Here is a 57,671-nt window from a genome sequence, read left to right on the forward strand (position 1 = left end):
GAGACCCTGAAGTACAAGGGCCGCGGTGCCGACGCCAACAACTACCTTATTCAGAGCTTCCTGCGCTTCGACGACGGCGACAATGCCACGCCCATGCGCTTCGTGCTAAACAAAACTGCCGAGCAGATGAGCCAGGGCGTGGAAGCCGACGAGCGGCAGCGCCGGGAGTTCTGGCAGCAGTACGCCGGTCAGCACCAGCTCACGCCCGCTTTCCGGGCCTACGTGCGCCAGGAACTGAAGTACAGCGCCGCCAACCAGCGCCTGATGTGCGCCGGCTTCTACCGCTACATGCAGCAGGAGGAAAAGAAAACGCCGGTGCCGCTGCCCGCCTCGTTTCTGGGCGGCCTGACCGCCCTGGCCGCGCCCAACGACTCGGCCCTGAACAATGCGGCGTACGTGGCGTTTGCCGAGCAGTATCCTTTCTACCAACTGCAGAACGACGCCTCGGGCAAGGCGCCGACCAACCCGGATGAGCTGATGAGCGGCGTGTTCGACCTAGCGGCCCGCACCTACGGCAACACCCGCACCCGCGACGTGGTGCTGAGCAAAGTCATGCTGTCCTCGCTGGTCAACGCCAAGCTCAGCACCGCCACCGCGCAGATGCCCACCTTCCGGCGGCTGAACCGCGACTCGGTGGCCGCCCGCGCCGTGCGCAACGCCTACGCCAAGCGCCTGGCCCTGGCCCCGGGCAACGCCGCCCCGGCCTTCACCCTGCAGGACGAAACCGGCAAGCAGGTGGCCCTGAGCAGCTTCCGTGGCAAGGTAGTGTACCTCGATTTCTGGGCTAGCTGGTGCGGGCCCTGCCTGGCCGAAGTGCCCGCCGCCAAGGAGCTGAAGCAGAAATTCGCCGGCCGCGACGTGGTCTTCCTCTACGTGTCGCTCGACGAGAAGGAAGAGGACTGGCAGAAAATCCTGGCCAAGCAGCAACTGCTGGGCCACGGCAGCGTGCACCTGCGCGCCCAGGGCTTCGAGTCGGCCGCCGCTAAGGCCTACCAGGTGCAGGCCATTCCCTCCTACTTCATCATCGGCCGCGACGGGCGCGTGGTGGCCGACCGCGCCGCCCGCCCCAGCTCCGGGGCAGAAATAGTGAAGGACCTGGAAGCCGCCCTGGCGGCGCCGGCCGCCGGGGCCGTAGCCGCCCGCTAATACCCGCGGCGCCCGGGATTTAAGCCCAACAATCAACCCAGAAAAAGCCGACCAACGCTGACAACCGTTGGTCGGCTTTTCTGGCTCTTGGCTTTACGCCTATCAGCCGTTTGCCTATGCCTGTTCCTACTCTCTACCGCCCGCTGGCCGCGCTGCTGATTGCGGCTTTGCCCTGCCTGGCGTCGCAGTGCGGCGAGCTGGACGAGCCCTGCGCGCCTGATCCGCAGGGCAGCCTGCGCCTGCAGGCCCTGTCGCGCACCTGGCTGCCCCTGTCCCTGCCCGACTCGGTGCGCTTCGTCAGCTCTAATGGCGTCCGGACCACGCTACGCCGGGCAGCATCACCGCTTGTCGATTCCCTCGCCCTGGATGCCCGGCTGCAGGGCTTTGCTTACGAGCGCCTGGAGTACCCCGACCGCACCCAATGCGGCCGGTTTTTCTGGGTGGAGCGACAGCGGCAGATCTACCGGGGCCGCAACCTAAACCTGACGCTCACCTACGACCTGGTGCGGGACCTGCAAGGCGCTTACCCGCACTTCCAGCTGCCGTATTCTGATACTGAGCTGCTCAAAGCCACCGCCGACACCCTGCCCGATGCGGTATTGGTCAACTTTAACGGCACCGCCCTGGCCACCTTCCCGGTGGTGCGCCGCCCCTACCGCGCCATGTTTCCCACCCCCTTTTCGGGCGGGGTGCGCTACGTAGACACGGTGCGCGTGGCGGGGCAGCTGCTGCGCGGCGTGTACCGCTACGATGCGGCGTCCAGCGGGCAACTGGCCCTGCGTCACCTGTATTTTCAGCCGGGCCAGGGCGTGGTGGGCTTCACCTACACCAACAACGAGCAATGGGTGCGCTACTAACCTCCACGTGCCTGCGGACCGGGCTGCTGCTGCTCGTGGCGGCCGGCCCCGGCTGTCGGCACTGCCGCGAAGAAACCGTAACGCCCAACCTGGCCCCGCCCTATGACGGCTGGTTCCGGGGCCGGGCGGGCAGTGCCAACCCGACCGTGGCCGCCACCACCGCCGCGGGTTTGACGGATAGCTACCCGAACACCACCACGGTGGGCGGTACTTATCCCGATCCGCTGTCCTATAACTGCACGCAGTACCACTCCGAAAGCCGCAACCTGAATTACGCGGCTGCCCTGTACGGCTACAGCTTCCGCATCAGTGTGGTGCAGTACCACGAGGGGCCGCTCCTGCTCGTGTCGGACTACTCCCGCGGCAACCCGGCTACCACCTGGTTACGCTACCACCTTAGCACCGGCAAGGCGGAGCCCATCCGCTACAGCAACATGCCCGCGGGCGTGGTGCCGGATTCGCTGAAGCCGGACGTGCGTCAGCTGCCTTCCCTGACGGTAAACGGCTACACGTACGCCCCGGTCTGGCGCCTGACCAACCCTTACCTCGCCAGCCGGGGCGCCCCCAGCTCGGCCGCCGTGCTTTACCTCTCGCCGGAGTACGGCCTGGTACGTTTCGAGCAGCGCGACGGCACGGTATGGAACCTGGAGGGCCGCTAGCCCCTGGCAAGCCGGTGCAATACGCCCGGCGCCCCTAATGCTTGCGCCAATCTGCATCAACGGCAAGTAACCAGCCGGCAACCAGCAACATAAGACGCGGCTTGAGCCCCGCCCCTGAACGGAATCAAAAGTTGAACGAGGCTGTCAACCATCGGGCGGCTCTTGCGGCTCTTACCTTTGCGCCTACCTATCACGCAGCTTTAGCCTATGCCCCTTTTTACTCCGCACCGCGCCCTGGCCATGCTGCTGACGGCGGCCCTGCCGGCTCTGGCCTTTACCTGCGGCACCCCGCCGTGCGACCTGTGCGAGCCATGCCCCACGCAGCGCCTGGGCAGCCTGGGCTTGCAGGCCCGCTCCCGCACTTGGCTACCCGCCACCTCGCCCGATTCGGTGCGCTTCGTCAGCTCCAACGGCTTCCGGGCTGCGCTGCAACGGGTCCCTCTGCCGCCCGATTCGGTGCCGGTGCTGCCCGGGCGCTACCCCGAGTATTCAGCGCTGACCTACGCGGCACCTTCCACCTGCGGCGAGTATTACCAGGCCGAGCGGCTACGCCTGCGCTACCAGGGCCGCAACATCAACCTGACGCTTACCCACGACTTGACCCGCGACCTGTCGGGGCAATACCCGCAGGGAAATCTACCCCTGGGCAGCCCCCTCACCCGCGCCAGCGCCGACACCCTGCCCGACGTGGTGCTGCTGGATTTCAACGGCACCAACCGGGCCGTTTTTCCGGTGGTGCGCCGGCCGTACCGCAGCGTGTTTCAGCCCCCAAGCTTCGGCGGCCAGGTGCGCTACCAGGACTCGGTGCGCCTGGCTGGCCGCACCTTTTTCGGCGTGTACCAGTTCGAGCAGCTCAACTCCCTGCCCAACGCCCTGACGCTGCGCTACCTGTACTTTCAGCCGGGCCAGGGCGTGGTGGGCTTCACTTACACCAACAACGAGCAATGGGCCCGCTTCTAAGCCTTCCGACCTGTCGCCTGACCGGGCTGCTGCTCGGGGGGCTGGCCGCGGCTGCGGCGCTGAGTGGCTGCGGCAGCCGCTGCATCGAGGAGTATAAGGAGCTGCGGCTGGAAGCGCCCTACAACGCCTACTTCCAGGGCCGCCCGGCCCAGGCTTCGTACTACAGCACGCCCGCCATACCCGCCCGCAGCAGCACCGGCCTGACCGACAGCTACCCGGGCGTGGGCGTGAACATCGGGGGCGGCTACGACGACCAGCCCGAGGGGTACAACTGCCTGAGCTTCCGCAGCCAGAGCCGCGGCCTCGACTACGGCGCCAGCCTGTACGGTTACAGCCTGAAGTTCAACGTGGTGCAGTACCCCGACGGGCCGCGCCTGTTCGTCAAGGACTTTTCGCGCGACAACCCCGGCGGCACGCGCTTCCACTACCGATTTCGCACCGGCGAGGTATCGGAAATCGAGTTTCGGGACCCCAGCAGCGGGTACGTGAAGAGCGGCCTGCGGCCCGAGGTGCGCGAGCTGACCGCGCTGACCGTGGGCGGGCGCACCTACGCCCCGGTCTGGCGCCTGACCAACCCTTACCTGGCCGGGCAGGGCCGGGCCACCGCCGCCACCGTGCTCTATTTTTCGCCCGAGTTTGGCCTGGTGCGCTTCGAGCAGCGCGACGGCACCGTGTGGGATTTGACGCCCTGAGTTGCCTCCGGCCAAAGGCCTGCCCCGCTGGTTTGTACCGGCGGGGCTTTTTTGTACTGCCAAATGTATATTTTCAGGACCCGGGGCCGCCCTTGCGTGCAGCCCCGACGCGGGCGGCTGCGCCCTTGCCTTAGCCTTTCTTCTCTCAACCAACACCCTTTTCTATCGTGCAACGACGACACTTCGTGGGCCTGGCCGGCCTGGCCACCGGCGCCCTGTTTCTGCCGCGCTTTCCCGCCATCGGCGGCACGCCCGTAGACGCGGCCGAGCTGCTGCGCCCCTTCGATGCGGCCCTGAACAAGCGCCTGGCCGACGCGGCCCTGAACGCGGCCAAAGCCGCCGGCGCCTCCTACGCCGACATCCGCATCGGGCGCTACCTGAACCAGTACCTGTTTACGCGCGAGCGGCAGGTGCAGAACATCGTCAGCACCGAAAGCCAGGGCATCGGCGTGCGCGTCATCGTCAACGGCGCCTGGGGTTTCTGGGCCACCAACCAGCTGACCGAGGCGGAGGTAGCCAAAGCCGCCACCACGGCGGCGCAGATTGCCAAGGCCAACGCCAAAATCCAGAAGGAGCCGGTGCAGCTGGCCCCCCAGAAGGGCTACGGCGAGGTGTCGTGGAAAACGCCCATCCAGAAAAACGCCCTGGAAGTGCCGGTGAAGGAAAAGGTGGAGCTGCTATTGGCCGCCAATGCCAAGGCCCTGGACAGCGGCGCCTCGTTTATCAACTCGGCCCTGTTCCAAGTGAACGAGCAGAAGTACTTCGCCAGCACCGACGGCTCCTACATCGACCAGGACGTGCACCGCATCTGGCCCACCTTCGGCGTGACGGTGGTGGATAAGGCCTCGGGCAAGTTCCGCTCCCGGGAGGCGCTCAGCTCGCCCATGGGCCTGGGCTACGAGTACCTAATTCCGAAAGCCGCCGACAAAGTCAAAGGCCCGGCCGGCACCGACGTTATCGGCTACAAGCAGAGCTACGACATTATCGAGGACGCGGCGCTGGCGGCCCGGCAGGCCAAGGCCAAGCTCACGGCCCCCTCGGTGGTACCCGGCAAGTACGACTTGGTGCTCGACCCGGCCCACCTCGGCCTGACCATCCACGAGTCGGTGGGGCACCCGCTGGAGCTGGACCGCGTGCTGGGCTACGAGGCCAACTTCGCCGGCACCTCCTTCGCCACGCTCGACTGGAAAAAGCAGGGCAAGCCCTACGGCTCCAAACTCGTCAACATCGTGGCCGACAAGCTGCAGCCGGGCTCGGTGGGCGCCGTGGGCTACGACGACGAGGGCGTGAAGACCAAGGAGTGGGACCTGATTAAGGACGGCATCCTGGTCGATTACGAGAAGATTCGCGACCAGGCGCACATCGTGGGCCAGAACGAGTCGGACGGCTGCTGCTACTCCCAGTCGTGGCAGGACGTGCAGTTTCAGCGCATGCCCAACGTGAGTCTGCGGCCCGGCAAGCAGAAGCTGTCGGTCGACGACATGATCAAAAACGTGGACAAGGGCATCTACATTGCCGGGGCCGGCTCCTACTCCATCGACCAGCAGCGCTACAACTTCCAGTTCGGCGGGCAGACCTTCTACGCCATTGAGAAGGGCAAAATCACTGGCATGATCGAGGACGTGGCCTACCAATCGAACACCCAGGAGTTCTGGAACAGCTGCTCCGCCATCTGCGACGAGTCGGACTACCGCCTGTTCGGCACCTTCTTCGACGGCAAGGGGCAGCCCTCGCAAAGCTCCGCCGTGGCCCACGGCAGCAGCACCACGCGCTTCAACGGGGTGAACGTGATTAACACGGCCCGCAAGGTTTAATGTGCTAATGTGGTTGAATGTGCTCATGTGCTAATGGTCGTTCTAGCGTCAGCACATTAACCCGGTTAGCACATCAACACATTAATCACATTAGCACATTAGCGAAGCGCAACACATTCCCCACATTCCCGCACATTACCGACATGATTCTCTCTAAAGACGAAGCCCAGACCATTCTGAAGAAGGTACTGAGCTTCAGCACGGCCGACGAAGCCGAGGCCAACCTCAACGGCAGCACCCGCGGCAACGTGCGCTACGCCCGCAACACCGTGACGACGGCCGGCGGCACCGACAATATTTCCCTGGCCGTGCAGGTGTGGTTTGGCCGCCGCTCGGGTGTGGCCACCTGCAACCAGTTCGACGACGCCACTCTGCGCCGCTGCGTGCAGCGGGCCGAGGAAATTGCCAAGCTTGCCCCCGAAGACCCGGAGTACATGCCGCGCCTCGCGGCCCAGCAGTACCTCACGGCCCCTTCGTACGCGGCCAGTACGGCCGGCATCACGCCCGATTTCCGGGCCCAGCAGGCCGGCGACAGTATTGCCCTCTGCGAGGCGCGCAAGCTCACGGCGGCGGGCTTTTTGGAGGACGGGGCGCGCTTTGAGGCCATCCGCAACTCCAAGGGCCTGGAGGCCTACCAGCAGTTTACCGGCCTCGATTTCTCGGTGACGGTGCGCACGCCCGACGGCACCGGCTCGGGCTACGCCGTGGCCGACTTCACCGACTCCGCGAAGTTCAACGCCAAGAGCCTCACGCAGGTGGCAGCCGAAAAAGCGGCCCGCTCGGTGGGCGCCAAGGCCATTGAGCCGGGCAAGTACACCGTGATTCTGGAGCCGGCCGCCCTGGTATCCGACGAGGGGCTGATCAACCGGCTGGTCTACGCCTTCGACGCGCGCGAAGCCGACGAGGGCCGCTCCTTCCTCAGCAAGAAGGGCGGCGGCACCCGCAAGGGCGAAAAGCTGTTCGACCCGCGCGTGACCATCACCGTGGACCCCACCAACCCGCTGGCGCCCAGCGGCACCTTCGACAACGAGGGCCTGCCGGTGAAGAAGCTGCCCATCATCGAGAAGGGCGTGGTGAAAAACCTGTACTACTCGCGCTACTGGGCCCAGAAAAGCAAAACCCAGCCCACCGGCTTCACCGGCAACTTCATCATGGAAGGCGGCACGGCCAGCCTCGACGAGCTGATCAAGAGCACCCAGAAGGGCATCCTGGTCACGCGCCTGTGGTACATCCGCGACGTGGACCCGCAGACACTGCTGGTAACGGGCCTGACGCGCGACGGGACGTTCTACATCGAGAATGGCAAGATCAAGCACCCGATTAAGAACATGCGCTTCAACGAAAGCCCCGTCATCATGCTCAACAACATTGAGGCGGTGGGCCGGGCGCAGCGCCTGGGCGGCAACCTGGTGCCCCCGCTGAAGATTCGGGACTTCACCTTCACGTCGTTGTCCGACGCCATCTAGGTTAGGGCATGAGGGTAGGCGGGTAAGGGGGTAGGAGTTGCCTGTGGGACTACTCTTATCTTCTCACCCGCCTACCTTTTAAACTCCTAGACGCCTACCCTCTTACCCCCACACCCTATCCCTCGTATGATTGCGCTGGTTATTTTCCAGTGTAGCCGACCCAAGGAAGCAGGGACACCATCTATCCCTAAAGGCGGGGCGACAGCGTCGACCTTGTGCGTTAGAGCCTGTGCCCTGCTTCCCGTTGTTGCCCGAAGACTGAACAGTATAGAGGGAGACAGCTCACAAGCCGTGGCATCCCGCATCTGGACGAGGAGAGTTGTGGCAGCAGCAGGTGCGGCGTGCATGGTTCCACCTTTTTTCCCATCTCATCATGCCCAATTCTACCCTCTTGAAGTATGTGGTCGGCATCGACATCGCCAAAGACAGCTTTGTCGCCTGTTTCGGGTCGCTCGACTCCGTCCAGCGTGTACGCTCCGGCAAGCCGGCCACCTTCGCCAATGATCTGCCAGGCTTTGCGGCACTGCTGCGCTGGGTCGTCGCCCAGCGCAGCAGCGACGCTCCGTTGTGGTTTGTCGTCGAAGCCACCGGCGTCTATTACGAAGAGCTGGCGTACTTTCTGGCCGACCAGCAGCAGCGCCTGAGTGTGCTGTTGCCCAACAAAGTCAAGCATTTTGCCCAAAGCACGGAGCAAAAAAGCAAGACTGACCAGCTCGATGCGCGCCTCTTGTGTCGCCTGGGCCTGGAACGGGCGCTGCCCGCCTGGGTGCCGCCGACGCCCGCGTTGCGCCGGTTGCGCGTACTGGAGCGCGAGCGGCAGGTGCTCACCCAGCAGGGGGCGCGGCTTAAGACTCGGTTGCATGCCTACGAGTACAGCTACCAGCCTGAAGAGCGTACGTTGGCGCGGCTAGCGACGCAGCAACAGCTCGTCCAGCACCAGCTACGCGACATTGACGCGGACATTGCCGCGCTGTTGGCGGCCGAACCAGAGCTGCAGCGGAAGCTGGCGCTGCTCACCGGCATTCCCGGCATCGGCCTGACGACGGCCGTGGTGCTGGTGGCCGAGACGGCCGGTTTTTCCCTGACGGAGAACGAGCGGCAACTGGCCTCCTACGCGGGGCTGGACGTGGTGCAACGCCAGAGTGGCACCAGCGCCCGGGCCACCACGATTTCGCGCCGGGGAAATGTGCGCTTACGCACGGCATTGTACTTGCCAGCCATCAGCAGCCTGCGCTGCAACCCGCAGCTGCGCGTCTTTTATGCGCGGTTGCGGGCGCGCCAGCCGAATGGTAAACCCGGCGTGATTGCCGTTATGCGCAAGCTGCTGTTGCTGTGCTACGCTTTATGGAAGCGGAATCAGCCATACTCTGCCACCTATACCAATGCCCAACTCGTGAACTGAACGGGTAGACAGGCGTTCTCCTCCGGAAAGAGACTGATCTGCGAGAAGCGGGCCAGTCAGCTGGCGCATGTTCGTAATTCATCGATTGTTTATTCATCGATGCCACTATTATATACAACGCTATTTACCAGCACCGTGACAATTAAGCTACACCCCAGTGGAAGAGCCGTGCTGAAACATGACTGAGATGTTCACCTTACTCATTTCCAAGGCCATCAAGTTGTACATTGATTGCTGTACACGTATTCTAAACCATTAATAGCCACTTACTGACCCGATTCACTTAGCTGGCACTGGTACCACGGTGTTCAAGAAAAGGAAGCTTATCAAAACCTGCGCTCGTAAGCACACGGAGCTGAATATTCAGCTCTACCGGTCATGCGGACCATATGACCCAGCGAGTTAACAAGAGCGAACCGGTCGCCTTGCATATAATTGCGGAGGCGGCCGGTACACGTTATTGTGCCTACAACAGGCCTCGCCTGGGTTGGGGTGTTACAATATGCTTATCACACCCCAACCCAGCGTAGGTACTTAGGCCGCGGCGGCTTGGCGTAGCTCGTAGCGCAGCGCGGCCACGAGGTAGTCCACGTCGGGCTGGGGCCGGGCGGCGATGCGCAGGTACTGGCTGCTGCCGTGCACTTTGTTGCCGCAGGTGCGCACAAAGCAGCGGTGGTTCAGCAGCAGGCGGTTGCGCAGCTCTTCGCCGTCGTACGCCTCATCCAGGCGTACGTACACGAAGTTGGCGAAGGAGGGAAACACGGTCAGCTCGGGCACCGCCTGCAGGGCGCGGTGCAGGTAGTCGCGGTCCTGCAGCACGCGCCGGCGGCTGGCTTCGTAGGCGGCTTTCTCCTCGACTACGAGCTTGAGCAGCAGCTCGGTGATGCCGTTCACGTTCCAGTACGGCAGGTGGCGGCGCAGCCGGGCGATGTTGGCCGGGCAGCTGATGGCGTAGCCCATGCGCAGCCCGTGCAGGCCCAGGTTTTTGCCCAGGCTCTTGAGCACCCAGGCGTTGGGGTAGTCGGCCACCACGTCCTGCACCGTGGGCGGCTCGGGCAGGGAGAAGTCGATGAACGACTCGTCGATGACGAGCGTGTCGAGGTGGCGCAGCTGCTGCATGATCCAGATAACGTCTTCGCGGCCCAGCAACGAGCCGGTGGGGTTGTTAGGGTTGCAGAGCACCGCGTTGCGCACGCCCGCGTCTTTGACGGCCTGCACGAACGCGGCGGCCGAGAGGTGTTGCTGCTGCGCGTCGGAATAGGCTACGTACTCCACCCGGCGGCCCAGGCCCTGGGGCTCGTCGGTCCAGCGGCCGAAGGAGGGTACCGGCACCAGCACGTCGTCCTGCACGAACACGGTGTTGAGCCAGGAAATCAGCTCGGTGGAGCCGTTGCCCACGATGACGCAGGCCGGGTCGGGCAAGCCGACAAACGCGCACACCAGCGCGGCCAGGTCGGAGTTGCTGCTCGGGTAGTACTTCAGCGCGTAGGGCAGCTTGCGGTAGAGCGCGTCCATTACCCGGGTGGGCGGAAAGTACGAGTTGACAGGGATGCAGTAGTCGTGCAGCTCGCCGGCGTGCTCGAAGTTTTGGGTCAGGCTGGCGTAGGAAGGACTGTGCGAGGTCTGCTGGAACAGCGACAGGTCGAGGCCGGGAGTAGGGTGGGCAGAAGCAGCGGAAATGTCCATGCGGGTCCGGGTGTAGGTGCAACATCCCCGGCGGGTGGCGCCCGCCGCAGGTTGTCCTCAGAACGGGGACCTGCCCGGCATAATTTCGCCGAACCGGGCCGCCAGCCCTTTCACTCGACCAAACCGGGAACGGAGCAGACCACACCAGCTATTTCCTAGACCGCTCGCAAGACCGCAACGGGGCTGGCCGCTGCGCGTCAGCGTTGGGCGACCCGTACCTTGCCGGATGAACGGCGTTAGTGGTACGATAACTACTACACGAATCACACCCGGCATCGTAACCAGAACCCGGGCGAAGCTTCTACACCGGAAGCCCCGATCCGTAGAATGCCGTATGCAACCCAATCACTCGTTTCTTTGCTGAATGGCTGCTTCCGATGACGCTTCCCTCAACGCCCGCCTGACGCAGCTGCGCCAGACCGACCCCGAAGCTTTTTTCCAACAGCTGTTCCACGCGCTCTACAACCCCGTCGGCACGGCGGTCTACCGGGTGGTGGCCGACCGGGACGTGGTCGACGACGTGCTACAGGAAACCTTTCTGAGCTTCTGGCAGGGGCTGGACTCGTTGCCGGCCATCGATTCGTACCGCGCCTACCTGAGCCGCATGGCCGTGAACGTGGCCCTGCGCCACCTGCAGCGCACCAAGCGCCTGGTGGCTTGGGACGATGCGCCCCCGGCCGAGCCCGTGGCCCCCGACGCCCTGGCCGGCCTGCACGCCATGGAAGCGACCGACGCCGTGGCGGCCGCCGTCGCGCGGCTGCCCACCCAGTGCCGCATTATCTTTGAGCTTAGTCGCTACGAGGAAATGAGCTACCAGCAGATTGCGGACGCCCTGGAGCTGTCCCCCAAAACGGTGGAGAACCAGATGGGCAAAGCGCTGCGCATCCTGCGCCGCGAACTGGCGGGCCTGCTTAAAAACCTGTACTGGCTGCTGCTGTGCGTTGGGGCCAGCCTGGCTCACGTCCGGGCTGCAGCGGGCGAGCCCCCGCACGCTGGCCCACCCGCGTGTCACCCGCACAATATTTTGCCGCCGCGTAGGGGTAACGCCGCCGAAAAAGCATCTACAGTATACGGGGTACCTCCCTTTAGCCCCCCTTCGCATGACCAATAGCTACGCCGACCCGGCCGATGCGCCCTGGGCGCTGCTGGCCCGCCACCTGGCTTCCGAGACGACGGCGGCCGAACGGGCGGAGCTGCGCGCGTGGGTGCAGACTGATCCCCTCCACCTGCAGATCCTCACCACCGTGACCCGCGCCTGGGAACGCGCCGGCGAAGTCGCGGCTGCGCCGGTGCTGTTTTCGCCCGCCGAGGTACAAGACGCGTGGCGGCGCCTGCAACCCAAACTGGCGGCCGCCCGACCTGCGGCCGTGTCTACCCCGGCGCCTTCCACTCAGAACAAGTCGCTGCCGCCCGCCGCTTCGCCCGCACCTACCGCGCGTCCAATCTGGCCCCTGCAACGCCGGGTGGCTGCCCGGCGCCGGCAACTGGCCCTTGGCTTGGTCCTGGTGCTGGGCGTAGGCGTTGCCCTGGCCCAGTGGCTGCTGCCTACGTCCCGGCCGCAGGTACAGACCTTTGCCAGCACCACCAGCGCCCGCCAGGTGCGCCTGCCCGACGGCAGCATGGTGTGGCTCAACGCGCATTCGCGGCTGCACTACGCCGGCTCCACGGGGAACGGTCCACGCGCCGTGCAGCTGACAGGAGAAGCTTACGTAGAGGTGGACCCCAATTCGTCCCGGCCCTTCGTGGTGACCACCACCACGGCACGCGTGCGCGCGACCGGTACGGCCTTCAACGTGCGGGCGTACGCGGCGGAGGACTCCGTGGAGGTAAGCGTGGCCCGCGGCCAGGTGTGGCTGGCGCGGCTGGGTGCCGCCGATAGCGTGCTGCTCCCGGCCGGCACCCGGGCCGCCTTGCGGGCCACGGATGCGCCCGGCCGCACCGCCACCCAACTGCGCCGCACCCCGCTCGCCGACCACAACTTCCGCGCCTGGCAGACCGACACCCTGCGGTTTGCCGACGTGCCGCTGGCCCAGGTGGCACGTACCTTACGGGCCACGTTTGGCACCCGCGTGCAGCTGGGCAGCGCCGCGCTGGCGCAGTGCCGCTTCACCGGCACGTTCGCGCATCCGAAGCCGGAGCAGGTGCTGACCGTCGTTGCCGCCGCCACGGCCAGCCAGCTTGTGCCCGACGGACCGGGCAGTTACCGGCTGCAAGGGCCGGGCTGCCCGCCCCCTGCCGCGCAGCAAGCTGATTCGGCAACGGTCAACCGCCCGCTCGGCCAGTGAGAGCGGGGACGTTGCGCTGGATTCGTTGTCGCCACGCATGGCCCTGGGTGTGGGCGGTGCTGCTGGCGTGTTGGGTTCCCGTTGGACTGACACGGGGCCAAGCGGTTGACCCGGCCCTATCCCAACCGGTACGGCTGCCTCCGGGCACCCGCCCGTTGGGTCAGGTGCTGGGGGAGTTGTCGCGCCAGGGCCGGCTGTCCTTCAGCTACAGCAGCTCGCTGGTGCCGGTTAGCCGGCTGTGTACGCTGCGGCCGGGACCGGCCCGGCCGCTGGGCGTGGTGTTGCAGCAGGTGCTGGGGGGCCAGCGAATGGCCTTCGGGCTCGTGGGTGGGCAGTTAGTCGTGTGGCCTGACCACCTACCGCCACCGGCGGGCGTTACGGCGGTGAACGGCCAGCTTCGGCGTCCGGTCCGCGCGGCGGCGCCGGGCCTGGCAAGGCCAACTGCGCCTGCGCAATCCACAGCGTCACTCCCCGACCGCCCCAAAGTTTCTACTGCTCCCGGCCAGCCCACTGCTGCGCCGGGCAGGGTCGCGAGTGGACGTGCCGTATTGGATCAATCGGCAGGGCCCAGGACAGCGGCTGCGCCCGGTCCGGCGCTGGTCGCGCGCCCAGCCGTTGCTGCCCGCAAGGCGGCACCGCAACCCGGTCCCTTGCCGGCCCGACGTCAGCAGCCGATTCCATCGGTAACCCCGAAGCCCAGCTCCGCTTTAGCTGCTGGCGGAAGCCAAGCTCGGTCAGCCGTTACCGCTCCGCCGGCCCGGGCCACCCGTTCGGCGTCCCGCCTGGCCACCAACCAAGCGCAGTCTGCCCAATCCTCCGGCCGAACGATCAAGACCCCTGCCGCGCGCGAGCTGAACCAAGGGATGGCAGCCCCAGCCGCTTCCCCCCGCGTGTTGCGCGCCCCAACTACCCGCACCCAGCTGCCCGACGTAGCCGTGACGGCCCGGCCCGTGTCGGTACAACCGGGTCTTGCCGCAGAATTACCCGCTGTTCTGCCGCTGGCCGCACCTGGTGCGCTTGCTACCGAGCCGCCTGCCCGACCAGCCGCTGCCGACGCGCCCGCCTCCCGCAGCGGGCCGGGCTGGCCGCGCGGCGTCGCGCTGCACGGCGAAGTCTGGACGAGTGAATTCATGCCCCTGAACGGAGCTATCCAGTTTGGCCCGCCCCGCCTCTACGCAATCATCAGCGCATCCGCCGACCCGGTGGGAAGGCAGACAAGTTGGGCACTGGGCGCGGGCGTGGGCACCACCGGCCGCGCCTGGGGGCGCTTCACCCCGCGGCTGGAGGTGCTGCAGTGGGTAGTGGACACCGACCAAGAAAGGGCCCCGGGGTGGCTGACCCAACTACGGCCTTCGGTCGGCTGGCAGCTCCGAGAAGGGAGGCGCTGGCAGCTTGTGGGCGCGCCGACACTCAACCTGGCCGTTGCCCGCCCCGAGCCGGGCCGCTGGTCGTTAGGGCAGAACCAATGGCTGTGGCTTGACGCAGACCGGGACCAGCCCCGATTGCGTCTCTGGCCCGGCGTGCAGGTGGGCCTGCGCTTCTAATCGGCTCCCGCGGTGCGCTATTTCACCGCCACCAAAGTGGCGTTCTCTCCCTCTTCGTTATACAAAAAAGCCTCCTGGCCACGTGGCCAGGAGGCTTTTTTGCTGGTGCGCACGGTCTAGTTCGCGCTGGTAGCAGCCGTGGTATCAGCACTGATGCAGCCCAGTTCGACGAGCTGACCGGCGGCGCAGGTGTTTTGCGACGAGCCGCGCTTTTTGGCGTGGTAACCCACCAGCAGCTTATCGCCGGCTTTGGCCTGGTAGTTCGTCCAGGTAGACCCCGTGGGAACGAGGTAGGTGCTGTCAGCCAGCTGCAGCGCCAGGCCGCAACCGGTCGTTGCGCTCAGGTCCACCACCGTGACGGCCGTGTCGCAGGTACCACCGGCGGGGGTGCATTCTTCGCCATCCTTATCGAGGCAGCTCGTAAGCAGCGAAGCGGACAACAGGCCGACCAGGGTCAGGGCAGCAAACGGGCGAGCAAAGAAGCGCTTCATAAAAAGAAGAGGGGGGTGAGGTGAAGAAAAAAAGGTGTGTCTGGAAAAAAGCCAACTCGACGCAGTAGCCGGCGCAGTGCCGCAGGTTCAGCGGCCGGAGCAAGGAGGCTGGGCGGGCGGCTCACTGATAAGAGGCAAATTGGACGGCCCGACCCCCATGCCTGGCAAAAAAATATTTTTGAGGCCTCGTTGGTTTTCTAACTATGTATCAGACTGACAAGTTTTTGCAAAAAAAGTGTTAATGCCGTTTTTGTTGCGGGCAGTGCGTACTGTTACCCGTTTCCGGCAAGCAGCCGACCGATGCTGCTGACAGCACCTGGGATACAGGGCGGCTGGCATCCCAGGTGCGCGTGCGCGTAACGTTTAAGAACCAGAATAGAAGAAAACCGGGAGCACGCAGGCGTTGAAGCGCCAATCGGAGGCACTCATCCGTCCGGTATAGGTGCCTCGCTCATGCCCGGGTTGGCGGTGTGCAGGTTGGCTCAGGCCGCCGCGCGAAAAAAAATCTTACTGGGCATGGGGGTTGGCCCGCCCGTTTTGCCTCTTATCAGTGAGCCGCCCGCGCAGCCTGCCCCTGCAACTGACGTGCACACGGAGATTTTTCCGTCTGCTGCGGTTTCCGAACTCAACGGATTTCTGGCTCGTTCCTCGGCTTCCGCTCCGCGCTTCACATTGCACATTTCTACTGTATGCTCACCATGCTTGCTACTCCCAGCCTCCCGTCGGGCGACTTGACCCGGCACGTTAAACACCTGATCCGTCGGCGTAAAGGCGTGCCGCTGAACCGGCTGCGCCCCACCGCCGATCTACAGGCCGAGTTGGGGTTTGATACGCTGGACCTGGTGGACATCATCCTGGAACTGGAGCAGCACTACCGCCTCACTATCCCGGACGAGGTGCCGCTGCGCACCATCAACGATTTTGTGCAATTTCTCAGCCGCCAGCAATCGAACGGCTCTTCCGCCCGAGCGGCCTAGACGGCAGCGGCCGGGCCGAAATCAACCACCCCTGGCCACTCCCAGCGCGGTGCCCAGCGATGCTTCGGACAGTTTTCTTTCGCTACTACAGCGCGGCTCCGTGCTGCTTCCCTGCTTCATGATTCTTCGGTTCTTGTTACTTGTATTGCTTGGGGTAGGGGCTACTGCTACGGTGGGCGTCGCACAACAGCTTACCCTCCAGGGCCGCGTAACGGACGCGGCCACGGGTGCAGCGGTGCCGTTTGCCTCGGTTTACGTGAAGGGCACGACGGCCGGCACTACCGCCGCCGATGACGGGCGTTACGAGCTGCAGATACCCCCAGGGGCCGATTCAGTCACGGCGTCGGCCATGGGCTACCGGCCCCTGAGCGGGCGCATCACCCGGCAGCTGGTTCAACGCATCGACTTGGCGCTGCCATCGGCGGCCCAGCAGCTGGGCGAGGTGGTCATCCGCTCCACCGAAAACCCGGCTTACGCCATCCTGCGCAAGGTGCAGCAGCACAAAAAGCAAAACGACAAGGCCCGGCTCGACGCCTTCGAGTTCGACAGCTACAACCGCATCGAGGTGTCCTTGTCCGACATTTCGGACCGGCTGGCCCGGCGCAAGGTGATTCGGGACATGGCCTCGGTGGCCTCCGCGGCGGGGGAGATGGAGCGCAACGCGGCCGGCAAGCCCACCGTGCCCTTGTTTGCCTCGGAGGTGATGTCGCGCTACTTCGTGCGGCACCGGCCCAACCGCGAGCGGGAGGAAATCAAACACTCGCAGCTGCACGGCGTGGCCCCGCGCGACGGCACGCTCCTGTCGCAGGTGCTGGGCTCGTCGTTTCAGGACTACGACTTCTACCCGAACTGGCAGGTGGTGATGGGCAAAGACTTCATCTCGCCCATTGCCGACGGCTGGCGCATCACCTACGACTACGACCTGGAGGACACGGTGCAGATCGGCCCCAACAAGTGCTACCAGCTGAATGTATTCCCGCGCCGGGCCCAGGACCTGGCCTTTACCGGCCGCATCTGGATTACCACCGACTCGTACGCGCTGCGCCGGGTGGATCTGAGCGTGGACCCGAAGGCCAACATCAACTTCGTGGACCAGATTCGGGTGTACCAGGACCTGACGCCCTCGGCGGCCGGGCCCTGGCTGCCGCAGCGCACCCGGGTGGTAGTCGGCATGAAGCCCACGCCCAAGCAAACCGGCCTGCTGGTGCGCTTTACGACGGTTAATTCGGGCTTCGACGTGGAGCACCCGCACGAGCTGCCGTTCTACGACCAGCCCTTCGCTGCCGCCACCGACGCGCTCAAGACGGAGCCGGAGTTCTGGCAGCAGAACCGGCCCGATACGCTGTCGGCGCAGGAAGCGCGGACCATGACGGTGCTCGACTCGGTGGGCAAGCTGCCCTCGGTGCGCACCTTCCTGGAAGTGGCCGACCTGGTGGTGAACGGCTACCAGCCCCTGGGCCCGCGCGAACGGGTGGAATTGGGCCCGTTGCTGAACTCGTACAACTGGAACAACGTGGAGGGCAGCCGCCTGCGGGTGGGCCTGCGCACCACGCCCGCCCTCAGCCGCGATTGGCTGGCCCAGGGCTACCTAGCCTACGGCACCCGCGACGGGGAGTTCAAGTACGGCCTCTCGGCCGACCGCATCGTAGACCGCACCCACTGGACGGTGCTCAGCGCCAGCCACAGCCACGACCTGGACCTGGTGGCCCTGCTCGACAATGACCGGGCCCTGGAAAGCCCCTTGTTCGAAATGGCCGCCCGCTTCGGCAACATTAAGCCGCTGCTGCCGCTGTGGCGCGACGTGACCAGCATCTCGGCCCAGACCGACCTGTTCCACAACTTCACCCAGAAGGTGACGCTGCGCCACCAACGCTTCGACCCCACCTACAACTTTGCCTACTACACCGGCAGCGAGCAGGTACCCGGGGCCCCGACGGCCCACCGGTTCAACCTCTCGGAGCTGGTGCTCGAATCGCGCTACGCCCCGGACGAGCAGTGGCTGCAACATCAGAACCACCGGACGGCCATAGGCGACAAGAAATGGCCGGTGTTTACGTTTCGCTACACCCTGGGCGTGCCCGGCGTGCTCGGCAGCGACTTTCGCTACCACAAATTCAATCTGGGCGTAGCGCAGCGCGTGCAGCTGGGCCAGCTGGGCCGCACCGAGTACATCCTCGACGCGGGCTATATCCCGAGCACGGTGCCCTACCCGGTGCTGAAGGCGCACCTGGGCAACGAATCGCCCATCTTCACCACCAACGCCTACAACCTGATGGGCTACTTCGAGTTCGTCAGCGACCGGTACGCCTCCCTGCACGTGGAGCACTATTTCGAAGGGCTGCTGATCAACGCCGTGCCCCTGCTCAAGAAGCTCGACTGGCGCCTGGTGGCGTCGGGCAACGTGCTCTACGGGGGCCTGCGCGCGGCCAACACCCTCACGACGCCGGCCGTCGATGCCTACGGGCTGCCTACGCCCACCTACCGGGGCCTGGGCCGCGCGCCCTACGCCGAGGTGGGCTATGGGGTGGAGAACATCTTCAAATTTATCCGCGTCGACTTCGTGCACCGGCTCACCTACCGCGACGAGCCCGGCGTGAAAACCTTCGGCGTGAAAGTCAGTGCGCAGTTCAAGCTGTGACGCTACCCCTGGTGGCGGACCCGCTGGCCACGGCCGCCAAAAAATACCACCTGCCGGCCCTGAACCCCATCCGCATTGTCTGCTCCACTGCATCGGCACGCCCTATGAACACGCTACGCCTCTTCCTGCTGATTCTACTCACCGCCCTCTGGGCCTACTGCCGCGCCCGGTTCGACCGGTAGTCCCATCCGCCCCGTGTTAGGGCGCTGGTTGTCACCTGCTCTTGCTGCAGGGGCTTTGTAATTGACCGGTAAAATACAATTGTCTGTGTAGCAGTAATTTGTATACATGGGTGGCACTGGGTAGAAAATATTTTTTGCTAGTGCGTGGGGGTAAGGCCGGCCGGCGAGCATCTTACTGTTAGACCGCCCGCTACGACCGACCGCTCCCCATGCTGGGGCGGTCATGGAAGCTGGAATGCGTGCGGCTGCCCTCTTTTTCTCCTCTCTTACCCTAACGGCCGCAAGCAGTAGTGCTGGCTGAACGCGACGTCACACCCCTTGATGTCCGCAGCCCGGCGCCTGTGCGCGGCGCATCCTCACGGTTATGGTTACTCCGCTTTACTCCGCGTCGCCGTCGTCGGTCGAGCTGACCCGGCAGGTGCAGCACCTGATTCGCCGGCGCAAAGGCTTGCCCCTGGGGCGGTTGCGCCCGGCCGCCGACCTGCATACCGACCTGGGCTTCGACCTGCTGGACGTGGTCGATATTATCCTGGCGCTGGAGCAGCGCTACCAGCTCACCATTCCGGACGAGCTGCCGCTGCGCACCATCGACGACTTCGTGCGCTTTCTCGGCCCTGCGCTGGCCGGCACCTCCACGGCTCAGGCCGCCTGATTCGCGGCTGTAGGCCATCTGCATTTCTCTTTTCTGTCTTTGCCGAATTCCCTGCATGTTGTCTGCTACCCGTCGCCCGAATCGTCCCGCCTTTTCCCGCTGGCTGCTGTTGCTGGCCGGCGCCGGGTGGTTGACGGTCGTGGCTTGTCAGCGGCAGGACCCGGCCCCCACCAACGACTTCGCCGCGTTGCCCACTACGGTTGCGGCCCCGGCCGACAACCCCGGCAGTCCGGCCAAAGTAGCTCTGGGCCGCGCGCTGTTCTGGGACCCGGTGTTGTCGGGCGGGCGCGACGTGAGCTGCGCGACCTGCCACCACCCCAGCAAGGCGTACGCCGACGGGCTGGACCTCTCCATCGGCGTCAACGGGCAGGGGCTGGGCAGCAGCCGGCATTTTCTGCTGCCCAATACCATTCCCTTCACGCGGCGCAACTGCACTACCGTGCTCAACGCGGCCTTCAACGGCATGGGCGCCGACGGCAGCTACAATCCCGGCACGGCCGCCATGTTCTGGGACAACCGCGCGCAGTCCCTGGAAACGCAGGCGCTCATGCCCATCACCACGCTGGAAGAAATGCGCGGCGGCCGCTACCCCGACGCACTGGCCCTGGACTCGGTAGTGGCCCGGCTGCGGCGGATTCCGGGGTACGTCACGCTGTTTCAAGCCGCGTTTGCCGAGCCTGCGCCCGTGACGGCCACCAACCTGGGCAAGGCATTGGCCTGCTTCGAGCGCACCCTGGTCGCGACCGACTCGCCCTTCGACGAGTACCTGCGCGGCAACACCGGCGCGCTGACCGCGCAGCAGGTGCAGGGCCTGAACGCGTTCGTAACAGCCGGGTGCGCCAAGTGCCATAGCGGCCCCATGCTCAGCGACTTCCAGCCCCACGTGCTCGGCGTGGCCGATAACGGGAAGCTGGCGGCATCGGACGCTGGCGTGGCCGGCACCTACGCCTTCCGCACCCCCTCGCTGCGCAACGTGGCCTTGACGGCCCCTTACATGCACAATGGCACGCTGGCCACCCTGCAGGCCGTGCTCGACTTCTACGACCGGGGCGGCCGCGGGGGCCGGCGCACCTCGCAAAACCCGCACGTCGCCACCAGCCAACTCGATCCGCTGCTGCCCGGTGACGTGCCCAATACCCAGGCCATTCTGGCTTTTCTCGACGCGCTGACGGCCAAGAGCTATGACCGCACCATCCCGGCGGCGGTGCCGAGCAGCTTGCCCGTGGGCGGCAACATCCGCTGAGCATTCACCCTGGCTGGTGCAGCGCACTGCGTCCGCGCTGGCCTTTTCCAGGCCGCCTGCTTCTTCTCCTTCTGCTTTTTCTTCCCTGCCAAGGCACGGCCAACGAGCCGCGCCGGGCTCCATCAGTGCTTTTTCGATCATGATGTCTACCCGCCAACTCCTCCCGCAGCGCAGTCGTACCCGGTGGGCGCGCTTGCTCGGTTTGCTCCTGGCGCTGCTGCTGGGGCTGAGCCTGCGGGTGCAGGCCACGCACATTGTGGGCGGCGAGATGGAACTGGTGCACCAGCAGGGCAGCACCTACACGCTGGTGCTGAACCTGTACTTCGATGCCGTCAACGGCAACGTGGCCGCGCTGGACGCGCAGATGACGGCCGGTATCTTCGAGAAGGCCACCAACCGCCGCCTGCAGGACGTAACCCTGCCACTGACCTCGAATACCTTCGTCAGCTACACCAACCCGGCCTGTGCCGCCGGCTCGCTGAGCACCCGCAAGCTGGTGTACAGCAAAGACCTTACCCTCGACGCGGCCACCTACGCCAGTGCCGGCGGCTACTACGCCAGCGTGGAGCGCTGCTGCCGCAACCTGAGCATCAGCAACATCGTGAACCCCGGGGCGGCGGCCCAGGCCTTCTACCTGGAGTTTCCGGCCGTGGCGCGCGGTGGCCAGCCATTCGTCGACTCCACCCCGCGCATCTTCCCGCCCTTGGGCGACTATGCTTGTCTGGGCGAGCTGTTCTACTACGACTTCGGCGGGCAGGACGCCGACGGCGACTCGCTGGCCTACGACATGGTGACCCCGCTCAACGGCCACGCCACCGCTTCCCTGCCTGACCCGGCACAGGCCTTGCCGGCTCCCTACAGCACCGTGACGTGGGCTGCCGGCCTAAGCGCGCAAAACCAGCTGCCCGGCGCCCCGACGATGACCATTGACGCCCGTACGGGCCGCCTCACGGTGCGGCCCACGCGGCTGGGGCTGTTTGTGTTTGGGGTACGGTGCGCCGAATATCGTCGGGGCGTCAAAATAGGGGAGACGCGCCGGGACTTTCAGCTGCTGGTCGTGGCCTGCCCGACCAACCAAGCCCCAACCGTGCAGCTGTTTACGGCCGGCCAGACCCGCGCCTACCAGCCCAGCCGCGACACCCTGCGCCTGCGCATCGACCAGGACCCGTGCCTGCGGGTGCGCTTCACCGACCCCGACCCCGGCAGCCAGCTGCGCGTGCGGCTGCGCCCGGTCAACTTCACCGCCCCCGTGCCGACCTGGGGCGGCGCCACCAGCGGCACCGTACGAGCGGCCGGCGCCCCCGATACGCTGCAGGCGACCCTGTGCTTCGACCCGTGCCAGACCCCGCCGGGGAACGTATACCTGCTCGACATCATCGTGGCCGACAACGGCTGCGCCCTACCCAAGCAGGACACGGTGCGCCTGACCTTTACGCCCGAGCCCGGGCGCAATACCCCGCCCGTGCTGACGTCCTCCTTCCCGCCCGCCGGCGGCACCACCCCGGCGCTGGTGCGCGTGCCCGTGGGCAGCTCCTACACCGCTACGCTGCTGGGCACCGACGCCGACCAGAACCCGCTGGTGCTGAGTGCCACTGGACAAGGATTTGACCTCAGCGCTGCCGGCATGCAGTTCGACGCCCAGAGCGGCGCGGGCCGTGCTACCGGCACGTTCCGCTGGCAGGCTACCTGCACCGGTGCCAGCAGCGGCCAGGAGCTGACGGTGCTCTTCCAGCTGCGGGAATCGGCGGTGTGCAACGGCCAGCCCGTCACGCTGCCGGTGCGCTTCCAGCTGGTGCCGGCCGCTGATACGGTGGCCTTCGTGCCGCCGAACATCATCACCCCGAACGGGGACGGACTCAACGACGAGTTCACCCTGCCGACGCTGCCGCCCGATTTCTGCGACGTGCGCTTCGCCGGGGTAACCATCTTCAACCGTTGGGGCCGCGAAGTATACCGCTCGCCCGAGCGCAGCTTCCGCTGGGGCGGCGCCGGCCTGGCCGGCACCTACTACTACCTCATCACCTACACCAACGGCCGCAAGTTCAAAGGCTGGCTGGAGGTACTGCCGGCCGCCGGCGCCACCACAAACTAATCTACCGGTTTCCGCCCCTGCCCGCCCACGGTCTGCCGCCCATACCGACGGCCTCACTGCTTACCGAATGCATACACCGCTACCCCAACGACTAGTCCGCAGTGGCTGTTTGCTGCTTCTGTGCGGCTGGGGACTTATTATCAACGCGGCGGCCCAAACGCCAGCGGATAGCCTGCCCGCTGGTGCCGGGCGCCCACTACTGGTCCGGCCGCCGCTGCCCACGCCGCCGGCGGTGGCGACCAAACCCGTGCTGCGCCGCGTGCTCGTGCCGGCCACGCTGCTGACGTTGGCCGTGCTCAGTACCAAGAAAGTGGGGGTACTGGAAACCGACGCCGCCGTGCGCGCCCAGGTGCAAGCCGGTCCACGCATCCGCACCAACATCGATGACCAGCTGCGGCACACGCCTGCGTACGCGAGCCTGGGGCTAAGCCTGCTGGGCGTACGCGGCCGGCACACCACCCTCAATCAAGCGTTGCTCTTCGGCCTGACCTATACCCTCAACAACACGTTGACCAGCCACCTGAAGCGCCTGACCCGGGTGGAGCGGCCGTTGGGCAACAGCTTCGACTCGTTTCCGAGTGCCCATACCAGCGCGGCGTTTTCGGCCGCGACCCTGCTGCACAAGGAATACGGCGGCCGCAGCATCTGGTACAGCGTCGGGGGCTACACCGCCGCCGGCGTTACCGGCGGCCTGCGCATCGCCAAGGACAACCACTGGCTGTCCGACGTACTGGCCGGGGCGGCCGTGGGCATCGTCTCGACCGAGTTGGCGTACTGGGCCTACCCCTGGCTGCACCGGCAATTGGTCAAGGGCTTGGGTGAGCGAACCATTGTCGTGCCGAGCTACGTGAACGGGGCAGCCGGCGCCACCGTGGTTTGGGTGCTGTAGCCAGCGCGAATCTGCCTGGGAGGCGCCAGGCTTTCGGCTGGGCTCCGGTGGCCCGGCCATCGGCACGCGGGGGCTTTTCGCGGCCCGAGCGCCGATGGACCCGGGCAGTTGGTCGACCCGTTTCGCCGGGCCGTGCGTGCGTGTCGTTATTTAGGAGCGTTGTTCGTCCATGGCCTCTTTGTTCTCCCAGCTTGCCCATGCTTGATTCCTGGCTTCGCCCCTACGTCCGCTGGCAGTACCGCGTCCGGGAGCCGGCCCTGACCGCGCTGCTGCTCGGGCAGTTGGTGTTGTTGTTCGTGGTCAGCCCGCTGTCCAGCGCGCACGTGTTGACCTACGAAACCGTCAACGGCCTGCAACTGCTGCTGCTGGGCATTTCCTACTTCGCGCTGCCCCGGCGCAGCTGGGTGCGCACGCTGATTGTGCTGTGCGTGCTGCCGCTGGGGTGGGTGTGGTTCGCCGGCTCCAACAAATACGTCGGGCTGGCCCTGCGCATGGGCGTCACCGGCAGCATTACCCTCGCCGTAGCGCAAGCCGTCCTGCGGGCCCGGCGGGTGACGCGGCACCAGTTGCTGGGCGCGGTGGTGGTCTACTTGAACGTCGCCCTGCTGTTCATGGGCGCCTTCATTGCCTTGAACGACCTGCTGCCGCTGGCCTTTACCAACGCCGCCCACGGGCCCCTGCGCCCCGGCGAGCTGCTGTATTTCAGCCTGACCACGCTCACGTCCACCGGCTACGGCGACATCCTGCCGGTGCACCCGCTGGCGCGCAGCCTGGCCAACCTGGAGGCGGTTTTCGGCCAGCTCTTCCTGGCCATCCTGCTCGCGCGCCTGGTGAGCCTGCACGTCAGCAACCGGCGTTAACCCCTGCTGCGTGGGGACCAAGCGTCGGCCGGGCGTCTGGTGCAGCGCAGGTGAAAAGTACCTCATGGCGCACGTCCTTTCATTTTTTACGTTTTGCTTATGCGCACTGTTGTTTTCATAGGAGGCCTGCTGACGGCAGCGGCCTTGCTGGCCTGGCAGCAGCAGACTCCGATGAGCCAGGCCATCGTGGCGGCCAAGCCGGTGGTGGCACCGGGGTGCGCTGCCGCCACCGGCTTGGCGCGGGTCGTGTGTCTGGCCGACGCCTTTAAAGCCTCGCTGACGCCCGCCCAACTGGCGCAGGCACAGCGGGCGTATTCCAAGGCCGACGCGGCCAAGTGGTCGAACTTCCCGCAGCAGTTCACCCGCCCGCAGCGGGTGGGCATTGCGCTCGGCTCGCTCACGGCGCCGCAGCTGGCTGCCGCCAAAGCCCTCCTGGCCAGTGTGCTGGCGCAGCAGGTGCCCAACGAAGGGTTCGACGAACTAGAAGGCCTGCTGGCGCTCGACGACACCATCGCGCAGCATACCCGCAAGTCGGCCTTTGGGGCGGGGAATTATTACCTGGCCCTGCTGGGCACGCCGAGCCTGACCGGGCGCTGGGAGCTGCAGTACGGGGGCCACCACTACGCCTTCGGCAATACCTACCAAGACGGTCACACGGCGGGCGTAACGCCCAGCTTCCGCGGAGCCGAGCCGGTGACGCCCGTGCGGGCCGCCGGCCGCACCTTCCACCCGATGGCGCAGGAGCAGGCGGCCGCGGCCACCTTGCTGCAGAGCCTCAGCACCGCCCAGCAGGCCACAGCCCGGTTGAGCACGACATTCAACGACGTGCTGCTGGGCCCAGGCCAGGATGGACAGTTCCCCGGCACGCGGCAAGGCGTGCGCGTGGGCGAGCTGAGCCCGGCGCAGCAGCAACTGGCCCTGCAGCTCATCCAGCGGTACGTAAGTGACCTGGAGCCGGCTACGGCTGCCCCGATCCTGGCCCGCTACACGGCGGAGCTGCCCGCCACATACCTGGCCTTGGTTAAAAGTTTGGTACAAAAGTTAAACGGGCGGGGCGGGTGGCTCCTCCCATCGGAAGGCAAAAAGTGCGTCCAGATCGAAGCGCAGCGAATCTTTCAGCGCTTCGTCGGAGAAATCGAATTCGCCGTGCAGGTTGATGTGCTGCCAGCTCACCGGCGAGCTGGCAGCGATGGCGTCGGCCACAGCCTGGCGCTCGGCCGCCGGGGCCTGTAGCAGGTATTGGTTTAAGTAGAGGCAATTCCAGCACACGATGACGTTTTGTACCAGCCGCTTGCAGGCATCGGCCAGCTGTTGCTCTTCTTTGCCGGCGTAGGGCAACTGCCCGTTCTGCCCGTAGAACACGGCCCGGGCGAGCGAGTGGGTGCTTTCGAGCTTGTCGAGCTGCTCGTCGATGCGCTTGCGCAGCCCCTGGTCGTCCATGTAGCGCAGCAGAAACTCGGTCTTGACCGCCCGCCCCAGCTCGCGCAGGGCCAGGTACACGGGGTGGTGTTAGGAATAGGAGTTGAGGCGCCGCAGCACGGTGGAGGCCGTCACGTGTTTGTGCTTTAGACTAGCTACCAACCGCACCAGCGTGTCCCACTGCGCCTCGATCAGCGCCCGGTCCAGGCGCTTGACCGGCGCCAGGCCGTGGGCCGTCAGGTCAGGCACGTCCATGCCGGCGAAGGCATAGAGCTGCTGGTCCTGGAACGACTGAATGCGCGGGGCGAAGGCTACTTGTATCAGGAAGGTGACGGCGAAATTGACTTCGCTGAAGCCGTGGGTATCGGTCGAGTGAATAGTCGACTCGACCACGTCGTTGTGCAGCAGCCCGTCGAGCAGGTAGGCCGCCTCGCGCTCGGAGGCGCTGATGGTGACGGAGTGAAACAGCCGGTGCCGGTCGTCGAGGAAGCCGTAGGAGACGATGCCTTTGTCCTGCCCAAAGTACTTGTAGGAGTGCGTCGCGTGAATGGAATCCACGGTCACGTAGTACTTCTGTCCGTCGGAGGAGGTGTGCGTCTGGTCCGGGTCGCGCTGGAACAAGCGGCTGACGGGCAGCTTGCCCATCAAGGCAATGACCGCGTCGTTGGCCCGGCGCAGGTTCTCCAGGGAGAAGTACCAGTTCACGGTGTTTTCCAAGGTGGACTGGGCCACGTGCCTGGCGGCGTGGGCCATGCGCGTCAGGCCCAGGTTGCAGCCGTAGGCCATCACGGCGGCGAAGAACACGCGGTCGGCCGGGCGGGGCGGGCGGTGGCGCGGGCTCCAGTGCTCCAGGCACGCGGTGAAGCGGCAGGCCTGGTTGACCGTGTGCAGGGCCTCGTGCAGCGAAATCAGGCCCGGCGCGGGAAACAAGGGCCGCGGCGGCGGGGCCTCCTCGTCCGCCGGCCGGGCCGGGGTGAGGAAGCGGGGCCGTCCGCCCCCGGCCCGCGGCTTCACCCCGGGGTTGGTGCCGGCCGCCAGCCGCCCGAAGGTGTGGGCAAAGGCCGCCGCCAGCTGGGCCTGCAGCGCGTCCAGGAAGGGCCCGGGCGTGCGCAGGTGCGTCAGGTTCGTGCGCACGAGCAGCTCCTCGCGTTGCGCGGCCCACGCGGCCGCGTCGAGCAGGTAGGTGTCGAAGGGGCGGTAGCGCAACAAGTGCGCCAGGTTGAGTTTGCCCGCTTTCAGGTGGTCGGCCACGTAGCCCGCCAGCAGGGCCTTGTAGAGCGACACGGGACTGGCCGCGGCGGCCAGGGCCGCCCGCTCGGCCGGTTTGAGAAACCCCGTCGGCGGCTGGCTGCCCAGCTGGCCGTCGCGCGCCCGGTAGTGCTGCAGGGCCTGCACCAGGGGGCTGTCGGCCGGGCCGTCGTAAGTTACGCGGCGCAGGATGTCGCCCAGCCGCCGCTGCAGGGCGCGGGAGCGTTCCTCGACGACCTGGTAGTAGGGGCCGCTGGCGTTGCCGGCGCCGCCCTTGCGCAGCCGCTGGGCGCAGGTGCGCACCTGCGCGAAGGCCGCCACGTCCGGCGTCTGCAGCCAGGCCAGCAGGGCGGCTACCTTCTCGTCGTTGGTGCGGTCGAAGGCGAAGGCCACGTGCTCCAGGGCGGCCAGGGCCGCGCCGTGGGCCACGACCCCGTCGAGCACCTGCCGCCACTGGGCGGCCGTGTCCTGCTGCTGGCGGTAGACACGTTCCTGCGTGTCGCGCTGGGCGGCGTTGCGGTGGGTCTGCACGGCTTGCTGCAAGGTTTCGGTGAGCAGGTCGCCGAGCTGGTAGTACTGGTAGATGACGAAGCAGAGCACCATCAGGTACTTCTTGTCGGCCTGCTGCCGCACTTGAAAGACCTGGGCCCGCTCCACGTAGCGGGCGTAGTAGCGCACCACCTCCTCCGACAAGTCCAGCGCCTGCACCACCGGGTACACCTGCCCAAACAGGGCTTGCAGCACGGCGTAGTCCTGCACGTTGGCGCGGATGGCGGCGGCGCGCATCAGCTCCCGGCTGCGCTTGAGCGTGGTCAGGCGGTAAGGCCGGTGGGAATGCGCCGGCTCGTCGGCCGCGGTGGCGAACAAGCCGTCGAGCTGCTGGCGCACGGCGGGCGTGAGCAACGCCGCCAGGTGGGTGGTGAGCTGCTGCTCGACGGCGCGGAAAGCGTCCGTGACCACGCCGGCCAGCGCGGCGTAGATGGGCACCTCCCAGCGGCGGGCCCGCAGCGTGTCCACGGCCGCGCGGAAGACGGCGGTCGGGTTCAGCTGCTGGCGGGCGAAGTGCATCACCTGCGCGCGCACGGCCGCCTCGACCTGCTCGAAGGGGGCCACGCCGCACTGCTGCAGAATCAGCTGGCGGTGGTGAAAGCGGGTGGCTTTGTCGTAGCGCTCCCACGCGATGGGACCCAGGCGGAAGCGTTGCTGCACGTAGGCGCAGTCGGCGGCCCGGAACCGGTCGGCCGGGTAAAACCGCCCGGTGGCCTGAAAATAGCTCACCTGCACCGCGAAGCCGCCCCGGCTGTGGGGGGTGACGAGGCTGCCGAGCACCTGCGCGGCCCAGTCGGGCAGGTGGCAGTAGAGCTTGCGCTGGGCGGCGGTCCACTTGGGCGGGTGCTCGAAGGCGCGCCGCTGCGCGTCGTCGAGCAAGGGCAGGTGCCGGGCCACGGGCCTACCGGGCGGTCGGGGCCTGCAGCGCCAGCTGGCGGCGGTAGCGCTTGACGCTCGACTCGCTCACGCCGGTGGCGGCCACGGCCTGGTGCACGGACATGCCCGCGTCCAGGCAGGCCTTGACCTTGGCCAGCTTCGCCGCGTCCGCCCCGGCGCGGCGGCCCAGGTGCTTGCCCTGCGCCTTGGCCAGGGCGATGCCCGCCGTGGCCCGCTCGCGGATGCTCTCGCGGTCGTACTCGGCCAGGGCGGCGAAGATGCCCAGCACCAGCCGCCCGGCCGGCGTGGCCGTGTCGATGCCCAGGTCCAGAGCGACGAAGCGCACCTGGCGCTCGTGCAGGGCGGCCACCACCTGCAGGATGTGGGCGCTGTTGCGGCCCAGCCGGTTCAGGCGCGCCACGGTCACCGTGTCGCCGGCGCGCACGCCGGCCAGCAGCTCCTGCAGGGCCGGGCGCTGGGTGGCGGTGCCGCTGATCTTTTCCTGGTAGATGCGCTCCACCCCGGCCGCCTGCAGCTGGTCGAGTTGGGTGTCGAGGTGCTGGTCTTTGGCCGAGACGCGGGCGTAGCCGAAATGCATGGAAACGGGTCAACAAGATGGGGCCAGCAAGATACGACGGTGGCCCCACTTTCTGGCCCCGCTTTTATCGGCTCCTCCGGTAGTGGTTGGCGGGGGCCAGCAGGGTACACCTTCCTGAACCCCTTAATAATTGCCATCAATAGGCCCTACACAAGTCGGTTCTTACCTCACTTCAAAACCATCTAACAACTTCGGTGAGCCGCCATTATTTGACAAATTAAAGAGATATCAATACATCTCTCACTTTTTGCATCAGCCACATAGGTGTGCTTGTAGCACCACAGATTCCGACAGTTTGGTTTGCGCCGAACCACTCAACCTGGATTGCTTGTGGCTCGGAAACGAAATGGCTATTGGTATTTGCAGATTTGCACACCTCATAAAGCGTCCGACCATTCGAACTTTTGCTACCGGCCACGAACACCACTTGATCATGTTGAGTAGCGAAGTGGTGGAGTGACTGATCACGGTTACTCACTTGGCGGCAAATAGTATCATGCGCATCGATGCTGAACCCCATTTTTACCAAGGACTGTCGCAGTTGGTAAAACTTCTCTGCGCTTTGGGTCGTTTGGCTGTATATAGTAATGTGTTGAGGCAAGGGGTGCTTGAGCAGTTCCTCCAAGCTTTCGAACACCACAGCGTTGTGCTGGGTCTGGCCAACTAACCCGAGTACCTCCGCATGCGTGGCCTTGCCGAAAATGAAGATACTGTTGCCTCGGTCGTAGCTGGATTTGATGCGATTTTGCAGTTTCAACACCACTGGACAACTGGCATCTATCAAAGTCAAGTTATTAGCTAATGCTGTTCTATAGGTGCTGGGCGGTTCGCCGTGGGCGCGGATCAAAACCGCTTCATCCCGCAGGTGATTTAACTTATCGTGATCGATTATACGCAGGCCTTTGTCTATCAGTCGCTGTACTTCCGCTTCATTGTGTACTATATCACCCAAACAATACAAATAGCTGCTCGCCTCGAGAAAAGACTCCGCCATCTGAACCGCATACACAACACCAAAGCAAAAGCCTGAGCCTGGGTCTATACGGACTTGCAAGGACAGTGTCGCCATACATGTGCAAATTCAAAGATATATTCAATTATAAGGTATGCTGAGTTGATAACTAAATGATTGGGCGGTGTTCTAAGTGTATAGTCCCAGAGTGAGCTGGGGCGGGTCGCGAGTGAAGGTAGCTGGGTTTTTCTGGTGCTGAGCACAGATGAACTCGTGCAGGGTAAGGCCGCGCAATGTTTTTAGGCGTTTGGCGTGGTTGCAAGCCAACAGGAAGGCCTGCAGGTGCTCGTTTAACTGGGCGGTAGTTTCGTAGTGGTAGAGCAGCACGGTCGCTTCTTTGCGGGTGCGGTTCATGCGTTCGACCTGGCCGTTGGTCCTCGGGTGGGCCGGCTTGGTGAAGTAGAGTTCGATGCCGTGCGCGTCGTAGGTGCGGCCGAAGGTGTAGCGGCCGGCAGGGGGTTGACGGCGCATATTGCCGAACTGAGTGCCGTTGTCGGTGAGCACCCTGTGCATCTGATAAGGCACCGCCGCCAGCACCCGGCGCAGGAACTCGGCGGCCAGCATCTTGACGGCGCGGGGCTGCAGTTCGGCAAGGGCCACCAAGATGCTGGTGCGGTCGATGGGCACAAACAGGTACACGCGGCCTTGCTCGGTGTGCACTTAGGCGAAATCTACGTGCAGGTAGACGATAGGATACGCCTTGGATTTTTTCCTCAGACGGCTCTTTCCGTCCGCGCTCAGAGGCAAGCAGCTGATGCCGTGGCGCTGGAACAGCCGGTGCAAGGCCGAGCGGTTCAGGCGCGGATCGTGGCCGGCAGCGCGTAAAGGCAATCGTCCAGCGGCAAGAACGTGTGCTGACGAAAGGGTACGGCAATGGCCTATTGTTTCTGGCTTAGCACCGTCAAGGCGGGCGTAGGCCTCACCACCGCATCTCGCGAGGCGGTGCGCTTGCGCCACTTGGCCACCGTTTTGGGATTGATGCCGTGGCGCCGCACTAGGCTTTGGTATCTTTCCGAACTACGCAAGATAGCGGCCCGGATTGCCGCCGCCCGAGCGGGCGCTGCCGTGGAGTACTTGTCCCATAAGGCGATGCGAAAGGTGACGCCGAAAGATATACTACCACGCTCCGCGACTATACACCTAGCTAGACCACCTCATTTTTACCGGAAACTGTCCGAATCGTGTGCTATCGTGCTGCTGGAGAACTAACATGCTTCGCGTCAGCTTGCCTGAGAGGTCACAACCACAGGGTGTAGTCCCAAAGATGCGAGGGGCCTCACATCGAACCCTGTTTCTCTCTACATTTACATCAATGGACTCCTGACATCCTCATCTCGTCCGGACGGTCCCTACCTAATTTATCGTCAAAGCACTCATTCTGGAATATGAAACTGTTGCTATTGCTGCTGGGGGCTGCGCTATGCATGGGGGCAGAATACATTGATAAGACCGCGACATCCAGGGTTGCTAATGCGCCCTTGACTATTACGGTAACCGGTATAAAACCCAATCATGGGAAAGTACTGGTGGCTGTCCTGGACCGCAATGAATTTGTGGACGCCGGAAGCAAGGTGCCTAAATATTACCGATTGCTTGATGGCAAAACGATGGAAGAACGGGCAGTATTTGAAAATCTGCCCTATGGCGAGTACGCCATCGGTTGTTATCAGGATGTTAACGGCAATTTGCTACTGGATAAAAACTTGGCAGGCATACCTGTGGAGGATTTTGCTTTTTCCAATAATCCTTCCGCAAAGTGGAAGAAACCAACTTACGATCAATCAAAAATCGCTTATAGTAACTCGCATCACTATTTCCCCATCGTTATCAAGCCTTGGATCAAGTATTGGAACGAGTAAACTTCAGCCAAACCTTCATGTATGAACCAAGACACTAAGAAGCAGGAAAAACGTGTGGCTGTGATTGGCGCAGGTATTACTGGCCTTTCCAACGCCGTGCATTTGCTTAAATCGGGTTATGCCGTTAAGGTGTATGAAAAGCAATCGGCGCCGGGTGGGGTATGGAACAACTTGTCAAATTCCGGTTCGTACCTGCAAACCAATTCCTTGCATTATCACTTCGCTAGTGGCGTTCGTTGGAAAAGCAAGCATCCAGACCGCGCGGAGATACGACAGCAAATAGCTAAGGTATGTGCTTCGTTGCCAGCTGGAGTAGTTGAGTTTGATACCCCGGTGGAACGGGTGCGTTTTGACGCAGATCAAGTACAGGTTACGGTTCAAGGACGCGAGGAAACCTTTGACGGCATTATCGTAGCTACTGGCCTTCACCAAGCGCCGTTTACCCCACCTGAATACCGCAGCTTCGGTGGTGAGGTTAAGCATTTTGTGGAACTGGATACAATCCAGGACCTAGATCAGAAAAAGGTTGTCGTTGTCGGATGCGGACCTAGTGCCATGGAAGCCTTGCGTTCATTGAGTTCTAGCGCGAAGCAAATTCACTTAGTTTGCGACAAACCTAGATGGATTTATCCTTCTATTTTTTTATACAATTTGCTCATATTCATGCCCTGGTCGAGGCCAAATCAGTGGCTTGACCGAAGAATACACAAAGTTCTGAGCAAGCATTATCACAAATTCGGCTTGCAGCACATGATGCCGGCGACCAGTCCGGTACGGACAAACCCGGGATCCATCTGGAAAGAATTCTTTCCCAACTCGAAGCAGTCCCATGTTCACCTGCATTCGCACGCCAAGATCAGCGGCTTTGATGGCCGCCGAATAATGTTTGCTGACGGAAGAAGTATTTCCGACGTGGATGTGCTTGTGGCTTGCACCGGCTGGCAACCGTTGGAATTCCCTTTCTTTGATCCCGGGCTAGCGGAGGTTGTCCAATTTCACGTAACGAAAGTTGGCTACTTGTATTTACACGAGGTAGTGCCAGGTTACCCGAGGATGGTCCTTGCCAACTACAAAAGCGGCATTGGATCCACCGGACTAGCCCCCTTCATTAGTTCCATATTGCTGCAGAACGCGCTGGAGCAAGCCAGCATTTATCCCAGCAAAATCCAGCAAGAAAGTTGGATTGCGCAGGAAAAACTAAGGTGGGCCAGTGCCCCATTGGTATTTCAAACGATAAACGTGTTCGAGTCGTTTGTACAGACCTTTCTGTTTTTTTCTCATCCGCGCCGAATTTTCTGGTTTCTACGCAAAATGTCCTTGCGCTATATTGGCAAGCTCCCTTCCCGCTTTAATTACCGGCCTGAGACCAGTGTATGAGAACGGCACACATGCGCTGCTTGGGCTTAGCATTGAGCCTGCTGTTTCTGCTGTATTCCTGCGTCCACCACAAGATCACCGACGCAGGTGTTGCCCGCGTTCCTCAGCGCGCAAACAACGCATCGAGTAAAGAAGCCAGGGGTTTTTTGTACCTGACAGAAGGCAACTACCATGGAACTGGCATCCCCCACTACTCGCTTTTCGTCCGTAAAATTACCAAGCGCAATACGCTACTGGCTCCTTTGCCGGACAGCTTAGCGCCAACCCAAAGGAGCCTAAGCACCAAGGTGCCTTTTGGGTATTCCGCCGTTCAATCCATCCAAGGCTCGGTTATAATCAACGCTAATTGCTTCAGTTGCCACGCTGGCCACGTAGCTGGCCAGTTTGTTCTGGGGTTAGGTACGACAAACTCCATTTACCAAAAAGGCCAGCATGTGCAAGCTTTGATGCTGGACCAGGTGGTCAAAACCATGTACTCGCGAAACAGCCGGGAACGAAAGGCCTTCGGCCATTTTGGTGATTACTTCAAGCAAGTGTCCAAAACCACGCACACGCCCAACCCTTTTGTTAACCCTGCTTTTAGATTGGAAGAAACTTGTATCAATCATCGAGATCCAGTTGACTTATCATATAAGCCACGCGAGAATTTTCCCATGACCAAGCAAGTGTACGCTTCTGATATACCTCCATTATGGCATGTCAGAAAAAAGCGGACATTGTACTATAATGGGATGGGCAACGGTGACAAAAGCAAGCTGTTGATGCAAATAACGGCGATGGGAATCACCGACACGCTAATGGCGCGCGACGTACAACGCCACTTTGGCGACGTGGTTGCGTGGATTGAATCGCTGCGGCCTCCCAAATACCCACGTACCGTCGATCAAGGTTTGGCGGGGCGTGGCGCTATCACCTTCGCCCAGAAGTGCAGCGGGTGCCACGGCACGTACGGCGTCCAGGAATCATACCCCAATAAAATTGTTGCGCTTGAAACACTTAAAACCGACCCTTATTACGCCCGGTATTTCTTCCGTAACTCTGGGTTGGCGAGCTGGTACAACAGCAGCTGGTTTGCTACATCTTCCCCGCACTCCAGCTTGGTGCCTATTGAGGGATATCAGGCTCCTCCCCTAGACGGAGTTTGGGCCACGGCGCCATACCTACACAATGGCTCCGTTCCAACTTTGAAAGCTTTGCTAAATAGTAAGCTAAGACCTCTGCGGTGGGAATATACTAATGGTTACAATTTTGAGGAAGTTGGCTTAGCAAACCGGCCCAGTCATGCCAAGAACCTGCGTCCGAACAAGCAAACATACGACGCCAGCATCGAAGGCTATGGCAACTACGGGCACAGTTTTAGTGACATGCTGACGGAACAACAACGCAGCGAACTACTGGAGTATTTGAAGACCCTATAGTCTTCTTTCCTTCTGCATGTGCGACGCGGCCCGACCAGTGTATTGCCACTCTTCGGGCCGCACCGGTCTGTTCATGCTGGTGAATCAACGCCCTAAGTTCCTATGCGTACAACTAAACTTGGGACGCGCTGTTGTCATCTTCCACAAGGTCCAGCAGCCGGCGTTGGCCATCAACTAGTAGTTTTTTCGCGTACATGGAACATTACGACATCATCATTGCAGGCGGGGGCATGGCAGGGTTGAGCCTGGCGTTTTACCTGAGCCGTTCGCCTTTGCGCTCCCGTTCCATCTTGCTAGTGGACCGCGAACGCAAAGAAAAGAATGACCGCACGTGGTGTTACTGGGAGCGTGGAGACGGCCCGTTTGAGGCCATTGTATACCGTAAATGGAGGGCGATAGACTTTTACGGCACTAGCTTCTCAGGGTCACTAGACCTTGGCGACTACCAATACAAAATGCTCCGCGGGATAGATTTTTACCGATTTATGCACGAGGAATTGCAGAAACTGCCGAATCTAGACGTGCGTTTCGGTGAAATTACCCATCTAGAAGATTTGGAACAGGGCGGCATGGTCGTAGTTGGGGGCAAGCCAATCGTAGCTCCTGTGGTGTTCGACAGCACGTACCGCTTGCCACAAAGTACGCCCCGCACCCATAATCTGCTGCAGCACTTCAAGGGCTGGGTCATCACGACCGAGCGCGATTGTTTCGACCCCAACCGGCCGCGGGTGATGGACTTTCGGGTAGAACAGCAAGAAGATTGTCGCTTTCTGTACGTGCTGCCCTTCAACAAACGGCAGGCGTTGGTTGAGTACACCATTTTCAACGAGCAAGTGCTGGCCTCCGAAGCTTACGAGGATTCCCTGAGGCAGTACATTGACCGCTTCCTTGAGGCGGGCTCGTACCGCATTGAGGAAACCGAATTTGGCATTATTCCGATGTCGGATGTGGCCGTCTCAGAAAACCCGTCTCAACATATCGTGCGCATCGGCACCTCCGGGGGCTACACCAAACCCTCTACCGGCTATACGTTTCAACGAACCCAACGGTATCTGCAAGAGCTGGTGGCCTCGATGGAAACCACCAACCAAGTCCCCGTTCGCAAGCAGCCTGGATTCCCTAAATGGTTCAAACAAGCCCTCGACAGTGTACTACTCAACGTGTTGCAGAACAAGCGGCATCCGGCCGATGACGTGTTTACCAAGCTATTTCAACGCAACCCTCCAGAGCGGGTGTTTCGGTTCATGGACGAGGATACGTCTTTCTTAGAGGATCTACAGATCGTCAATTCAATGCCGAAAGGGCCATTCGCAATGGCCGTATTTGACTTGATTCGCCAGCGGGCCCTGCATTTGTAAATCCCCCTCATGCGTACCTATTCAATCTTCGTGAACACAACACGAATGCACTGCCCAAGCGATGCGGTCTGGCTAAAACAGAAGCCGATATTGCGGGATGGGAAAGAAGCCGATTTGGTAATCAATGGTGTAGCGCCCCGTGCGCGGGTTAAAGCGTTCAAGGAATACGTTGTGCGTGTTCAATACATTCTGCAGATCAAGTGAGTACTCCTGAGTTATTCGGTTTCCGTTGCGGCGGTAAGAGAACTTGAGATCTGTGCGAAAATAGTTGGGTAATTGTCTGCTGAACGCTCTGGATTCGATGAATACTTGTTCACCCAACAACCGCGAGCGGGCCTCATCCACCGGGGTGGTATACCTGCCTCCCGCAGCAGTGAGTTTCCAATCGATGTTAACTACATTGCTTTTGCGGCCAACCTTAATCTCCGCTCCTGCCAGCACGTTGATTACGTAGCGCCCGTTGAACGTGGTATTGCGCCAGATACGATCCGAACCGCGGTACTTTGAGTCAAACAGTGAAACCGTCGAAAGCACGTAATAGCCCCTGTTGAAAAACTTTTCGCAAGTAATCTCCAGACCATAATTCCGACCGCTGCCCCGATTGACTAAGCTATCGACATCGGGGAATTCGAATCCGGCACCAGCGTTCAGCAGGGAAAAAGAAGAAGGACGCTGTTCTACGCCTGCCTTTCGCAATTGCTGATAGTATGCTTCGGCTTTCAAATGCCAGTCGGAGTTGAATAAGTAGTCATAGCTTATAACGTAGTGTTTACTGCGCGTGAAATCAAGCGTCTTGTTTGTGAACCTTATTGCTCCGGAGGCCGTGTGCGTTTCCGTGTAGTACACTTGCAACGGCTGCAGTTGGCTATGTGCCCCAAACGCAAGGCCGATCTGTTGCCGCGGCGTCAGGAATACCTTAGCTCCTATTCTAGGTTCGATTACATAACGCCTGCTTGCCGTGAAGAAGGCACCTGCCAATCCCGCGTTGATTTTGATGTCATCCGAAAGCTTGTATTGCCATTGGCTGTACCCTTGCAGCAACGTTGGCCGGCCGGACGATTGGCGCGCGCGGTTCGGCCCCCCGCCCGGCGTCAGGCGGGTACGGTGCAGCCCAAAGTCATAGATGTCGCTCATGGCCCCAAGAACGGATGTGATCCGGGAGGAGAAACGGTGATTCAATAGCGCGTGCACGGAATACTTATCAACCAAGAAGTCGCTTTCCTCTTGGCGGATGGGCAGCCGCGTCACCGTGCTCAGCGAATCATTCACGAACTGCTCGCGCGTCCGCGACGCCGCAACGGATACCTTACCAAAGGTCTTTTCGCTCAGTTGATGCTGGTAGGAGGCCCCCGAAACAGCTGTGAGATATTTGAAATAGGTATCCCGTGAGTCCGAACCGAAGTAATTGGCTTGCGTTGTATCTCGCTGACTGCCTAGCAAATTGATGCGACTGACTCCTGCAAGCCCGAACACTGACCAAGCACCTTTTGCCGTTGGGAAATGCAGCCTGTAGTTGAGATCCTGGTATTTTGGGGTCCCCGTTCCTGTGCCGAACTCCAGTCCCAACGCTTGAAATGCACTTAAATTTGAGTAGCGGTAATGCACTAGAAAAGAACTGCGGCGCTGACTTGTCCATGGTCCTTCCGCTCCAAACTCGACCCCGTTGAAACCTATCTGCCCCAAGTATTCGTGCTGTTGGTTGTTGCCCTTGCGCATCTGCAGATCGAATACGCCGGCGACAGCATTACCGTACTGGGCTGGGAACGCTGCCGTCAAAAAATCCGATTTGTCCAGCACGTTGTAGTTCATCAAACTCACGGGGCCGCCCGTGGCTCCTAAAGCCCCGAAATGATTGGGGTTGGGAATGTTGATTCCGTCCAGACGCCAAAGTAGACCAACGGGCGAATTGCCGCGAATGATGATGTCGTTGCGGGCATCGTTGGCGCCGCTGACCCCGGCGAAGTTGGTGGCCATGCGCGCCGGGTCGTTGCGGGACCCGGCAAAGCGACTGGTTTCCTCGACGTTGAACGAACGAGCGCTTACGCTGGTCATGTCGTTGTTGGGCGTGGCCTTGTCCCGCCGGTGCACGACGCGGGCTTCGCCCAATTTGTACACTTGCTCGTCCAAGGATACGTTCAAAATCGTTTCTTTCGCAGACGTCAACATGGTGTTGGCGATCGTTTGCTCTTTGTAGCCAAGTAAGCTAACCCGCACGGTTTGCCGGCCCAGCGCCACTCCTTCGAGCAAAAATGTGCCATCAGCACCGGTCACGGTTCCCAGAACGGGTTCAACGGAAACGACCACAACGGTGGCGCCCGGAAGAGGTGCCCGAGAGTCGACACTCACTACTGTGCCTCGTATGCGCTGGGTATGCTGAACGGTAGCAGCCCGCGACTCTGACAAGAGAAGCCGCGACAGGAGGATAGTTAACAAAATGACGCGCATGCAGAGGACTAGGATGGCGTTGGCTCCACCACGCCGGGTCACGGTGGACCGGAGTCGAGCAGCATGAGTTTTACTACTCCAGAGTTGGATAGAAGGCACGTGCTTGGAAAACAATGTCAGTACAATCCGTGAAAGATTTTGAGTGATCTAGCCAGTGCTTATAACTGTTAGGCCCTACCGACGTGCTAACAAGGGTTTAGAGCTGTTCCTGTTGCGAAACCCATTAGGGGTATGCAAATAGCATCAAACAAATGAATGAAACACGCATTACTTAACTCATTTGAAGATGTGAACTTTGCGTAGGGCGGCAGCGTCGGGGCATGTCTTCGTGAAGTCCGAATACTGCACAGGTTGGACGAAGTCCAAACCGCGCTCCGACGTTTCCTATTTGCATAGGACAAATTGCAGTAGTATTCAAAACAGCCAATGCTACACCTATTCGTACTATGCCCTTAGCAGATTAAGGGAGCACTTCATTTGCCACGGTAGTGACAACTACCTCGGATCGCTTGTTTATACACCTGGCGATTATTGATGTGCGCACCAATTGACTACTCGTTTAACCTTTGTCCTGAACTTTTAATCAAGGCCAAGTTTGGTCCAACGGGTCGCATTTATAGGCTAAGCGCCGTGGTGGTAACCGCTTGACTAAGCAGCCGGCTCGTGTCTACTTTTGTTGGCTCCAGTTGGGTGCCGCTGGCAGTTGCCCGCTGTCAGCCCGACAATCGAAGCGGATTTGGCGCCGCATAGCCGGCATACGTACTGCGCTTTCTCGCTGCCTTCATAAAGGGTGTGCCTGCCTTTGTTGGCGCCAGCTGGATGGCGTAGGCAGTTGCCCGCAGTCAGCCCCGCCACGGACGCGGACTTGCTGCCGCAGTATTTACAGTGAAAGGTAGCCATGGCAGTGCTGAACTAGACTCGTGGGTACTCTTTCCACTCGTTAACGCTGGCTTGGGCATAGCCCGTACGTTGGTGAATAACCTTGCGCATGGCCTCGTTCAGCCACGTGTAGGCCGTTGGGTCCACGCGCGGGTCGGCCATGAACTCACGCACGACAGCAACCAACGCGCCGGGCTGGTCGTTTTCCGGCACGTACTTCAGAAAGCCTTGCATCGCCGCGTGCATGGCTTCCAGCGCTTCCTTTCGCGGGTTAGGCAGCGTGTAGCTGCCCGGCGAAGCCGGCTCCAGCTCGTGCGGCGCGTATTCCTCGAAGTCCATGAACTGCGCCTGGTCTTCCATCGCCAGCAAAGCCGGCAGGGGCGCGCACTTGATGGGTTTGGCGTCGGCGGGATTAATCAGCATGATTTGCCGGACTTCGGCGGTGGGCTGGTCCTTCAGGCGTACCGCCTGACCCATAGAGAAACTGGACATAAATAAAGAGGGTTGATGGGTAATTCAGTTCGGGCGCAACGGACCCGCTACTGGCTCAGCCGAACGCTATTCCAAGACGTCAATGCTGAGTTGGTAAGGTAGAGAAAAAAGAGGCGAGACCGGACCCTTCAACAATATGGGTTCACCTACTTCCGCTCTGCCGTAGGAGGATGGTCGGTTCTGTCCGTTTAACTTTTGTACCAAACTTTTAACCAAGGCCATACCTCGCGTTTGGCGGGAGCGGCACGATGACTGCGGAAAGCGACTACCTGCGCCTCGACGGCCCCAGCCTGTGGCTGGAGTACTCCAGCCAGCCGGGCCGCGACTTCGTTGGCCGCGTGCACCCGCACTCCGTCTGGCGAGACCGAACCACCGATTACGGTGGACAGTAGCGGCTGGCCGGTTTGGGACGGCCATGTCCCAACGGGGCCTGGTACCAGTGACCCCGAAAGAACGGTTGTTTCTTCACGTATCCATCTTTGGCTGGCCCACCCGGGCTGGTCTTCTTGCACCATGCTGCTTGTTTGTCGTCGCCTTGGCTGCTGGCCACTGCTGCTCGTCCTTGCCCTGTGGGGGGCCGCTCACCCCACCTTTGCCCACCCCATGCCAAGCGCGCTGGTGCTGCTGACGGTGCACCCGAACCGCCTCGAAGCCGAGCTGCACCTGCCGCTGGTCGAGTTGGAGACGGCCTTTGGGCACCCGCTGGCCGACTCGCCCCAGACCGTCGTACCGCGCTACGGAGCCGCCCTGCGGCAGTACCTCACCCGGCACGTGCGGGTGCAAAGCCCCGATGGACGCACCTGGGCCGTGCGTCCGGGGGCGTTACGCGTCCAGCACCAGCAAACGGAGCTGAACGGCCCGTACGAGGAATTACTGGCCACGCTGCAGCTGGCCCCACCGCCCGGGGCCGATGTCCGGCACTTCGTGCTGCACGACGATGCGGTGATTCACCAGGTGGTCACGCACAAAATACTGGTGGCCGTGCGCCAGGACTGGGCTACCGGCCGGGTACACGACGATGCCCCTCCCGCCCAGGTGGGGGTGATCGAGCTAAACGTGGTCGATAACGTCATCCCGCCGCTGGTGGTAAACATGGCGGCGGGCAGCTCCTGGACCGGCTTCACCGCCCTGGTACGCTTGGGCACCCGCCACATTGCCGACGGCACGGACCACTTGTTGTTCCTGCTCGCGCTGCTGTTGCCCGCCCCGCTGGTGGTGGCGGGGCAGCGGTGGGGCGGCTTCGGCGGGGCGCGCTACAGCGTGCGGCGGTTGCTACTGCTGGTCACGGCCTTCACGGCCGGCCATTCTCTGACGCTGGTGCTGGGCACGCTCGGGTGGGTGCGCCTGCCCAGCCAGCCGGTGGAAACGCTCATTGCCGCGTCCATACTGGTGGCCGCGGCGCACGCCGTGCGCCCCCTCTTCCCGGGACGCGAACCGTGGGTGGCGGCAGGGTTTGGGCTGGTGCACGGGCTGGCCTTCGCCGGCACCCTGGCGGCGTTGCAGCTGGAAGGCGGGCCGCTGGCCTGGAGCCTGCTGGGCTTCAACGTGGGCATCGAGCTGATGCAGCTGCTGGTCGTGGGGCTGACGGTGCCCTGGCTGCTGCTGCTGGCCCGTACCCCGCATTACTGGTGGGTGCGCATCAGCGGCGCGGCGCTGGCCGGACTGGCCGCGGCGGCGTGGCTAACCGAACGCCTGAGCGGGCACCCAAATGTCCTCACGCGCGCCCTGGTAAGGGCCGATCCCTACGCGCCGTGGCTGCTGGCCGGGCTGGCCGTCGTCGCCCTGCTGCTCTACGTGCGCCGCACCAGGCCGGCCCCAAAGTCGTCGTGAGCGCGATGCCTGTCTTGCGGTTGGTCGAGTGGATTGGTCGACTGGTCGAGACATGCTTGCGTCAGGGAAACCACGGCAGTATTTATACGTAGCAGCCGACGCCCCTAAGGGGGTAGCTCATTGATTTTCATTCACCTTCTTACAACTTGCGTATGCGAAGCGCTACTCTCCTTGTCTCAGCAGGCGTGCTGCTGACCCTAATGGGTTCCAACCAACGGTCCAGCCGCTCGGCGGTACGGGCCCTGCGGCTGCCGACCGCGGCCGCTCACGCCCACGGTTCTGCCAGCGTCAAAGGCACCAAAGGCGTGCAGCAGACCGGCACCGTCGCCGACGTGGTCACGGCCGCCAATGCCTTTCTGGCCACGCTCAGCACTGCCCAGCAGGCGACGGTGCTGCAAACCTTCAACGCGACCAACGTGGTGAAGTGGTCGAACTTCCCGATCGCCGGCTACAACGGCCGCATCGGCATCCGCCTCGACGCGCTGACGGCGGCGCAGCGGACGGCCGCCATGGCCGTGGTGCAGGCCGCCACCGGCACGGCCGCCAACGAAGGCTTTGACGAGATTCAGCAGATCCGCACGGCCGACGACTACCTCGTCTCCACCGGCAGCAGCAGCACGACCTTCGGCAGCAACATCTACTTCATTGCCTTCCTGGGCACGCCCAGCACCACCGGCACCTGGATGCTGCAGTGCGGCGGCCACCACTCAGCCACCAACATCACCTTCGGCGGCGGTGCGGTAACGGGCGCTTCGCCCAAGTTCGAGGGCGTAGAGCCGCTGACTTTCAACGCCCCGAACAGCAACGTGCTGCCTGCCGGTACGCCCTGCGCACCCCAGGCCCAGGAGCAGGCCGGGATGCTGGCCATGATCAGCGGCCTGACGACGGCTCAACAGACCTCTGCCCGGCTGACCCAGACCTTCAACGATCTGGTCGTGGGGCCGCAGAAAGACGGGCTGTTCCCCGCCACGCGCGTCGGCTTGCAGTGCAACCAGCTCACGGCGGCCCAGAAGCAGCTCGTGGTGGATGCCATGGCGCCCTGGGTCAAGGACGTAGACGACGCCACGGGCCAGCAGCTGCTCGCCTACTACCAGTCGCAGATCGATAATACCTACATCGCCTACTCGGGCACCGGGGCCTTCAACGCCATCAGCGACTACGTGCGCATCGACGGGCCCAACGTATGGATTGAGTTTGTGGTGCAGCGGGGTGCCGAATACCCAACCCAGATTCACTACCATACCCTCTACCGCGACCGGGCCCGCGACTACGGCGGCAACTTCTACGGCTCCTACACGACGGTGCTCGGCACCAAGCCCAGCACCAACGCGACGGTGTTCACGGCTTATCCCAACCCCGTGGCCAGCGGCCAGGGTATTGACGTGGTGCTGGCCCAGACCAGCAAGTCGGCCACCTACCAGCTGCGCAATGAAATCGGGCAGACGGTGGCCAACGGCACCTTCAGCGGCATAAAAACCAAAGTGCCCACCAAAGGCCTGGCTGCCGGGCTTTACTTGCTGACTGTGCAGCCCAGCGGCGAGCAGCCAGTCACCACCCGCTTGACTCTCCAGTAAGTCTCGTCCGGCCTTTTCAACGCGAACGGCCCCGCCTACTCAGTAGGTGGGGCCGTTCTGTTTTGCGGTACGTTTTTGTTGCCATTGTGCAGCCCCAAAAGGTTGCAACTAGCAATGCGCGACACGAACGAGAGTCTATCTTGTTCACCCATACCACCTGTAACTGAACACTTCGCTCAGTTACAGGTGGTGTTGTGAAGCTAAAATAGAATATCCCTGCCCACTAGCGTAGCACACGGGGTGTAGCTAGTCTTGTGTCTGCTGGCCAAATGCGCCTTTTGGACTACTCTTTTTAGATTAGCCGCTATCGATTGCATCAGAACACCGCAATCAATGAGTTTCTTTTAGTTTGCAGAGCTTACCTTAAGCTCAGCAAATAATCTGGCCTTCTTAACACCCTTCCCTGTCGATTTACCGCTATGAGTTCCCCGTACTCGGCTGGGCCACAAATGCTCGGCTACCTGTACCAAGTGCAATATGCCTTACTCACGTTGCTTAAGGCCGACGATGATGAAGCAAATGCGATTGTGATCGAGGGCCTAGATGATGTGGAGCTGAATGGAGCAACCTTCTTGGAACTCCAGCAACTCAAGCATCACATTGGGACAAAGCGACAGGCAACCCTATCAAACAGCAGCCTGGATTTGTGGAAGAGCCTGCGAATTTGGAGCGAAGGAATTGCGCAAAAACGGTGGAACCCGCTGCAAACGAAACTAACGCTGATCACGACAGCGAGAGCTGTTAGCGGGTCTATTGCCTCCAAGCTGCGCGAACATGCGGGTGAGCGCAACACGAAGGAAGCTCTGCAAGAATTGGTAACACTAGCGGCCGATACAACGGCCAAGGCCGCTGCAAAGGCTCAAGCAGCTTTAGCTCAGGGTAAGAAGGTGCAGCCTACAGAGTTAGAAGAACTGGTGACTGTTTTTGGTGCCCTGAAGCCTGCCCAGCAAAAGCAGCTAGTAGAAGCTATTGTGGTGGTTGACCAAGCTCCGACCATGCACAATTTGGAGGAGCCGATTAAAAACAAGTTGCGCATAGTGGCTCCCAAGGATAGGCTGAACCAGGTATACACGCATTTGCTGGGCTGGTGGTACGCCACTGTTGCTGAGCAACTGCTGAACGCACCTGGTGCCAATAAGCCCATCAAATGGATTGACCTTAAAACAGAGATTGATGAAATCATTCCTCAGTATCGAGCGGATAGGCTACCTACTTTTTTTGCCCGCGCTGAACCGGACGAGGATCACTACAAAGCATTACAAGGGCAAATGTTTGTGCGCCAGCTGGATTACTTGGTGCTGGACGCAAAGCGTATTCGCTATGCCGTAAAGGACTATTTCCGGGCCTTTCAAGAGCGCACGAAATGGGCAACCGATAAGCTTCTGGTCGGCAGAGAAGTGGAAGACTATGAAGCCGATTTGCAAGAACGCTGGGAACGGTTTGTTAACCGCTTGCCCTACCAACCGGAATACTCCAGCTATCTGGAAGACGATGAAGCCTGCCTGCGGTTTGGCCGCCGGGTGCTGGATTGGGTTGAAGAGGCCAATTTCCCTATTCGGCCTGCCATGCCCCCTACTGCCGATTACATTACGCGCGGCAGCTACCATATGATAGCAGACCGGGATGTGCCCCCTGTTTACTGGCACCCTAAGTTTTTAGAGAAGATGGCTGAACTGGTACAGGAGGCTGGTAATTAAGTCTGGGCTTGCTATGCTTCCGTGGAACCGTCGGCCTATTGAGGCGAATCTGGTTAATCCCGCCTTTTGTACGCTGGTTCTGCGCCAGGCTATCGATGGCTACTTCCAAACAGCTCGCACAGGAATGGAGTTTTCGCTGGCATTTCTGGTGCTGCCCGTCGTATTGCACAAAGCCACACGTGACTTGGTCCCGGCCACCATTGCCACGAAGTTACATGTGTGGATTCAGCGGCATCACGAAGTGCGCATTGGCTTTGCGCAACACATGCAGAACATGGTGCCGATTACCAAAGAAGCGCTGATTTTTGGCATGCAGCACGACGCTTACCAGCTGGATGAGCGAGGCACCTTAGTGGCAGGGCTGCAGGAGCTAAAGCCTGTGGATGTTATCCCAGGCTCTGACGCAGAAGCGTGTTTCAAGAAGGCGTTTTTTGTAGGCCGGTGGTTTGCCGACGCGGGCACCCCTTCCTCCGTGATTGCCGCCTGGGACGTAACGATCAAGTAGTATGGAGTATCAGTTTTACCCTTTTTTTTACTTCCCGCCGACCACAATGCAAGTGCGGGCCATCATCCTATACAACTATCAAGGGCAGAAACGGATTCTGCCCTTCAAGCTCGGGCAAGTCAACATTATTACGGGCGAGTCGGAAACGGGCAAATCATCCATTATTAATATTCTCGACTACTGCACCGGGCGCTCAACCTTCAAAATGTTTAAAGCGGAGGGGGTAAATATTGGCGTGGTTGCCTGGTACGCCGTGCTGCTTCAAATAGGCTGGATGCAGGTGCTGGTTGCCAAGCCGACCCCCAAAGGCCAAAACAGGTCACAGAAGGAAGGATACATTGACAAGGGCCTGTTTTTGCAACTTCCCGAACTCAAGGATCTGCGGGTTAATACCAACGACGACGGCATTGATTCGGAGCTGTCAAATCTGATCGGGATTGCGCCGAACAAGGCGTTGAGCCCAACCAAAACGGGCCAAGATCCAGCCCAGGCATCCCTGCAGCACACCAAGTATTTTCTGTTTCAGAATCAAAACCTAGTATCTAGCCCCGAGCACCTGTTCTGGCGGCAGAGTGACCCGAAGATCGGCCGCCACTTACGCGACTCGTTGCATTACTTTTTAGGAGCCGACCAAGATGAACGCTGGGAGAAGGAAAAGCGACTTGCGCATTACAAGAAGGGTCTACAAAAGCTCGAAGCCAGCAACCGTTTACTCGAAGCACAACGGGCCACCCAGAGCCAGAGTATGCGTACCATGCTGCTGCAGGCGCAGCAAGTAGGCCTCGTAGGGGGACTGGTGCCGGACGCCGAACTGTTACCGACCCTACGGGGACTTCTGACGTGGGAAGCAAGCAGTACCCTAACCACCGTTGCGGTAGCCAATAGCCCGTTGGAGCAGGAACGCCAGCGTGCGCGCGAGCTGAATCGGGACTTTCGTGAGAAGCTGCGCGAGATAGAAGAGGCCGAAGAATACCGCCGGCAAGCCGATGGGTTTGCCACCTCAATCGAGCAGCATACGGACCGGCTACGAGCCGTGCATGTGTTTGACCAAGACTCTACTCACGCGGAACAGTGCCCACTTTGTTCGCAAACGATGGGTTCGCCGCCTCCTTCGGTGGCGGCCCTAACGACGTCGCTGGCTCGGATGCAGGCCAACCTGGGCGGCGTGCGCCGGGAACGGCCTCAACTGGAGCAGTACATCACCCAGCTGAACAACCAATTGGAAGACCTTCGTGAGGCACGCCGACTGGCCGAAGACCGGGTAAAAGCGCTGCAACAGGAACAAGATGCGGGAGGGCGGTTGCGCGACCTGGAGCTGCGGGCCTCACGTGTCGTTGGCCGCATTGAAAGCTATCTGGAGCAGCTACAGCTGGTCGATGATAATGCTGAGCTGCAACAACGCATTGAAAACGGGAAAAAAATCATCGAGGATTTAGAAGCGGAAATCGGATCTGAAGACGTCACAGAAATCATTGAAACCAGCCTAGCACTGGTATCTGCGTATATGACGCCTTGGGCCAAGGTATTGAACATGCGCTATGCCGGCTTGCCCCATCGCCTCGACCCGCGCAACCTGACGGTAGTAGCGGCGCAAGGCCGCGGTATTACGATGGAAGATATGGGCGGTGGGTCGAACGCGCTGGGCTGCCACTTGATTACCCTGGTGGCCCTGCACCGGTTCTTTATTAAGAATAAGAAACCGGTGCCCGGCCTGCTCGTGCTCGACCAGCCCTCACAGGTGTATTTCCCATCGCTCGAAGCCTACAAGACCATATTAGACGGCACCGTACGAGACGTGAGCGTGGCCGGCGGCGATGTGGCAGCTGTGCAGCGCATGTTTGCGTATTTGTTCAAACGCGTAAAAGAGCTAAGTCCCGATCTGCAGCTCATTGTGACGGAACACGCTAACTTGGATACACTCGACTACCAGCAGGCGCTGGTAGAAGACCCTTGGGTAGGAGGCAGAGGCTTGATTCCGCAGGAGTGGATAACGGCCATGCCGCCAGCAGTAGACCCAGTAGAAGAATAAAGAAAGCGGTTGTTGGCTATTGCGACGCTTCGGCCATGCGCCGGAAGCGCCGCTCAATTTCAAACTTGCGTTCGTACCCTGAATTGGGAGGCAGCGTCCATTCCAGGGCCTCTAGTAAATCCGGGTGCGCTAGCAACTCACCCAACCGGTGTTGGATATACCCTCGTACGCCTGCACGAGCCTGCGCTACTTCGCGTTCTAGTTGCAGGCGGTTGTCTACGACGTGCACCACGTCCTCCAAGTCCTGGCTCAAGCGCAGATCGTTCCAGCCCCGGTCGCGCATAGCCGCCAGTTTGGTGGCCAAGAAGTACTCCGGAGCGAGGATGCGGATCGTGGTGGAGTCCGGCAACTCGAACGGAATGGCCTGGGCGAACCCCTCCGGGTACCAGGGGTTACTGAACCCCAAAATGGCGTCGTCGGTCGGCATGACGTCGACCACGAGCTGCGCGTAGCGCCAGCGGCAGATCACGCCCGAGGCGATGTCGTTAACAAATCCCCGCGCGCGGAGTTCGTCTTCCAATTGGTAGAAGGCGGCCCGCGGGGCGACTTCGACAATACAGTCCACGTCCTCTGTAATACGTGGTTCGGGCGTATTCAGGGGCGCGGCGGCGTACAGGTTGACCGTTGCGCCGCCCACAAACACGACCCGCTCACGCAGGCTGCCCAAGGCTCTGGCTACCGCTTGCAGGCGGACCAGGTTGCGGTGTTGATCAGGATTCATGGTCTACCTGTTGGGTGGTTAGCAATCGCTGTCTGAGCAGTTCACCGGCTAGCTTTACCTCCCGCGGCCGGCCTAAGCGAATGGTGTCCACTAACGCCAGCAACTCATAGAGGACGTCATCTGCTTGCGCAGCAGCGGGTACGCCCGCGTACAACGGCGTGACTGCGGCTCCCCATAAGTGGCCTTCCGCCGTCGGCCAGACATACGTGATGCCTTGACCAAACTGCTCCTGCAGCAACGGTACGCTAGGCCCAGTGGCAAACCCCCGCGCCTGAAAACCGGGGTTGGCGGGGAATACATAGGGCAGCCCGTGAATGAGGAACTCCACTAGGGAGCGTCGCTGTACGTGCCGGCCTGCGTCCAACAGCCGGCTGTGTTGGCATCGTCGCAAGGCGTAAGATATCTCCGCCGGACTGAGGAACAAAGCCTGCGCTACTTGTTTGCTTTGCCAGGGACGAGTTCCCCGAGCAGCCAAGGCCAGCATCAGTACGACGTCCTGTGGACGAAGAGCATTAAGCTTCTCCATAATTCATGATTCATGATTCATGAATTCAAAGATACACTCTACAATAGACTTAATTTGAAGCTACTCCGCGATTGCTGTGAGTGCAAGAGGTATAAGGTGCTGGCTTAATCCTTCTGGCGGATGCAGCTATTTACTAAAGCTGAATTTAGCACAAAGGCATAACAATAGGTTTAGGAGCGTGCATCGCATGAATGTCATCTGATGTGAAAAGGGTAGGAGTCTGACATCCTATCAAACTGTATAGGTATTAAGAGAAAATAGAGCTCTCTGTTGTTTTTCAACACAGTATCTACCGTCCGCCGCCGAACTTGATGGCGAGGTAGCCCTGGATGACGCGGTTTTTCAGGCGCGGGTCGTTGGCGGAGCGCACGTCGGAGAAGTCGGCAATGTCGTTGAGGCCGGAGGTGAAGCGGCCGCCCACGGCGAAGGTCTTGCCCAGGTCGATTTCGGCACCGGCGCAGAGGCTGAAGTCCTGACGCTTAAACTGGTCGGTGACCTGGCCCTGCACCGAGCCGTACTGCGGGGCGCCGTTCTGGATGCCGGTGAACTTGGTGCCTTTCTGCTCGGCCTGCAGCATCACCCCGAACTGGGGGCCCCCCTGCAGGTGCACCGGCCCGAGCTTGACGTCGAGCAGCACGGGCACCGTCAGGTAGTAGAGCCGGGTGGTGTAGTCTTCGTTGTCGGACTTGAACTCGGAGCCCTGCACGGAGTACTGCACCTCGGGCCGCAAGGACAGCGGCCCGACGAGGTTGTAGTTGTAGAACGCCCCCACGTGGAAGGAGGTGTTGTACTTGGTGTCGACCTGAATCTGTTCCCCGTCGAGCACGGCCGCGTTCAGGCCGCCTTTGATACCGAAATATTGGGCCTGGGCGGCCGGCAGGCCCAGCAGGGCCGCGAAAGGCAGAAGTAGCAGCGTACGTTTCATAGCGGAAGCAAAGTTCGGGGGTAGAACGCAAGAATCGACCCAAGCGCGTATACGCAAATGATGTGATGCCCGGCGCCCGACCGTAGCCGCGTATTTTTCGCGGGCCAAGACGGCCGTACCGTGCCACCCGGCGGCCCGCGGCTGCGTCCTTGCCCCGTTCGTCTGCTTTTTCACTTACCTCTCAGCTTTGCCCGCGCCCTTCACTTTCGTCCGCCTCAGCTACCACTCCGGCGACTGGGACGCCGTGGACGAGCGGATGCCCGCCAACCTGCTGCACTCCCTCATCGAGTACACCACCGTCAAAATCAACCCCAAGGAGAAAGTGGTGGCCCTGGATTCGGCGGAGCTGTTTCAGTACCCGTTCTGCTACCTCTCGGGGCACCGGCTGGTGCAGTTTACGGCCCAGGAGAAGAAGAACTTCACCCAGTACGTGCGCGGCGGCGGCTTCGTGTTCGTCGACGACTGCAACCACGACATCGACGGGCTGTTTGCCCGCTCCTTCGAGGAGCAGATGCGCCAGTGCTTCGGCACGGGGGCGCTGAAGAAGCTGCCCAACACGCACCCCATCTACTCGCAGTTCTTCAAGTTTAAAGACGGCCCGCCCAACACCTCGTTTGAGCTGAATGGCTGGGGCGACGACCTCGTGCACGACTACCTCAAAGCGGTGGAAATCAAGGGTCGCATCGGAGTCCTGTATTCCAACAAGGACTACGGCTGCGAATGGGACTACGACTTCCGCAACAAGCGCTTTTTGGCCGCGGACAACACCAAGTTCGGGGTCAACATCCTGCTGTACGCGCTGACGGCCTAATGGCACCCCGGCTTTCGGCTACCAGCAGATGCCCAGGGCCATACGAGCATCGAAATTGATGCGCTGGGCAGCTATGGGGGCCACGTGGTCGAGGTGGTATACCTGCCGCTCCCGGTAGGCACTGTTGCGCCGCACGGGGTGCTGGTACGAAGCGCCCATGCTGATGTCGAGCGTGAGCTGCGGCCGCCGTTTGGTCAGCGCCGCTTCCACTCCCCAAAATCCGCCTATGCTCAATCGGTCGGCCTCGGGGTGGATACCGTCGACCACGGGGTAATCATTGCGCCAGCTCAGCCGCCGGTAGCCGATGAGTGGACCGGCGTACAAAGAGCCGGGCCGGTGGCGGGTTTCGTCGAACAACAGTTCGTGAAATCGTAGCTGCAACGTGAGGCCTTCTACCCGCCGCGGCCACACGCCACCCCCATGCAGCCAGTCGAGTTGCAAGCTTCGGCGGGCAGACAAGTAATACTGCGCCGACACCAACCAGTGCAACCGCATCGGCAGTTGTCCGTGCCGCGACGTGGGCGCAGAGGCAGCAGCCAGCAGCCCCGGCCGCAATACATCAGCCCTTCAAAACTATCCGCGGCATCCGGCGCTCCGCCGAATCGGGCGTCTGGGCCTGGCCAGCCACCGGGGCGCCCACCAGCAGCACTCCGAGCAACACTGGAATTTTGTGCATCCACTTCACGCTGCTCGGAGTTAGTAGTTAACTATCAGATACAACTTACATTTCTATGCCTCAACTGTCCGGCAAGCCCCCCACGACCCGCCCCTAGAAGCGCAGGCCCAGGCCCAGGCGCATATCGGGCAGTACCGGCACGTTGCCGTACACGGGCTTGCTTTCGTAGTAGCTGGGGTAAGGCGAGTCGGATACGAAGCGCGTGCGGCCCACTTGCTGCCAGGCCATGGCTCCGCCGGCCACATCCACCAGCAGCCGGCCCCGCAGCGCCACCGGCAGCTGCGCGCCCACCAGCACGCCGGCGCCGGCGAAGCTTTTGCGGGTATCGTAGCGGGCGTAAGCCAGGTCGCGCACAGCCCGGAAGCCGAGCGTGGGGGCCACGTACAGGCCTACCGGCTGGCCCGCAAACTTGCGCTGCAGGTAGTAGCGGCCCTGCACCGAGACGCCGGTGCGGCGCTCCTGCGGCGTGCCGCCGTTGAGCAGGCCTTCCACTACGGTGCTCGTGCGGCCGCCCCAGTGGTGCTCCACCGAGGCCAGCACCGGCAGCACCGCTCCCTGGGGCGCCCAGAAGTTGTAATCAAAGTTGGACCAGAGCACCGCGGTGGCATCGAGGCGGACTACAGTGCGGCCGAGGCCGGGCGCGGCGGGAGTCGGAGCAGTAGCAGCGGGGGCCGCTTCCTGGGCAAGGCCGGGCAGGGCAGACAGCGACATGAAGGCGGCGAGGAGGACGGTGGCGCGCATGATAACGGGCGTTGATAAGAGGAGTGGCGGTTGGTTTTTGCTTGGGCCAAAGCACGGTGGCCGCCCGCGCCCGGCCTAATCAATAGCCGCTCTTATCAGACTTTACAAACCACGCTTTACTCGGGCATAATCACCGCAAACAACTGCCTTAGCCTTATAGCAGCGGTAGTAGCTCCGACTTTAGCCAATTGCAACGCGTCACGTTTAGTTATGGCTAAGCCGGACTATCCTCCCGCCAGTAGCAAGGTTATCAGCAGCGCCCCCAGGCCGGCCAGCGCCGACGTTACCAGACCCATACGCCTGGAGCGCAGCCAGCCGCTCAGGCCGATACTGGCCATGAGGGTGTAGGTACCGAGCAGAAAACACAGCATCCCCGCAACCCTAGCGCCCATAATGCCGCCCTTTGCCACATTCGCCGGTGCCTGCGGGTGCAGCACCATCACGAGCTTGGTCATGGCCACCACCGTCACGATAAACGCTACCGAGGAAACCGCGGCACTGGCCACGGCCCAGCGCAATACCCGCTGCGGTGTATTTTGCGTGAGCAGGGTACCGAGGAATGCCGCGGCAAATCCGCCCAGAAAGGCGCTGATGGAGCCGAGCTGGCGGGCTATTTCAGCCAAGTGCTCGGGCGACAGGTTTTGCATAAGTCGAGGAACAGGATAAGCTGCCCCAATAAACATTCCCCGGTCCCAACCGTTGCACCAGCTGCCCTTTGCCGCGGCCGCGCCTGATTATCAACTTACGCCGCCTGCTTGCCTTCTCATTTCATACACGCCGTTTAGCCGCCCGTTTTGACCGAACAAGAACTCCACCGCCTACTCGATAAGCTGCCCCGCCTGCGCCAGGAAATCGGCAAGGTCATCGTGGGCCAGACCGCAGTGCTCGACGAAGTGCTGGTAGCCCTGCTGGCCGGCGGCCACGCCCTGCTGGAAGGCGTGCCCGGCCTGGCCAAGACCCTGCTGGTGCGCACCCTGGCCGCCGCCACCGACTTGTCGTTTCGCCGCATCCAGTTCACCCCCGACCTCATGCCCACCGACATCCTGGGCACCGAGGTGCTGGAGGAAGACCACGCCACCGGGCGCCGCACCTTCCAGTTCGTGCGCGGGCCCATCTTCGCCAACCTGGTGCTGGCCGACGAAATCAACCGCACGCCGCCCAAAACCCAGGCGGCCCTGCTGGAGGTCATGCAGGAGTTTGAGGTAACCTACGCCGGCCAGACGCACCCGCTCCCCGACCCGTTCTTCCTGCTGGCCACCCAGAACCCCATCGAGCAGGCTGGCACCTACCCGCTGCCCGAGGCCCAGCTCGACCGTTTCCTGGTCTACATCCGCATCGGCTACCCCTCGGAGCAGGAGGAGCTGGACATTCTGCAGGGCACCACCGGCACCGCCGGCCAGCAGCCCGAGCCGGCCATCGGGGCCGAGGAGCTGAGCCAGCTGCGCCGACTGGTGCGCGAAGTCACCATCAGCCCCGAGCTGCTGCAGTACGTCACGCGCCTGGTGCGCGCCACCCGCCCCGACGGCTCCCCGGTGAAGTTTATCCAGGACTACGGCCGCTGGGGCGCGGGCCCGCGTGCCGGGCAGGCCCTGGTGCTCTGCGCCAAAGCCCGCGCCCTGCTGCACGGCCGCTTCGCCGCCACCATGGACGACGTGCGCCAGCTGGCCGCCCCGGTGCTGCGCCACCGCCTGCTGCTGAACTTCCAGGCCGAAGCCGACCGCCTCACCCCCGACGACGCCGTGGCCGCTTTACTGCAAGCGGTGAAATTGTGAGTTAGTGAAATGGTGAGTGCCGTTCTGACTGTGCTACTTGCGCGGGTCCGGCCTCCCGAACATCAACTCCCCAATCACCATTTCACCATCTCACCATTTTGCTCGACGCTGCTGCTCTTCTTGCTCTTGGCAACCTGCCCCTGGTGGCCCGGCTGATTGCCGACGGCGCCCAGGCCGGGCTGCACCCCAGCCGGCGGCGCGGGGCGGGCCTGGAGTTCAGCCAGTACCGCCCCTACCAGCCCGGCGACGACTTGCGCCGCCTCGACTGGCGCCTGGCCGCCCGCTCCGACCGGTATTACCTGCGCGAGTCGGACGTGGATACGCGCCTGACGGTACGCCTGGTGCTCGACGCCAGCGCCTCCATGAACCACGCCGACGCCGCGGGCGTGAGCAAGCTGGCCTACGCCCGCCTGCTGCTGGCCGGCCTGGCCCACGTGGCCCGGCAGCAGAGCGACGCCGTGGGACTGTACGTACTGAGTGCCAAAGGCCTGCAAACCGTGCCGCCCCGCGAAGACACCGGACAGCTGCCGCGCCTGTTTCACGCCCTCGGGGCCGCCACGGCCACCGGCACGCTGCCCGCCGATGCCACTACCGCCGCCCCGCTGCTCAGCCGCCAGGGCAATACGCTCACCGTCATCCTATCCGATTTCTACGACCTGGAGCCGCAGTCGGCGCTGGAGCGGCTGCTCACCCAGCTGCGCGCCGCCGGCGGCGACGTGCTGGCCCTGCACCTGCTGGCCCCCAACGAATTGACCCTGGACTACCCGGCCGCAGCTACGCTCGAAGACCTCGAAACCGGCCAGCGCGTGCAGCTCGACCCAGCCCAGCGCCCCGCCTACCAGCAGCAACTGCAGGCCTGGCTGCGCAGCACCGAGCAGAGCATCCGCGGCCACGGCCTCGACTACCACCGCCTGCTGACCAGTGAGCCGCCCGCGGCGGCCCTGCGGCTGGTGCTACGCCGCCGCCAGGGCCTGCCCGCCTGAGTTTCGCGCAGCCCCCAGCCCCGCGCCTTCGTCTGTCCTTAGCCCCGCCGTTCGCCCCCTTGCTCACTTTCGCCAATCCTGCTGCTTTGCTGGCCCTGCTGGGGCTACTGGTGCCGCTGGCCATCCACCTCTGGAACCGGCGACCCGGCCGCGTGGTGCCGGTGGGGGCCCTGCGCTGGCTGACGGCCGGGGCCAACCGCCGTATGCGGCAGCTCCACCTCACGCAGTGGCCGCTGCTGCTACTGCGCCTGCTGCTGCTGGCGGTGCTGGCGGCGGCGCTGGCCGGTCCGCGCTGGCAGCAGCCCCCGCGGCCGGCCCGGCCGCAGGTGCTGGTGGCGCCGGCGGTGCTGGCTTCCCCCGCCTGGCCCCTGCTGCGCCCCCGCGTCGACTCGCTGCGGCGGCGGGGGGCCGAGCTGCGGGCCTTCGCCGCGGGCTTTCCGCTGCTGCCCGATTCGGCGGCCGAGCGGGCCGCGGTTCGGCAAGACTCGGCTGCCCGTTCGGGGGCGGCGGCCGACTGGTACTGGCCCCGGGCCGCCGAAGCCGCCGACAGCTTCCCCGGGCAGCCCCTACACGTCTTTACGCCCGCCACCCTGGCGCATTTTCAGGGCAGCCGCCCCGCCCTGCCCGCCCGCCTGCACTGGCAGCTGGTCCCGCCGGATTCGGCCACCCAAACCTGGCTACAGGCCGCCGCCCGCCCCACCCCCGACTCCCTGCGCCTGACCGTAGGCCGTGGCGACGCCGGGCGCATCCGGTTCCGCACCGAATACCGGGTCACGGCTAATTCGCAGCCGCTGCGCGTAGCGGGCCTGCCGCCGCTGCAGCTAAATCAGTCCCGCAAAGGCGCTGTTATCCGGCCGCTAACTGACTCTGGCGCCGCCCTGCCGGTGAGCGGGCCGCTACGCATTGGGGTGGCGTATGAAGCTTCGCGGCGCGACGATGCGCGCTACCTGCGGGCCGCCCTGCGCGCCGCGGCGTCGGCCCTGCCCGCGGGCTACGAGCTGCAAGAGCAAGTTCTGCCGGCGGCCGATTTCCGGGCTGATTCGCTGGACTGGCTGTTCTGGCTGGCCGAGGCGGCTCCGTCGGCGACGGTGGCCCAACGCGTACCCCAAGGCCTGACGCTGTTGCGCGACGCGGCCGGCCCCGGCACCGCCACGACTTCCATTTTTACGTCCGACGCGCAGCAGGGCATTACCCACGAGTTGCAGCGTATTGTTGCCGCCCCAGCTTCCGCCGCCGTGCTGTGGACCGATGCTCAGGCCCGACCCGTCCTGACGCTGAACCGCCGGGGCCGCGGCCGCGAATATCAGTTGCTCACCCGCCTGCACCCGCAATGGAGCAGCCTGCCCACCGACGGCCGGCTGCCCGAGGTGCTCCTGGCGCTGCTGGCCCCTGATTCGACCCCTGTCACCGGCCCCGACCCGCGCCGGCTCGACGCGGCGCAGCTGCTCGGCCCGGCCGCTAAGCCGGCTACCGTCGTCCGCCCCCGCCCCGCCGCCCGCTTCCGCGACCTGCGCCCCTGGGTGGCCCTGGCCGCCGGCCTGCTTTTCGCCCTCGAACGCGTCCTGGCGGCCCGCCGCCCTGCTCCTACCGCATGATACCCGTCGCCGATTCATCCGTAGCCGCCGCCCGCGGACAGCTGCAGCGCCTGCTCCGCCGGCACCGCTGGCGCAGCATCGTCACCGTATTGCTCGTGGCCCTGGGTATGCTGCTGGCCTTACTGGGCGCTTACCACCGCTGGCCGGGCGCCGCGCCGCTGCTGCTGGGTATTGGCACGGCCGGCCTGCTGCTGCTAGCCGCCGCGCTGTGGCCCCTGCGCCGCCTCGACGCTCCCGCCCTGGCCCGCCGCCTCGACCTCGCCTTTCCCAACCTGGAAGACAGCACCGGCCTGCTCCTGGCCGACGCTCCGACCGGCCTGCTCGGCCCGTTGCAGCAGGAGCGCGTGGCCCGGCGCCTGCCTGAGCTGCCCCTGCACAACGCGCTGCCAGCCCCCTGGCGCGGCCGCCTGGTGCTGGCCGCTGCCGCCGCCCTGCTGGGTCTGTTGCTGTGGCGCTGGCCGCTGCCAGTTCTGGCCCCCGCGCCAGCGCTGCAGCCCCGCTTTGCGGGCCCGCCACCCAGCAGCAGCCCGGTCCCGCCCACGCCCGTGCGTTTGCTGAGTACCCGCATCCGCCTGGCCCCGCCGGCCTACACCCGCCAGCCGGCTTCCGATGCGCCCCAGCTTTCGTTTCGCTGCGCACAGGGCACGCTGGTGCGCTGGACGCTGCGCCTCAGCCGGCCCGACGCCCCGCCCCGCCTGCTGGTGGCGGGCCGGCCGCCGGTGCGCTTCCGGGCCGTAGCCGGGCGCCCGGCCGAGTTTGTGGCCGAGTACCGCTTCACCCGCTCGGCCCTGTACCGCCTGCAACTCGCCGGGCAGGCTTCCGACGACTACGCCGTGGACGTGCAGCCCGACGCTCCGCCGACGCTGCGCCTGCTGGCGCCCCGGCCTTACACGCTCATTGCCGCCACGGAGCCGCCCACAGTGGCCGTGCGCGTGGCCCTGCGCGACGACTACGGCCTGCGCCGCGCCCGGCTGGTGGTTACCACGGCTCAGGGCGAAGGCGAGGCGGTGAAGTTTCGTGAAACCGTGACGGACCTGAGCGCCGCCCTGGGCGCGCAGCCGCGGCAGCACACGGCCACCGCCACGCTGCGCCTGCCCGCGCTCGGCCTCACCTTCGGCGACGAGCTGTACGTGTACGCCGAAGCCTGGGACGCCCTCGGGCAGCGTAGCCGTACCGAAGCCGCGCTGGTGCAGTGGCAGGACACCGCCCGCACCGACGCAG

At 62.8% G+C, this 57,671-nt stretch carries 45 protein-coding genes and 3 pseudogenes (2 of these 48 only partly in view); 35 read left to right on the plus strand and 13 right to left on the minus strand.

Translation table 11 applies throughout. The features are described from left to right. The 8 genes from EJV47_RS02945 to EJV47_RS02980 form a co-directional block, all read left to right on the plus strand. Positions 1–1,146 carry the 3' portion of a TlpA family protein disulfide reductase gene (locus tag EJV47_RS02945; RefSeq protein ID WP_126691635.1) on the plus strand. Its footprint begins 351 nt before the window's first position, so the window shows 1,146 of its 1,497 coding nt (coding positions 352–1,497); its start codon lies off the left edge, out of view; its stop codon occupies positions 1,144–1,146. A gap of 116 nt (positions 1,147–1,262) precedes the next feature. Beyond that, entirely contained in the window at positions 1,263–2,003 is a 741-nt protein-coding gene (locus tag EJV47_RS02950; RefSeq protein ID WP_126691636.1) for a hypothetical protein, read from the plus strand. Continuing rightward, a complete protein-coding gene (locus EJV47_RS02955; protein WP_126691637.1) occupies positions 1,988–2,662 on the plus strand; it encodes a hypothetical protein in 675 nt (224 codons plus the stop codon). The genes EJV47_RS02950 and EJV47_RS02955 overlap by 16 nt, the downstream gene beginning before the upstream one ends. 207 nt (positions 2,663–2,869) lie before the next feature. Continuing rightward, positions 2,870–3,622, plus strand: a complete 753-nt coding sequence (locus EJV47_RS02960; RefSeq protein ID WP_126691638.1) for a hypothetical protein — start codon at positions 2,870–2,872, stop codon at positions 3,620–3,622. Continuing rightward, a complete protein-coding gene (locus EJV47_RS02965) occupies positions 3,607–4,314 on the plus strand; it encodes a hypothetical protein (protein WP_126691639.1) in 708 nt (235 codons plus the stop codon). The genes EJV47_RS02960 and EJV47_RS02965 overlap by 16 nt, the downstream gene beginning before the upstream one ends. Before the next feature lie 167 nt (positions 4,315–4,481). Further along, positions 4,482–6,128 carry a TldD/PmbA family protein gene (locus EJV47_RS02970; protein ID WP_126691640.1) on the plus strand — a complete coding sequence of 549 codons (1,647 nt, stop codon included), beginning with the start codon at positions 4,482–4,484 and terminating at the stop codon, positions 6,126–6,128. A gap of 143 nt (positions 6,129–6,271) precedes the next feature. After that, positions 6,272–7,594 (plus strand): TldD/PmbA family protein, encoded by a 1,323-nt coding sequence (locus tag EJV47_RS02975; protein ID WP_126691641.1) that lies wholly within the window; start codon positions 6,272–6,274, stop codon positions 7,592–7,594. Positions 7,595–7,967: 373 nt separating this feature from the next. Next, on the plus strand, positions 7,968–8,996 hold the full coding sequence (locus EJV47_RS02980) for an IS110 family RNA-guided transposase (protein WP_126691642.1): 1,029 nt from the start codon (positions 7,968–7,970) through the stop codon (positions 8,994–8,996). Between the two features lie 534 nt (positions 8,997–9,530). Here EJV47_RS02980 and EJV47_RS02985 read toward each other — a convergent pair. Then, entirely contained in the window at positions 9,531–10,682 is a 1,152-nt protein-coding gene (locus tag EJV47_RS02985) for a pyridoxal phosphate-dependent aminotransferase (protein WP_126691643.1), read from the minus strand. A 364-nt stretch (positions 10,683–11,046) separates the two neighbouring features. Here EJV47_RS02985 and EJV47_RS02990 point away from each other — a divergent pair, with 364 nt between their 5' ends. The 3 genes from EJV47_RS02990 to EJV47_RS03000 all read left to right on the plus strand — a co-directional run bounded on the left by EJV47_RS02990 (position 11,047) and on the right by EJV47_RS03000 (position 14,511). Continuing rightward, positions 11,047–11,793 carry a sigma-70 family RNA polymerase sigma factor gene (locus tag EJV47_RS02990; RefSeq protein ID WP_126691644.1) on the plus strand — a complete coding sequence of 249 codons (747 nt, stop codon included), beginning with the start codon at positions 11,047–11,049 and terminating at the stop codon, positions 11,791–11,793. Beyond that, positions 11,783–12,967: a FecR family protein gene (locus EJV47_RS02995; protein WP_126691645.1), complete on the plus strand. Its 1,185-nt coding sequence runs from the start codon at positions 11,783–11,785 to the stop codon at positions 12,965–12,967. The genes EJV47_RS02990 and EJV47_RS02995 overlap by 11 nt, the downstream gene beginning before the upstream one ends. Positions 12,968–13,857: 890 nt before the next feature. Continuing rightward, entirely contained in the window at positions 13,858–14,511 is a 654-nt protein-coding gene (locus EJV47_RS03000) for a hypothetical protein (RefSeq protein ID WP_126691646.1), read from the plus strand. Between the two features lie 116 nt (positions 14,512–14,627). On the opposite strand, the gene EJV47_RS03005 is transcribed toward EJV47_RS03000, so the two are convergent. Beyond that, positions 14,628–15,002: a hypothetical protein gene (locus EJV47_RS03005; RefSeq protein WP_126691647.1), complete on the minus strand. Its 375-nt coding sequence runs from the start codon at positions 15,000–15,002 to the stop codon at positions 14,628–14,630. Between the two features lie 689 nt (positions 15,003–15,691). Between EJV47_RS03005 and EJV47_RS03010 the strand changes: the two genes are divergently transcribed. The 9 genes from EJV47_RS03010 (at position 15,692) to EJV47_RS03050 (ending at position 25,768) form a co-directional block, all read left to right on the plus strand. Continuing rightward, a complete protein-coding gene (locus EJV47_RS03010; protein ID WP_243650981.1) occupies positions 15,692–15,979 on the plus strand; it encodes an acyl carrier protein in 288 nt (95 codons plus the stop codon). A gap of 118 nt (positions 15,980–16,097) precedes the next feature. Next, a complete protein-coding gene (locus EJV47_RS03015; RefSeq protein WP_126691648.1) occupies positions 16,098–18,617 on the plus strand; it encodes a DUF5686 and carboxypeptidase-like regulatory domain-containing protein in 2,520 nt (839 codons plus the stop codon). Then, positions 18,614–18,799 (plus strand): hypothetical protein, encoded by a 186-nt coding sequence (locus tag EJV47_RS03020; protein WP_126691649.1) that lies wholly within the window; start codon positions 18,614–18,616, stop codon positions 18,797–18,799. The genes EJV47_RS03015 and EJV47_RS03020 overlap by 4 nt, the downstream gene beginning before the upstream one ends. 364 nt (positions 18,800–19,163) lie before the next feature. Then, complete coding sequence (locus EJV47_RS03025) at positions 19,164–19,451, plus strand: acyl carrier protein (RefSeq protein WP_126691650.1); 288 nt, start codon at positions 19,164–19,166, stop codon at positions 19,449–19,451. A gap of 55 nt (positions 19,452–19,506) precedes the next feature. Further along, entirely contained in the window at positions 19,507–20,694 is a 1,188-nt protein-coding gene (locus EJV47_RS03030) for a cytochrome-c peroxidase (protein ID WP_126691651.1), read from the plus strand. A gap of 202 nt (positions 20,695–20,896) precedes the next feature. Further along, positions 20,897–22,786 carry a T9SS type B sorting domain-containing protein gene (locus EJV47_RS03035; RefSeq protein WP_165903598.1) on the plus strand — a complete coding sequence of 630 codons (1,890 nt, stop codon included), beginning with the start codon at positions 20,897–20,899 and terminating at the stop codon, positions 22,784–22,786. A 232-nt stretch (positions 22,787–23,018) separates the two neighbouring features. Further along, positions 23,019–23,675, plus strand: a complete 657-nt coding sequence (locus EJV47_RS03040) for a phosphatase PAP2 family protein (RefSeq protein ID WP_165903599.1) — start codon at positions 23,019–23,021, stop codon at positions 23,673–23,675. Between the two features lie 197 nt (positions 23,676–23,872). Then, positions 23,873–24,535: a potassium channel family protein gene (locus tag EJV47_RS28355; protein ID WP_207895815.1), complete on the plus strand. Its 663-nt coding sequence runs from the start codon at positions 23,873–23,875 to the stop codon at positions 24,533–24,535. 171 nt (positions 24,536–24,706) lie between these two features. Next, positions 24,707–25,768, plus strand: a complete 1,062-nt coding sequence (locus EJV47_RS03050; RefSeq protein WP_243650989.1) for a DUF3500 domain-containing protein — start codon at positions 24,707–24,709, stop codon at positions 25,766–25,768. Here EJV47_RS03050 and EJV47_RS03060 read toward each other — a convergent pair. From EJV47_RS03060 to EJV47_RS03075, 4 genes and pseudogenes are all read right to left on the minus strand, one after another. Beyond that, positions 25,733–28,648, minus strand: a pseudogene (locus EJV47_RS03060) (Tn3 family transposase); the annotation flags it as partial. The gene EJV47_RS03050 and the pseudogene EJV47_RS03060 sit on opposite strands and share 36 nt — an antisense overlap. A 4-nt stretch (positions 28,649–28,652) precedes the next feature. Continuing rightward, a complete protein-coding gene (locus tag EJV47_RS03065; RefSeq protein ID WP_126691657.1) occupies positions 28,653–29,225 on the minus strand; it encodes a recombinase family protein in 573 nt (190 codons plus the stop codon). A gap of 217 nt (positions 29,226–29,442) precedes the next feature. Next, entirely contained in the window at positions 29,443–30,294 is an 852-nt protein-coding gene (locus EJV47_RS03070; protein WP_207895816.1) for a 4-hydroxy-3-methylbut-2-enyl diphosphate reductase, read from the minus strand. A 72-nt stretch (positions 30,295–30,366) separates the two neighbouring features. After that, positions 30,367–31,320 (minus strand): annotated as a pseudogene (locus EJV47_RS03075) (integrase core domain-containing protein). A gap of 302 nt (positions 31,321–31,622) precedes the next feature. Here EJV47_RS03075 and EJV47_RS03080 point away from each other — a divergent pair. From EJV47_RS03080 to EJV47_RS03095, 4 genes are all read left to right on the plus strand, one after another. Beyond that, positions 31,623–32,096, plus strand: coding sequence for a DUF2141 domain-containing protein (locus EJV47_RS03080; RefSeq protein ID WP_126691658.1), 474 nt, complete (start codon positions 31,623–31,625; stop codon positions 32,094–32,096). Positions 32,097–32,117: 21 nt separating this feature from the next. Beyond that, positions 32,118–33,473: an FAD-dependent oxidoreductase gene (locus tag EJV47_RS03085; protein WP_126691659.1), complete on the plus strand. Its 1,356-nt coding sequence runs from the start codon at positions 32,118–32,120 to the stop codon at positions 33,471–33,473. Between the two features lie 32 nt (positions 33,474–33,505). Further along, positions 33,506–34,891 carry a c-type cytochrome gene (locus tag EJV47_RS03090; protein WP_126691660.1) on the plus strand — a complete coding sequence of 462 codons (1,386 nt, stop codon included), beginning with the start codon at positions 33,506–33,508 and terminating at the stop codon, positions 34,889–34,891. Between the two features lie 194 nt (positions 34,892–35,085). After that, positions 35,086–36,249, plus strand: a complete 1,164-nt coding sequence (locus EJV47_RS03095; protein ID WP_126691661.1) for a lycopene cyclase family protein — start codon at positions 35,086–35,088, stop codon at positions 36,247–36,249. 72 nt (positions 36,250–36,321) lie between these two features. Here EJV47_RS03095 and EJV47_RS03100 read toward each other — a convergent pair whose 3' ends face one another. Both EJV47_RS03100 and EJV47_RS03110 read right to left on the minus strand, forming a co-directional pair. Further along, a complete protein-coding gene (locus tag EJV47_RS03100; RefSeq protein ID WP_126691662.1) occupies positions 36,322–38,694 on the minus strand; it encodes a TonB-dependent receptor in 2,373 nt (790 codons plus the stop codon). Positions 38,695–39,606: 912 nt separating this feature from the next. Further along, positions 39,607–40,065, minus strand: a complete 459-nt coding sequence (locus EJV47_RS03110) for a hypothetical protein (RefSeq protein ID WP_126691664.1) — start codon at positions 40,063–40,065, stop codon at positions 39,607–39,609. A 233-nt stretch (positions 40,066–40,298) separates the two neighbouring features. Here EJV47_RS03110 and EJV47_RS03115 point away from each other — a divergent pair. The 6 genes and pseudogenes from EJV47_RS03115 to EJV47_RS03140 all read left to right on the plus strand — a co-directional run. After that, a pseudogene (locus tag EJV47_RS03115) lies at positions 40,299–40,457 on the plus strand (DUF3500 domain-containing protein); the annotation flags it as partial. 211 nt (positions 40,458–40,668) lie between these two features. Then, on the plus strand, positions 40,669–41,895 hold the full coding sequence (locus EJV47_RS03120; RefSeq protein WP_126691666.1) for a HupE/UreJ family protein: 1,227 nt from the start codon (positions 40,669–40,671) through the stop codon (positions 41,893–41,895). Positions 41,896–42,047: 152 nt separating this feature from the next. Then, the gene (locus tag EJV47_RS03125) at positions 42,048–43,469 is read left to right on the plus strand and encodes a DUF3500 domain-containing protein (protein WP_126691667.1); all 1,422 of its coding nucleotides are present in this window, start codon (positions 42,048–42,050) and stop codon (positions 43,467–43,469) included. A gap of 419 nt (positions 43,470–43,888) precedes the next feature. Continuing rightward, positions 43,889–45,166: an ABC-three component system protein gene (locus EJV47_RS03130; protein WP_126691668.1), complete on the plus strand. Its 1,278-nt coding sequence runs from the start codon at positions 43,889–43,891 to the stop codon at positions 45,164–45,166. Between the two features lie 13 nt (positions 45,167–45,179). Continuing rightward, entirely contained in the window at positions 45,180–45,671 is a 492-nt protein-coding gene (locus EJV47_RS03135; RefSeq protein WP_126691669.1) for a three component ABC system middle component, read from the plus strand. 1 nt (position 45,672) lies between these two features. Continuing rightward, positions 45,673–47,700, plus strand: coding sequence for a DUF3732 domain-containing protein (locus EJV47_RS03140; RefSeq protein ID WP_126691670.1), 2,028 nt, complete (start codon positions 45,673–45,675; stop codon positions 47,698–47,700). Positions 47,701–47,716: 16 nt separating this feature from the next. On the opposite strand, the gene EJV47_RS03145 is transcribed toward EJV47_RS03140, so the two are convergent. Both EJV47_RS03145 and EJV47_RS03150 read right to left on the minus strand, forming a co-directional pair. Beyond that, positions 47,717–48,421, minus strand: a complete 705-nt coding sequence (locus tag EJV47_RS03145; RefSeq protein WP_126691671.1) for a nucleotidyl transferase AbiEii/AbiGii toxin family protein — start codon at positions 48,419–48,421, stop codon at positions 47,717–47,719. A gap of 815 nt (positions 48,422–49,236) precedes the next feature. Beyond that, complete coding sequence (locus tag EJV47_RS03150) at positions 49,237–49,872, minus strand: porin family protein (RefSeq protein ID WP_126691672.1); 636 nt, start codon at positions 49,870–49,872, stop codon at positions 49,237–49,239. Between the two features lie 187 nt (positions 49,873–50,059). Here EJV47_RS03150 and EJV47_RS03155 point away from each other — a divergent pair, with 187 nt between their 5' ends. Continuing rightward, positions 50,060–50,683, plus strand: a complete 624-nt coding sequence (locus EJV47_RS03155) for a DUF4159 domain-containing protein (RefSeq protein ID WP_126691673.1) — start codon at positions 50,060–50,062, stop codon at positions 50,681–50,683. Between the two features lie 18 nt (positions 50,684–50,701). Here EJV47_RS03155 and EJV47_RS03160 read toward each other — a convergent pair whose 3' ends face one another. From EJV47_RS03160 to EJV47_RS03170, 3 genes are all read right to left on the minus strand, one after another. Further along, positions 50,702–51,040: a hypothetical protein gene (locus EJV47_RS03160; protein WP_165903600.1), complete on the minus strand. Its 339-nt coding sequence runs from the start codon at positions 51,038–51,040 to the stop codon at positions 50,702–50,704. A 412-nt stretch (positions 51,041–51,452) separates the two neighbouring features. Further along, positions 51,453–52,100, minus strand: a complete 648-nt coding sequence (locus EJV47_RS03165; RefSeq protein WP_126691675.1) for a hypothetical protein — start codon at positions 52,098–52,100, stop codon at positions 51,453–51,455. Positions 52,101–52,324: 224 nt separating this feature from the next. After that, on the minus strand, positions 52,325–52,747 hold the full coding sequence (locus EJV47_RS03170) for a hypothetical protein (protein WP_126691676.1): 423 nt from the start codon (positions 52,745–52,747) through the stop codon (positions 52,325–52,327). 147 nt (positions 52,748–52,894) lie between these two features. Here EJV47_RS03170 and EJV47_RS03175 point away from each other — a divergent pair, with 147 nt between their 5' ends. From EJV47_RS03175 to EJV47_RS03190, 4 genes are all read left to right on the plus strand, one after another. Next, on the plus strand, positions 52,895–53,872 hold the full coding sequence (locus tag EJV47_RS03175; protein ID WP_126691677.1) for an AAA family ATPase: 978 nt from the start codon (positions 52,895–52,897) through the stop codon (positions 53,870–53,872). A 98-nt stretch (positions 53,873–53,970) separates the two neighbouring features. After that, a complete protein-coding gene (locus EJV47_RS03180) occupies positions 53,971–54,855 on the plus strand; it encodes a DUF58 domain-containing protein (RefSeq protein ID WP_126691678.1) in 885 nt (294 codons plus the stop codon). 59 nt (positions 54,856–54,914) lie between these two features. Next, positions 54,915–56,450 (plus strand): BatA domain-containing protein, encoded by a 1,536-nt coding sequence (locus EJV47_RS03185; RefSeq protein ID WP_126691679.1) that lies wholly within the window; start codon positions 54,915–54,917, stop codon positions 56,448–56,450. After that, positions 56,447–57,671 carry the 5' portion of a hypothetical protein gene (locus EJV47_RS03190; RefSeq protein ID WP_126691680.1) on the plus strand. The gene runs 995 nt beyond the window's last position, so only the first 1,225 of its 2,220 coding nucleotides appear in the window; the start codon lies at positions 56,447–56,449; its stop codon lies off the right edge, out of view. Before EJV47_RS03185 ends, EJV47_RS03190 begins: the two co-directional genes overlap by 4 nt.

This window comes from Hymenobacter gummosus (assembly GCF_003970915.1).
GTDB lineage: Bacteria > Bacteroidota > Bacteroidia > Cytophagales > Hymenobacteraceae > Solirubrum > Solirubrum gummosum.

Coding starts and splice junctions, on each gene's coding strand:
- EJV47_RS02950 (WP_126691636.1), top strand. CDS start 1,263: ATGCCTGTTCCTACTCTCTACCGCCCGCTGGCCGCGCTGCTGATTGCG.
- EJV47_RS02955 (WP_126691637.1), top strand. CDS start 1,988: ATGGGTGCGCTACTAACCTCCACGTGCCTGCGGACCGGGCTGCTGCTG.
- EJV47_RS02960 (WP_126691638.1), top strand. CDS start 2,870: ATGCCCCTTTTTACTCCGCACCGCGCCCTGGCCATGCTGCTGACGGCG.
- EJV47_RS02965 (WP_126691639.1), top strand. CDS start 3,607: ATGGGCCCGCTTCTAAGCCTTCCGACCTGTCGCCTGACCGGGCTGCTG.
- EJV47_RS02975 (WP_126691641.1), top strand. CDS start 6,272: ATGATTCTCTCTAAAGACGAAGCCCAGACCATTCTGAAGAAGGTACTG.
- EJV47_RS02980 (WP_126691642.1), top strand. CDS start 7,968: ATGCCCAATTCTACCCTCTTGAAGTATGTGGTCGGCATCGACATCGCC.
- EJV47_RS02985 (WP_126691643.1), bottom strand. CDS start 10,682: ATGGACATTTCCGCTGCTTCTGCCCACCCTACTCCCGGCCTCGACCTG.
- EJV47_RS02990 (WP_126691644.1), top strand. CDS start 11,047: ATGGCTGCTTCCGATGACGCTTCCCTCAACGCCCGCCTGACGCAGCTG.
- EJV47_RS02995 (WP_126691645.1), top strand. CDS start 11,783: ATGACCAATAGCTACGCCGACCCGGCCGATGCGCCCTGGGCGCTGCTG.
- EJV47_RS03005 (WP_126691647.1), bottom strand. CDS start 15,002: ATGAAGCGCTTCTTTGCTCGCCCGTTTGCTGCCCTGACCCTGGTCGGC.
- EJV47_RS03010 (WP_243650981.1), top strand. CDS start 15,692: ATGCTCACCATGCTTGCTACTCCCAGCCTCCCGTCGGGCGACTTGACC.
- EJV47_RS03015 (WP_126691648.1), top strand. CDS start 16,098: ATGATTCTTCGGTTCTTGTTACTTGTATTGCTTGGGGTAGGGGCTACT.
- EJV47_RS03025 (WP_126691650.1), top strand. CDS start 19,164: ATGGTTACTCCGCTTTACTCCGCGTCGCCGTCGTCGGTCGAGCTGACC.
- EJV47_RS03030 (WP_126691651.1), top strand. CDS start 19,507: ATGTTGTCTGCTACCCGTCGCCCGAATCGTCCCGCCTTTTCCCGCTGG.
- EJV47_RS28355 (WP_207895815.1), top strand. CDS start 23,873: ATGCTTGATTCCTGGCTTCGCCCCTACGTCCGCTGGCAGTACCGCGTC.
- EJV47_RS03050 (WP_243650989.1), top strand. CDS start 24,707: ATGAGCCAGGCCATCGTGGCGGCCAAGCCGGTGGTGGCACCGGGGTGC.
- EJV47_RS03065 (WP_126691657.1), bottom strand. CDS start 29,225: ATGCATTTCGGCTACGCCCGCGTCTCGGCCAAAGACCAGCACCTCGAC.
- EJV47_RS03070 (WP_207895816.1), bottom strand. CDS start 30,294: ATGGCGACACTGTCCTTGCAAGTCCGTATAGACCCAGGCTCAGGCTTT.
- EJV47_RS03080 (WP_126691658.1), top strand. CDS start 31,623: ATGAAACTGTTGCTATTGCTGCTGGGGGCTGCGCTATGCATGGGGGCA.
- EJV47_RS03085 (WP_126691659.1), top strand. CDS start 32,118: ATGAACCAAGACACTAAGAAGCAGGAAAAACGTGTGGCTGTGATTGGC.
- EJV47_RS03095 (WP_126691661.1), top strand. CDS start 35,086: ATGGAACATTACGACATCATCATTGCAGGCGGGGGCATGGCAGGGTTG.
- EJV47_RS03100 (WP_126691662.1), bottom strand. CDS start 38,694: ATGCGCGTCATTTTGTTAACTATCCTCCTGTCGCGGCTTCTCTTGTCA.
- EJV47_RS03110 (WP_126691664.1), bottom strand. CDS start 40,065: ATGTCCAGTTTCTCTATGGGTCAGGCGGTACGCCTGAAGGACCAGCCC.
- EJV47_RS03120 (WP_126691666.1), top strand. CDS start 40,669: ATGCCAAGCGCGCTGGTGCTGCTGACGGTGCACCCGAACCGCCTCGAA.
- EJV47_RS03125 (WP_126691667.1), top strand. CDS start 42,048: ATGCGAAGCGCTACTCTCCTTGTCTCAGCAGGCGTGCTGCTGACCCTA.
- EJV47_RS03130 (WP_126691668.1), top strand. CDS start 43,889: ATGAGTTCCCCGTACTCGGCTGGGCCACAAATGCTCGGCTACCTGTAC.
- EJV47_RS03135 (WP_126691669.1), top strand. CDS start 45,180: ATGCTTCCGTGGAACCGTCGGCCTATTGAGGCGAATCTGGTTAATCCC.
- EJV47_RS03140 (WP_126691670.1), top strand. CDS start 45,673: ATGGAGTATCAGTTTTACCCTTTTTTTTACTTCCCGCCGACCACAATG.
- EJV47_RS03145 (WP_126691671.1), bottom strand. CDS start 48,421: ATGAATCCTGATCAACACCGCAACCTGGTCCGCCTGCAAGCGGTAGCC.
- EJV47_RS03150 (WP_126691672.1), bottom strand. CDS start 49,872: ATGAAACGTACGCTGCTACTTCTGCCTTTCGCGGCCCTGCTGGGCCTG.
- EJV47_RS03165 (WP_126691675.1), bottom strand. CDS start 52,100: ATGCGCGCCACCGTCCTCCTCGCCGCCTTCATGTCGCTGTCTGCCCTG.
- EJV47_RS03170 (WP_126691676.1), bottom strand. CDS start 52,747: ATGCAAAACCTGTCGCCCGAGCACTTGGCTGAAATAGCCCGCCAGCTC.